Source organism: Legionella brunensis, assembly GCF_001467025.1.
Lineage (GTDB): Bacteria > Pseudomonadota > Gammaproteobacteria > Legionellales > Legionellaceae > Tatlockia > Tatlockia brunensis.
Window position 1 is genome coordinate 100715 of record NZ_LNXV01000011.1, and the last position, 48274, is coordinate 148988.

Below are 48274 nucleotides of genomic sequence, written 5' to 3' on the forward strand. Positions count from 1 at the left end.
TCAATTGTTCTGTTGCTTCTATTTTTTCAGAAAATGCTATTACACACCCTTTTTGAATGTGAGGGCTCGCTGACATCGCTGCAAATTCAAAATCGTGAGGATAATAATTTTGACCGTTAATGATGATAAGGTCTTTTATCCGACCACAAACAAAAAGTTCCCCCTCATGAATAAAACCTAAATCCCCTGTTTTAAGGTAATAGTGTTTATCTTCACTTCCCTTAATTTGGTTTTTAAACGTTTTCTTGGTTTCGGCTTCATTATTGTAATAACCCTGCCCAATTGACTCACCGCGAACCCATATTTCTCCAACTTCATTGTCCTGACACAGCATATGTGTTTCAGGGTGTACTATTTTGACAGTCATTTGTGGTACACCTGAACTAATTAACTGCATACTTGAAGCGACATCGTCTATTAATTCGACTCTATTTTGGCTAAAGCTATCTGGATTAGCGTGAATAACTTTGGCTTCTGATAAAAACAATTTGGAGGATACCATCAACGTTGACTCCGCCAACCCATAACAAGGATGCAGTACACTCTTTCTTAAGCCAGCTGATTTAAATTTATCATAAAAAAGATTCATGGTTTTCATAGAAACAGGTTCTGCTCCATTGACAGCCACGTCAAGACAGCTCAAATCAAGTTCATCGACAATTGAATCCTCTGTCTTGCGAGCACAAAGGTCAAAAGCGAAATTCGGGCCTGCTACTGTAGTACATCTATATTTAGAAATATTAATGACCCATAGAGAGGGATTTCCAATAAAATCAATGGGAGACATGTGGGTAGCCGTAATGTTGGCATAGAGCGGTTCAATGATACAGCCAATCAATCCCATATCATGGTAAGGAGGAAGCCATGAAAAAACATGACTGTCTTCCTTATGATTCACCGCTTTTTTCATGGTTTTTAAATTGTCAAGCAAGTTGCCATGAGTTAATATAACCCCTTTGGGGTTCCCCGTTGAACCTGATGTGTATTGCAGAAAAGCAATATCTTGGGGGGTAATTTGATTAGCCTGTATCAATTGTATAGGGTATTTTTTACGCTGTTCTGTTGAAACAAGAGGAATTTGTGCTTTTCTAAGCATATCAAATAAATTGGCATAGGTTTCATTCAAACCCACCATCTTTTTAAATTTTGCAGGTAGAAATCGATTCGCAATTATTCCTTTCTTTAAAGAGGCTGTCGTACTTTTATCACATAATACCAAGCTCGGCTTTGCATCTTGAATGATATGCAATAAACGAAAAGCCATTTGAGTATTAGCCGGGGGAAAAACAGGAACCGCAATTGCCCCTGCTCGCAAGCAAGCAAAAAATCCGACAATGTATTCCAAACCAGGCTTGGCCGCCAAGATAACCCGGTCTTTTGGTTTAGCATACTCGCCAATGAGATTGGCTAGTTTGTTCACTTCGCAGTAGAGCTCCCTTGAGGTAAGCGTTTCTGCATGAATACCATCCTCTAGAAACCGGTAAGCAACTACATCCGGGAGATTTATATTGCGAAAATCAAGAATTTCACACAAATTTTGATAATCAACGAATGACTTGGCTTCTCTTAGACTCTGATTATTCAAGGTAAACCGCCCTCAACATCAATCAAAAAAATCCAACCTTTTGAAAATTCAACAAATTATGTTGAAAAGGCTCTCCATTCATTGCCTATTACTGAATTAGTATAGTGCATTAATTTCATTTTTCCCGAAGAAACTAGGTCTTGCTCCTTCCCTTGTCATGAATTTTGCATTCATGAGTAATAAGATAAAGGCAACCCTATTTTGATAAGCTATATTTATCATAGAATTAAAACGTGTCTCAGAAAGCGAGTTTATCCACTATGGAGAACCCTAAAATTATGACGAGACCTGAACATAGTTTAATAACACTTAAAAGTTTACTTTTTTGCCTACCTGTAATTTTCTTTGGATTATTAGCAACAGGATTAACCGGCTGTAATCAACAAACGGCAATTACATTTCCTGGGTATGCCGAAGGGCGATACACCTATCTCTCGCCTTTATTTGCAGGAACACTTAAATCACTTAACGTAACACCAGGCATGGAAGTACAGGCAGGGCAAGTATTATTTACTTTGGAATTACAACCAACAAATCAAAATTTAACTATTGCAAAAGCAAAAATTCAAGAAGTAACCAATCAACTGCAAAAAGCAAAAGTCTATTTTGAATTACAAAAAACAAATAATCTCAGAAATACAGCTTTATTAAAAAAAGAGATCATTTCAAAGGAAGAGTTTGAACATGGAAGATCTGCCTATGAACAAGCGCTTGAGGATAAAAAAGCCGCAGAAGCAAGACTGATTTCAGTACAAGCTGATGAAAAAAAGATACTTTGGGAGATAAGCCAAAAAACAGTTGTTTCGCCTGTCAATGCCATTGTTTATAATACTTTCTACACTGAGGGTGAAAATATAGAGGCTGGAGCCCCCGTATTATCGTTACTGGATCCTAAGCAAGTTAAAATCATTTTTTTTGTACCACAAAATTTGTTAGGCCAAGTAAGACTTAACCAACCAATTGAAGTCAGTTATGATGCCAGCAAAACACCTATTAAAGCTAAAATCAGTTATATTGCCGATAGAGTCGAATATACTCCACCTGTCATATACAGTATTGAAGAACGGCAAAAATTGGTCTTTCGTGTGGAAGCAAAACCTGATTTAAACACAGTATTATCCAAAATCCATCCTGGTCAACCCGTTAGCATTACACTTGATAATTAGGAACTTAAGTATGGAAGCAAATTTAGTCATTGATGCTAACAATTTGTGTAAAAGTTTCTCTGGCGTTCCTACGGTTAAAAATGTCACTCTCAAAGTGAGAGAGGGAGAAATTTTTGGATTTCTAGGCCCCAATGGTTCAGGGAAAACTACCGTTTTAAGAATGCTATGCGGTTTGTTGACACCCGATGAAGGCTATGGAACCTGCCTTGGCTACAACATTCGTACAGAAACTGCCAGCATAAAAAAACGTATGGGCTATATCCCCCAATTTTTTAGCCTATATAAGCAATTGACAGTCTATCAAAATATTCGACTTGCAGCGGAGTTATATGGGGTAGCTAATCGTGCTGAGCGTATTGACACGGTGATGCATCAATTAGAACTAGACTCCCACAAAAACAAAATAGCAGGAACACTTTCTGGTGGATGGAAGCAGCGACTCGCCCTTGCTGCAGCCATAATTCATAAGCCTCTTCTATTGCTACTTGACGAGCCCACAGCGAATGTTGATCCTGACTCAAGACAAAAATTTTTGCGCCTGATGCGTCATTTATCCTCTGAAGGAATTACAATATTGCTTAGCTCTCATAATATGGATGAGGTTGAACGTTGCCATCGTATTGCTTACATGTGTGATGGTGAAATGATTATGGATGGTAAAATTAGTGAAATCATAGACAGAGTCAATTTGTCCACTTGGCAAGTTCGTGGAGACAATGTTGTGGTATTAGAAAAACAGCTCGAAAGTATACCAGGTGTCGATCAAGTGATTATACATTTCGATTCATTGCATGTTAGTGGTAAAGATCCTGTTGCTCTTGAACATGCCATTAAATCCTTTAGAAGTAATCCTGATTTTACCTGGAAAAAAATTGAGCCTGTCTTGGATGATGCTTTTATATGGTTGACTAAAAGTCATAGGAAGGTCACAGATTAATTCAATCTGTTATCGATTTTGAACATTTGACTAAGGGATTAAATGTCTAACATAAGCCATGCCACATTGCGACTTTTCGCCATTCAAAAGAAAGAATTCATCGCAATGATGCGCGATGCTAATACCTATTTCTTTTTGATTCTAATTCCTTTGGTTCAGGTCATTTTATTTGGATATATTATAAATACCGACGCTAAGAATCTTCCGACCATTGTTGTCTCAAAAGACTCTTCTCAATTCACCAACAGCATTATTCAGTCATTTAAAAACTCAGGATACTTTGATATTAAAACTATTACTAGCGATGAAAACGAAGCAGAAAAATTAATGGACATTGGCAAAATAAAATTCATCCTATACATCCCTGAAAATTTTTCCAGAGATCTCATCAGTAACAAGAAACCCCATCTTTTGCTAGAAGGTGAGGCCACCGATCCTATGGTAGTAGGGAATGCATTTCACGCAACCCAGAGGATTGTTGATGATGCCCTTCGCCATGATGCGATAGGACCGATTCAATACCTTGCATCAAAAGGTCCTGCTTTTATCATTGATAGGCATGCCAAATACAATCCTGCCGCTAAAGCACAGTATCACACGCTTCCTGGATTACTGGTTTCAGTTATTACTATATCGCTCACTATGCTCACTGCTATTTCCCTTACCACGGAATATGAAACAGGAACCATGGAAATGTTACTAATTACTCCCATCCATCCCCTAGAGGTTATTTTTGGTAAAATCATTCCCAATATTGTCTTAGGATATATTTTATTTTTCTTAATTTTGCTTATTTCGCGATGGCTATTCCACGTGCCTTTTTATGGTAGTTTTTTGCTATTAACGATAGTGGCATTTCCATTCTTTATGGCAAACTTAGGAATTGGAATCTTGACATCAAGTATCTCCAAATCGCAGTTTCAAGCAGCTAATATTGCCAATACTTATGCCCTACCCGCCCTTCTTCTTTCAGGATTTATGTTTCCCTTTGCTGCAATGCCACAATGGGCACAATTAATAGGCCATTTATTCCCTTCTACTTATTTTCTTCGCATAACTAGCGACATCATGTTAAAAGATGCAAATATAGTCACTATATGGCCTAATTTATGGCCTTTATTGCTTTTTACTTTTGTAGTTATTATGGTAAGCCATCATTTTTACCGCCAGACCTTGGATTAATATTTCAAGGATGGAAGAGTTGAGTGAATATGCTATAGTCATCATTCGCGTTTGATAGGGAAGGTTGAAGAGATTTAGCCTATTGAACTAAATCTATGACAAGACACTTCATCCATATTGTTAGTTTCATAAGACGGACATTCTATTGAGCAAATTATCCAAATTAGTAATAAAGAATATTTTATTTATAATATTTTTTATTTTCGTTAGGGGAAGTTGGTCTGCTGATTTAATGGAAGTATTCCAACAAGCACTTGTTAACGAACCCATTTATCAAAATGAAGTATTAAAGACGTTAGTATCTAAAGCAAATATCGGTATTGATCAATCTCTTTTATTACCTCATGTTGGATTTACATCACAAGTCCTAGGAGATAGCCAGTCCAGTTCGGGAGCCATCGTCTCAACTGGCCTTCTTCCTAGGAATAACGTAATACAAACCTATGATAATCGCCTATCGCTCACTCAACCCATTTTTAATTGGGCAAACTTCAAGCGCTTATCTGCTTCAAAGTTATCTTATCAAATCGCCGGCGCCAATTTAAATGCAAAATTTCAAGAACTTATAGTACGAGTGGCAGAAGCCTATTTTGATACGTTGTATTATGAAAATAATCTTAATTATTATAAATCCAATAAAATGACTATGGCGAAGCAACTCTCACAAGTAAAAGAGAAATATCGCCTTGGTAAAGCAAATCGGAATGACGTGGATATAGCAATCTCTGCCTCTAGCCTTGCTGAGTCAAACTATATTACTGCGCAAGCAGAACTAGCAGAGAAAAAATTGCATTTAGCAGAGATGAGTGCCACTGAATATACTAAGTTAGCTCGTTTAAAAGTTAATTTTCCCAGAAATAGTCCCAAACCCTCCAGTTTACAGAATTGGGTCGATGCAGCCATCCAACAAAATTGGAGTATTAAAACTAATCAATTGCGCGTTAAAGCCGCAAGGGAACAAGTCAAGCAGGCCTTTGCAGGACATCTTCCCAATGCAAATGTAGAACTTTACTATGATGTTCTCCCATTCCATGTTAAAAACGGTGGTTTGCTTGTCGCAGCAGGCTCAAGCAGACAAAATAATCTGGCCGCTGCAGTGAATATTAATGTCCCCATTTACTCTGGGGGGTTGGTATCTGCAAATACCAGAAAAGCACAGTATCTTTTCCGTATTGCACAACAGCAACTGGATGCCTCCTGCCGAAAAACAACTTATTCCGTCAAACAAGGTTACCTAAGAATTTTAACGAATATCCACAAAATAAAGAGTGATCAACAAGCTGTTACATCAAACCAAAAATCGCTGATCAGACTGAAAGAACGCTATGCATTAGGGGCTGTGGGTTTAATGGACGTCATTAATCAGCAAGATAAGTTAATTTACTCCCAGATTGAACTCAATAAAGATAAATTTAATTACATTATAGAAACATTAAAATTTAAAAAAAATCTAGGAACCTTATCTATAGATGACATCAAAATGGTTAATAGTTGGCTAGAAAAATAAGCGATTTCTTCAATCCTCATTATTCTTTTTAAGGCCTATCATGTAAAGTGATTCGAAAGCTGACAATGTTCTTTGGATATTATGTTTTTTAGCCATTTCATGCCCTTCCCAACCCATTTTTAATCGTTCAGACTCGGATAACTCCATTATTTTATTTATTTTTTCTGCAAGCTCGTTGTTATTTCCTGGCTGGAAAAGATAGCCATTTTTTCCTTCTTCAACTAAGTGGGGTAAAGCCAACGCATTGGCCAAAATCACCGGTAATGACGCGGACATAGCTTCAAGTGAGGCCAATGATTGTAACTCAGCTGTTCCTGGCATACAAAACATTGTCGCTTTAAGATAAGTCCTTCTTAACTCCTCGTCGGAAATTGCTCCCAAAAAATGGATACGTTCAGAAATATTTAAAGAAGTAACCAAATCTTTCAAATTCTCAAGAATTTCACCTTCACCGACTATTTCCGCGTGTACATTCAAGCTAGGTTTAGTCTTAGCGACAGCCTTAATCAGTTCATCAATATGTTTCTCTTCAGCTAATCTCCCAACAAAAAGGACTATTGGATATGTTGGCTTGTCAATTTTTTCATTAATTTTTAGTTCATAAGTGCTTGGATCAATCCCATTTGAAATCGTGATTATTCCTGGCAATTTTAGCTTTTTACTTAAACTTTCAGTCGCTAAATCCGTGGGAGTAGTAATAATCGCCACTTTCTTAAGTACTTTGTATGCGTCGTACCATAAATACTTAACGAGTAATTTAAGAAATATCTTAGGCAAAGGCACATAAGGAGTGACATTATCTGGCATTACATGGTTAGTGGCCACAGTAAGTATTTGCCGACGGATAGCCTCATCAATTGCATATCTACCAATCATAAAATGACATTGTGTATGAACTACATCAGGTTGCACTTTATCGAAAATTTCTTGGATTTCTTTTTTGATTTGCCAAGGAAAACACATTCGAAATGAAAGATGGGTTGGTATTGCATGGGATCTTAAACGATGCTCTATTATCCCATTTTCGTTGGAGGTAAAGCTTTTTCCTGGATTACTACAAGGTGCAATGACATGAACTCTATGACCTAATTGCAATAAGCCCGCAGCTAAGCGCCCTCCAAACCGTGCAGCTCCATTGATATCAGGAGGATAGGTGTCTGCAGAGATAAGGATGGTTAGTTTTTTTTTCATCTAGATCATTTTTTTGTCATTTTTTGCTCTGTTGAGTATAGCCTATAATAATTACTGATGTTGCACGTTCGTTTTATTCTTGGAAATTAAAATCACTGATGATTTAAAAGGTATCTTACTACCCTAACCAAAAGAGTAATTTTCGAGCAACGTTCTAAACAGGTATTCAGTGCGGAGGTTTGAAAATGATACTACCTATAATCCTAGCAGGTGGTTGTGGTAGCCGTTTATGGCCGTTATCTCGTAAATTATACCCTAAACAATTCCTAAAACTTCACGGCTCTCAAACCATGTTACAAGCAACCATAACTCGCTTAAATGGTTTAAATCATCAGCTGCCGATGGTGCTTTGTAACGAAGAGCACCGTTTTCTTGCCGCAGAGCAGTTAAGAGAAATAAATCTCTCTGATAGTACCATCATTCTTGAACCAGAGGGACGAGGTACAGCACCGTCAATTGCATTAGCCGCACTACTAGCTTTGCAAGCAAATGATAACCCCATACTCCTTGTACTTCCCGCTGATCATATCATTATGGACATCAATCAGTTTCAACAAGCCCTGAAGAAAGGTTTACCTTATGCCGAAAAAGGTAAATTAGTAACTTTTGGCATTCCCCCTGATAAGCCTGAAACTGGCTATGGATATATCAACGCACCTCAAGGAAAAAATAATAAGGAGGTCATAGAGGTAGCAGGCTTTACTGAGAAACCTGATTTGGAAACCGCTCGGGAATTTTTAGAAATTGGAGATTATTATTGGAATAGTGGAATTTTTATGTTTACTGCTCGTGATTATCTTCATGAATTAGAACAACATCGAGAAGATATTTATACGAGTTGTGTCAGTGCCATTAATGGCTCGATAAAAAACCGCGACTTCCTCTACATTGATAAGAAAAGTTTTTTAAATTGCCCTTCTGAATCACTCGATTATGCCGTAATGGAAAAAACAACGAATGCTGTTGTCGTTCCTATGGAAGTTGATTGGAGTGACATCGGTTGTTGGTCTTCTCTCTGGTCTATTTCAGAAAAAGATCTGCAAGGAAACGTGCACGTGGGTGAGGTTGTCAATGTTGATACCACTAATACTTATGTTCACACAGAAGATAAATTGGTAGTAGCTGTGGGGTTAAAAGATGTGGTTGTAGTCAATACCAAAGACGCTCTATTAATTGCAGATAAAATTTCTGCCTATAAAGTGAAACAAATTGTTGAAAAGTTAACCGAGGATGAACGCAGCGAAGCAATTGTTCATCGAGAGGTATACCGACCTTGGGGTAAATTTGACTCTCTTGAACGCGGTAAACGCTATCAAGTCAAACATATCACTATCAAACCCGGAGAAAAAATTTCAACCCAACTCCACCATCATAGGGCAGAGCATTGGGTTTTAATTTCTGGCTCAGCGAAGGTTACCCGAGGTGATGAAACATTCTTATTAACTGAAAACGAATCAACTTATATTCCAGTGGGTACAATCCATTCCCTTGAAAATCCAGGAATTTTACCTTTGGAGTTGATCGAAATTCAATCTGGCTCGTATTTAGGTGAGGATGACATTGTTCGGATCGATGATCTCTATGGACGCTGTAGTTCTCAAAAAAAAACATCGGGCGCTGAGTAGCTTGACGAAATATAACCCCGCAGCAAAGACCGGGGTCATATCATTAAAAGGCTGATTCTGGCTCAATATTTTTATTAAAAACCTGCTTAACGAGTGCCGCCTATAGTTAGGGCGTCAATTTTTAAAGTGGGTTGACCAACACCAACGGGTACAGATTGTCCATCTTTTCCACACACACCTATGCCGCTATCTAAGGACAAGTCATTACCTATCATGCTTACTTTCTTCATGACCTCTGGTCCATTGCCAATTAGTGTGGCCCCTTTAACAGGCTTAGTCACTTTTCCATCTTCAATAAGATAGGCTTCGCTAGCTGAAAAGACGAATTGCCCGGAAGTAATATCAACCTGACCACCGCCAAAATTCACAGCATACAATCCTTTCTTAACTGAGCGAATAATTTCATCTGGGTGATATTTACCTGCCAACATATAAGTGTTTGTCATTCTTGGCATTGGTAAATGAGCATAAGATTCTCGACGACAATTACCAGTAGGCTTCATTCCCATTAATTTCGCATTCAGTTTGTCCTGCATATAATTGACCAAAACACCATCGTCAATCAATGTAGTACATTGCGCCGGAGTTCCTTCATCATCAATTGTCAATGAGCCGCGTCTATCCTTTAGGGTGCCATCATCAACTACAGTCACCCCCTTCGCGGCCACTTGCTGCCCTAACCGACCAGAGAAAGCGGAAAGTCCTTTGCGATTAAAATCCCCTTCCAAACCATGTCCTACCGCCTCATGCAGCAAAACACCAGGCCACCCAGGTCCTAGAACTACAGGCATTGTTCCTGCAGGTGCCTCTTCTGCGTCAAGATTGATCAAAGCTTCACGCACAGCTTCTCGCGCGTATCCTAAGGCTCTTTCTTCCTCAAGAAAATAAGAATAGGCAACACGACCGCCGCCACCAGAACGAGCAGACTCCCTACGTCCATTTTTATCTTCAACGATGACACTAACATTAATGCTCACCAAAGGCCTTATATCTGCAATCATTTGGCCATGCATGCCAGCAACCATCACGACCTCATAACAACCGCTTAAAGAGGCATTAACTTGAATGACACGAGGATCAATTCGCCTAGCCTCTTTGTCAATCGCCTCCAGGAGCGCTATTTTCTCTAGTTTGCTCATACCCTCAATAGGATTTAGTGGTGCATAACGAGTTATTGGTGCGCTGGGTATCTGTATCGACTGTGTCTGTTTAACACCGGTGAATGCAATCGAGCGTGCAGCATCAGCAGCTCGTTGCATAGCTGGCAGTAAGATATCGTCGCAATAAGCATATCCGGTTTTATCACCGCTAACTGCTCGAATCCCCACACCACGATCAATAGAATAACTACCACTTTTTACTTCAGAGTCTTCTAAATACCAAGATTCATAACTGCTACTTTGAAAATAAAGATCAGCATCATCAACATGATGGCTCAGCATTGAGCGAATTAACTTCTCTAAAGCACCCTCATCCAATGATGCTGGCTTTAATAATAAATCTTTGGCAAGTGCTAATGCCTGGGTCATAATTTTACCTTATCTAAACTCGTCAAATTAATAAGAAAGAACATGGTGATCATTACTTGGAAATTGCCTACGCAACTGCTGTAGCCGTTGTAAATAGACCTCTGCGGCGATCATTCCAATATTAGCCTCTTGTCGTTCAACCACTTTCCCCCAAGGTTCAACTATCATGCTATGACCATATGTGTGTCGTCCATTTTCATGCATCCCGCCCTGATTAGGAGCGATGACATAACATAAGTTCTCAATGGCGCGCGCTCTTAATAATACTTCCCAATGAGCCGCCCCGGTCACTGCAGTAAATGCCGATGGTATACTAAATAGCTCTGCCCCTCTTAATACTAATTGTCGATACAATTCAGGAAAACGCAAATCGTAGCATACCGATAAACCTACACGACCAACAGGGGTATCCACAACAACAATCTCATCCCCTCTTTCAATTGTAGATGATTCTTGATGAGCTTCCTGCTCAGAGACACGAACATCAAACAGATGAATTTTATCATAACGTGCGGCACATAATCCTTTATCATCAAACACCAAACAACTTGATCTGGCACGCTCTTGAAGCCCCCTTAAAGGTAAGGTACCAGCAATAACCCATAAACCATACTCTTTAGCCCAACGACTGACATGATCCTGAATTTCCCCTACACCGTATTTCTCGGCTTTACGCAACTTATCGGCTTCCTGCTTACCCATAAAAGCAAAATTTTCAGGTAGTACCAATAGTTCAACCTGCTCTTCTTTGGCTTTCATAAAAAAATGCTGAACTTGGTTCAAATTATCCGCAATGGAAGCCGATGAAATCATTTGTACAGCGGCAACTTTTGGCATGTTTAATCCAAAATTAAGAAAGTTGGTCAATTATCAGCGATTAATTTGCAAGGTTTCAATGCTTAAGACTCTATAAAACTAAAAATAGCGTAAAAACTCAATGAAACCTCAAGGAATCTTGCCAGTTATTTTACATAATTATAGACTTGAAAAGGAAGCAACTAACCTATATATATGCTAAACTAGCAGTATAAATAATCTGGAGCTATGCATGAACAGAAATGACGTTACCTTGTTAAGTCAACGTAGTGAAACGGTACTTGCAACTAATAAAGTTTTACGCAATACCTATCTTTTACTCGGCATGACCTTTTTATTCAGCGCCCTGACTGCCTATGCATCATTTGCATGGAATGCCAAACCAATGAATCCATTATTAATGATTGTTGGAGTCTATGGCTTAATGTTTCTGACTCACGCATTAAGAAATAGTGCTTTGGGATTAATCAGTGTTTTTGCCTTTACAGGTTTCCTAGGCTATACCTTAGGGCCAGTTTTAAACCTCTATGTTGCCAACTTTTCAAATGGTCATCAGCTCATTGGAACTGCACTTGGCGGCACAGGTATGATCTTCTTTGCTCTATCAGGATACGCCCTGACTACCCGTAAAGATTTTAGCTATTTAGGCGGCTTCCTTTTTGTAGGAGTCATGGTTGCTCTTCTAGCAATGATTGCCGGAATCTTCTTCCAAATCCCGGCATTACAATTAGTGATATCAGCTGCGTTTGTACTAATTTCTTCTGGCTTAATCTTATTCCAAACCAGTGAAATTATTCATGGTGGAGAAACCAACTATATTTCAGCGACGGTTTCTTTATTCGTATCTATTTATAATTTGTTCGTTAGCCTACTCAACTTATTAGGTGCTTTTTCAGGCCGCGACTAAAATCATCTCCTCAACTTGAATCCCGGTGAGTTTGCCGGGATTTTTTTACCCCTATTTTTCGGGAGCGGTTAACTTAAGTCTTAAGCTGAAAACAAGAAAGCTCTTCTGTGCAGCTAAGCAGAATCGCCGGCTCTAACTCTGTCTCTTCCTTAACCTTTACTTTTATTGTACCCAATTGAGTTTCATGTTTATTTTTTTCAATTTTAATAAAAAAGACTCCGTCACGATTTACGAAAACAGACTTCTTCGCACCATCAGCAATAACAAGTTGTATATGCAAAGAAGTATTATTTTTTTTGACATAATTAGATAATGATTTTTGAACACTGTCGTAACAAATCTCAATGCCGACTCTGAGACCAAAATAATCCTTAACTAGACTATCGTTATCCCCTGTTTTAAAAGACATGCGACGCAGATCCATTAAATTTAAAAATCCTTCATCAACGTAATCAAAATCATAGTTCGTATGAGGATATCTTTTCTTATATTTTTGTATATCGCCATGATAAAAAAAGTAAGCCGTATTTCGATAATAGGTACTTTGATCAAGCTTGGCATTCTTATGCCAACAAATTGTTCCTGGAACAATTAGCATGTCCGTATCCCTGGAAAGTTCTGCCAGGAGACTTTTAAAAGCATTTTTTTGAGCCTGTGTATAATATCGTTCATAGCTGAGCTTGGAAAAATCTTTAAATAAATATTCCGGGGCAACAAATATTGCCGATGGAGGTGCTGGTTGTTGTTCGGGGGAATTCTCAGTATCAAACTTTCTTTTACTCGTACCAAGTTTATTTTTAATCCAGAACAAGGAAGACTTTATAGCCACATTAGAGCCAAGATGGTTATCTTCTTTAATTTCAAGCAACGATTTTTTAGCAAAAATAATTTGCTCTTCCAGCAGTTTTAACCGTTTATCAAAAGGAGACATATAAAAATTTTCATCGGGTTGAAAAATAAAAACCCTCATACCAGATGGCACAGCCGGATTGTATTTTTTACCCTGGTTTGTATCAGAATCCAAGATAATTTTTCGGGAAGAGAGCATAGAAAATTAATTATAAAGATTCATAATAATGAACTTGATTAAACAATTACAATAATGGATGAAATAATAAGCATCATGAAGATGCCTAGACCAAAACCCAATTTGTATCATATTTCTACAAAATAGGCAATAAAAAACCTAAAATCTAGCTGCATTACCCTCGTAAACGACCAAATATCAACCAACCTGATAATTTATGTTCTATACTCACAAGATTACATTATTTTCACACTTTAGCATGGCTGGTTTATCATGAGCGAACCTCAATTGCATCTCTATAGAGACCTAACTGCACCTGAAAAATTGTACAGCATCGCTATTGTCTGGATTCCATTAATAGCAACTTTATATGCTATTTTCTCTGGGATGCTTTTTTCGATAAATCTAGCCACATTACTATTATTAATAGGATGCTATAGTTGTACAGTTTTAGGGATTACTGTGGGTTTTCATCGTTTATTGACTCATCATTCTTTCAAAACAAAACGATGGGTTAAAATAGTTTTAACTTGTTTAGGTTGCATGGCCTATGAAGGACCTCCCTATTTCTGGATAGCCGCCCATCGAAGACACCATAAATTCACAGAAACAGCCTCAGACCCACACTCACCTGTTGCAATGAATAAAATATCCCTGCGAAGTTTTTATCATGCACACATGGGATGGATGAGTAAACACACTATCGAGGACTGGCACTATTACATCGCCGATTTGCTCGCCGATCGAGATTTAAAAATTATCAATAAATACTATATACCAATAGCCTTAAGTGGATTAATTATTCCTGGAATTATTAATGGATTGATGTTTATGAGTTGGTATCACTTCATAGAAGGAATTATCGTTTGCGGTCTGGTAAGGGTTTGCATTCAACAACACGTTACATGGTCAATCAATTCTATCTGCCACATATGGGGTAAGAAAAATTTTATAACGCAAGATCATAGCCGGAATAATTGGCTTTTTGCAATTTTAGCTTATGGAGAAGGTTGGCATAATGGCCATCACGCTTTTCCAGCATCTGCTAAACATGGGTTGAAAAAATGGCAACTCGATATTTCTTATGGCTTTATTTTTTTGTTATCACTTATTGGACTAGTTACAGAGATTAAGTTGCCTACTCAAGAACAATTGCATAAAAAATCTATCAAAAAATAGTAGAGCTTTAAGCAATCTAAAGCCTAGTCTAAAAATCAGATGCAAAAAGTAGAAAATGCAAAAATTCCTCAATAATAAATGACATTAGCCTAATAAAACCACCTCATTTATACACGTTACCAGCGATTCGGGCAAAAAAACAAGAATACTCAATATGTACTATATTTAATCAATATTAAGTAATTTTTTTCTTGGATTTCCTGGCAATGAAGCATAAAGACTTACTTAAGATAGCAGAACATATTCGGGCAGAGGTTTCTCTTTTTTTACCCTATAGTTCAAATAATATTTCTTTAACTGATCAACCCTTTCATAGAGTATTTTGGATAACTGCTATGCGTGCTCGTTCAGATGAAGAGGGGATTCGTGAAAGAATTCGTCAGTGGAAAATGAACTTAAAGGCTGACAACGTTGATACGCAATTTAAATCATTAAAAGTAACAGCAAAAATACCTAACAATCCATCTGAAACCCCTACTCTTGAAGAGTGGCACAAATATATCAGCACACTACCTAAACGTGCCCTCAAAATCCAACATAAAGACGGTACGCCAATAGAGCCTAATCATCGTACTGAAGCAAGGGCTAAAAATGCCATTAAATTTGGAATTGGTAATTGTGGTGAAAAAGCGGCTGTTGCCTTTTCCCTGCTTCTTGAATATCCCAAAGAAGGCTTAAAAAAACTGATGCCTCTCTCCCGCTCTATTCCTATGGAAATCGTTTCTCTAAGTGGTAGTGATCATACATTTCTTGTGTTGGACAGAGATCCAAAAAGTGATTTACAAGATATGTCTACCTGGGGACCAAACGCAATTATTTTAGATCCATGGATGGATAGTGTTGTTTCTGTCACAGAAGAACTTCAGAAATCAGAGAATAAACGCTCAGGCTGTTTTAAGTATATCTCTAAATACCAAGGAGAGCTGGTACTTGAGAACAAGGGGAACATAGGACAAGGTCATACACAACGCTGGGATGAACACCGTAAGAAAAAAAATGAACCTACTTTGCTAAGAGAATGGTCTTTTTTTTATAAACCAAAGAGCAAAGAGAAAGAAAATGTCCCTTGGGTCACTCCACCTAAGAGCATGAAATAATTAACGGAATTTTTCCTCATTTACAGTAATCATTTATTGGCTTTTGCCTTCCTGCTGCCAGCAAGCTTTAGCACGGAACAAGGTTGCTAAATCCGTACTTGATTTTTTAAGCGGCTTATTTAAAGTGAAGATTTCACGCTCTTTTTGATAATACACCCCTAAAGGAACTGGGAATTCTGGGAAAGTTAAACGTGCTAACCGCATAGCAGCAATAAAACTACTGGAGTCATGGCGATAAGCCGCTTCACCATGTGCCTTACGTTGTAGTACCTCGTCCTCTAAGTCTAGAGCCCATTGTTGTTCGGCTCCAAACGCTAAAGGTTGACCCTCTGTCAAAACAATAGTTTGCTCAGCGCGATTGTTTTTTACAGCAAACGCATCAAAAGCACCATTATTAAAAATATTGCAATCCTGGTAAATTTCAACAAATGAACAACCTCGATGTTCATAGGCTTGCTTAATTACTGAAGCCAGGTGATTAGGATCTTTATCCACAGCTCGGGCAACAAAGCTTGCCCCTGATGCCAATGCAATCGTCAGTGGATTAACAGGCTCATTATTAACGCCCTGTGGAGATGTTTTTGTAACTTGCCCTTTTTGTGAAGTTGGCGAAAATTGTCCCTTCGTTAATCCATAAACCTGATTATTAAATAGCAAAATATTAACGTTAACATTTCGTCTTAAACAATGAATTAAATGGTTACCACCAATGCTTAACGCATCTCCATCACCTGTTATAACCCAGACAGTTAAATCATCACGCATAGCTTTAAGGCCGGTAGCCACAGCAGTAGCTCTTCCATGAATTGTGTGGAAACCATAGGTATTCATGTAATAAGGTAATCTTCCTGCGCAACCAATTCCTGAAACAAATACATGCTTCTCAGGAGGTAAGCCTAACTCTGGAAGCACGCGTTGCAAAGCAGCCAAGATCGCATAATCGCCACATCCTGGACACCATCGTACTTCGGTGGAATTAGTAAAATCCTCGCGTTTATACGTATTGTTCATGATCAATTTCCAATTTAATGGCTTTAACCAAATGACTTACTGTAAAGGGTTGACCGTTGCATTGATTAATTGATCTAGCATCCACTAGATAATTCGCTCGCAACATTTGACATAACTGACCTGAATTTAACTCAGCCACCAAAATTTTATCATATTTGCTAAGTAACTTGCCTAAATTTTCCGGTAATGGATTTAGATGCCGTAAATGAAGAAATGCCACAGCCAATCCTTCCGCTCGACACTGATTAACAGCAGACTTTAAACTGCCGTAAGTACTACCCCAACCAATCAATAAAGTCGTGGCATTATCATTACCTTCAATAGCTAAAGCGGGATATTCACGCGCTATACCAGCAATCTTATCAGCTCGAAGCTTTATCATTTTTTGGTGATTCTCAGCATCATAGCTGACCCTTCCCTCTTCTCCCTGCTTCTCCAAGCCACCTAATTGGTGAATAAATCCAGGGGTACCAGGCACATTCCAACTACGCGAAAGAATTTCGTCACGTTGATAAGGTTTGGGAAAACGATTGAAATTCATGACAGGGATTTCCAAAGACTCAACATCAGGGATTTTCCATGGTTCTGCTGCATTAGCCAGATATGCGTCTAGTAAAACAATCACAGGTGTCATGTACTTAATAGCCAAAGCAAATGCTTCCATGATGGTATTAAAACAATCAGAAGGCGATTTAGCCGCAAGAACTGGCAATGGTGCCTCCCCATGGCGACCATAAAGGGCTTGTCGTAAATCACTTTGACCAGTTTTAGTCGGCAATCCAGTTGAGGCACCAGCACGTTGCACATCCACCAAAACCAAAGGCAACTCTGCCATTACTGCAAGTCCTAAACTTTCACTTTTTAAATCAAAACCGGGACCAGAGGTACAAGTCAGAGCTAAACATCCTCCATAAGCAGCACCAATGCAAGCACAAATTGCTGCAATTTCATCTTCTGCTTGCAGCAGTTGTACACCGTAATCCCCCAGCCTTGCGCATTCATGCAAAATAGCTGACGCAGGAGTAATTGGATAACCAGACACCAACAATGGAGTTTCTGTTCCTGTGGCAAGCGTTGCAATGGCTAATGCAACAGCCTCAACACCCGTGATTTGTCTATATTCCCCATTCTCCCGACTGACTTGTCCTAACATAAACTGTCGTCGAGACAACTCTAACGTCATGGCATAATTAAAGCCTGCAAGCAAAGTTAATTCATTGGCCTTGGCAATTTGAGGATTGGTTTTAAATTTCTTCTTAATAAACTCCACACAACTCTCTGTGGGTAAATCAAATAACCAAAGTACTAAGCCCAGAACATAAAAATTTTTAGCTTTCTTTGCTTGCGCATGACTTATCTCTAAGGAGACCACTGCTTGCAATGTTTGAGTTATCAATGGCAGAGAGACTAACTGATAATGCTCAGCAGCATTATCCAGAAAGTCTTTGGTCATCCCGGCCTTTTGCCAGTCTTTCTCTTGAAAACTATCTTCGTTGATAATTAATAAACCACCAGCACTTAAGTATTGCAGTGAATTTTTTAAAGCTGCAGGGTTTAACGCTACTAATACATCAAGCGACTCACCTGCAGTAAAAATAGCTTGTTCTGACATCGCTAATTGAAAACCAGAGACACCGGCAACCGTTCCCGCAGGAGCTCTAATTTCTGCAGGGAAATCCGGAAGAGTTCTTACATCCCTGCCTGTTAGAGCAGCAGTAATTGTTAGCTGCTCGCCAACAAGCTGCACCCCATCACCAGAATCACCTGTTAATCGTATAACGATAGCGTCAGTATTTGACATGGCTTCTTGCTTCCAACATGAGTTGACGCATGTGTTTTACCGCCTCTTTCAAACCACAAAATAAAGCACGGGCGATAATCGCATGACCAATGTTTAATTCGTGTAATTCTTTAATAGCCGCAATAGGTTTGACATTATGGTAATTTAAACCATGGCCTGCATTAACAATCAAGTTAAGGCTGGCGGCATATTTTGCCGCTTCAGTGATGCGCTGCAACTCATAGGCTAGCTCTTTTGGATTCGTTGCATCTGCATAGCAACCTGTATGAATTTCAATTACCGGAGCACCAACAGCAGCTGCTGCTTCAATTTGCTTCATATCAGGATCAATAAATAAAGAAACTTCACTGCCTATCACCTGCAAACGTTTTACTGCATCAGCAACATTTTGATAGTGCCCAACAACATCTAAACCACCTTCTGTAGTTAATTCCTCTCGCTTTTCTGGAACCAGACAAGCATGTTCAGGTTTAATTTCTTCGGCGAAATCAAGCATGGCATTGGTAACTGCCAGCTCTAAATTCATGCGTGTTTGCAAAACCGCTTTGATAAGTCTTACATCTCTTGCTTGAATATGGCGCAAATCTTCACGCATGTGTAAAGTGATTCCATCAGCACCTGCTTCCTCAGCCTCCATCGCAGCTTGCACTGGATCAGGATAAAGAGTACCACGTGCTTGACGCACAGTTGCAATATGATCAATGTTAACACCTAGCAAAATTTCATTCGTCATAGCTTCACCATCTAAACCAAAGTAAGTGTCGAATTATCACCCGAAACCTAGTTTGTATCTATACCTAAGATACATTTTGGAACTTCTTGATATAGTTGAATTAGCAATAATCATTTTTACTTGGAGTTGAAGCGGATTAATTAACAACAAGCGATTTGCATGCCAATTTTCACTTCATAAAAGTAATTACACTCTAGGGTCTGCTTACAATTCGCTAGCTTTTCGGCCAAGATAGTAGAATTGTAAGCAGACCCTAGTAAATTTAAAGATTTTCCTGAAAAATATTGCCTAATCTATTTAAAAAACCAGTCTTATGCCCTTTTCTTTGCAAAAATATTTCACTATTCGCAATTGTCTGTTTATCTTCCTTACGCTGCTTATTCTATTTGGCAATAATTTTTCAAATATCAAAGACTTAGCCCATGGTCGCTATTATGTATACGAACAGGATGCTTATATGCACCTCGTAATTGCCTCTGATCTGCTAAACAATAAAGATTGGTATTACCATTTTAACTCCCGGCTTAATGCACCATGGGGAGCAAAGACGCATAGTTGGACAAATTTGGTTACAGCTTTGCTAGCTGGAGGAGCTTTATTACTCAGTTACTTCATGTCACTCTCAACAGCACTTTATCACTGGGGTTTTTGGTTACCTATAATTTTTAATACGATTGCAGCATGGGCAATGTTGTGGGCAATCAAACCATTAAAGCCCACCGTTTATCAACAACTCTTTGTATTATCTGCTTTTTTACTTAACCCTTTCCTAAACACTTTCTTTATTCCTTTGAGGGTTGATTATGATTTTTTATTAATTACTTTAAGTATTGTTTATTGGGGATTTTTATTAAGATTAATTAGGAGTGATAAAACGGCCATTGCTGTTGCTACAGCACTGGTTGCCAGCTTAGGAGCATGGACTAGTATTAGCTTCATTGTGCTATTACTAATCGGTTTAAGCTTTCTTTTTTGGCTAGCATTAATAAAGCAAACCATGCGCTGGCAGATTGTCAGTCTATTTTTAATCAATTTATGTCTCGGTTTTGCTATTATAATTTACCTTGAACATCGCCACTTTTTTACCGTAGCTCATGACATAATCTCTATAACTCATCTAACGTTTCTTCTACTATTAACCCTAAGTTTCACAATTTATAGCAAATTTTTGCAATTAAAAAGCAATCTAATCAAACTTGCTTATAGCTTCGTTGCGATAGTAATTATTTTTTTAATCATGAACTGGTTATTCCCCGGCTTTTATCGGGGACCTTATAATCAGGCCGAGCCTTACTTGCTTCGGCATTTCTTTCCTACCCTTTCAGAATTCTATTCACCATTCAATATTGATAGTTCTCTTGGTTTAGCAATAATTTGTTATTTTATAATTGGTGCTGGTTATTGTTACTACCTTTATTTATCTAATAGCCTTTGCATTAGTAAATTACTCTTCCTATGGGCAGCAATTATTACGACTTTGCTGACAGCTTATATGTATCGTTGGGTCGAATTCGCCACACCCCTTAATATCCTATTGATGTCTTTTTTCATCCGTGAAATTGAAAATACACGCCAGCTTTTTAGATTGCCATTTCTGATACTAATGGTGTGCCTACCTTTTTTAATTTTAATGCTGGCCAAAGATTATTTCGTGGATTCCCAGCAATTATGTCAACAGCAATTGTATTTAATATTACGCGATGATTTTTTAAATCAACCACAATTTAATCAAGATAAAATTATTTTTGCACACAGTAATTATGGACCCTTGCTGCTTTATTCTACCCGCTATGCAATTGTAGCTACGAATGATCACCACAATCCCGAAGGATTAAAGGATAGTATTCTTTTTTTTAAAAGCACAGAATCAATTGTCGAACAAATGATACTGAGAAGGAAGGTAGATTTAGTGCTTCTGTGCCCTCTTGAACATCACACAGAATTTAATCCTCAAACAAGTCCTTGGTTGCTTGCAGTGCCACTTCCTAAAGAATATTCACAATGGCAGCTTTATCGCGTGAAACCAACCCCATAAAAGTATGGGTGATCTATGACTTTTTTTGTGCGTATAATGCACGCGATTTTAAGGTTTTTCCTCCCAAAAGATGATCAATGGCTTGACGCATAATCAACTTAGCAGTTTTAAGCACATTTATGTCATCTAAATGCCCCTGCGAAAGCGCCAAAATGTCTTTACCTGCCAATCCAGCCTTGGCGGGTAAAAACCCTTCATTAACAATGAACCGATAAGATTTATCACCATCAATTAAATTCGCTGAATGAGCTTCTTCAGTCAATGAGATACCTTGACCGCAAGCTAGTAATAAAGCCCATTCAAAGCGTCTCAATAAGACCTCTATAGCTAAATTATCCGTTACAATGATTAATCCTTGAAGAGTCTGAACATACACCTCATAGAGATCAGGATGAGCATCGTGGGGACTTAGAGTGTAATATAGCAGTTCATTAAGATATAGGCCGGCAAAAAGAGCATTGCCTTTTATGTCGAGTGCAGCAGAAGTATTCTCAAACTGACGCACATAGTACCATTCTTTTCGTGCCTCTACTGAAAGCCATAAAGGAGTAAACGCTTGCAAAATCGCTTGCTTTTTAGGAGTCCTTCCTCCTTTGCACAGACAATTAACTATTCCTTTTTCTCGAGTAAAGAAAGTTGCCCGCACACTGGTATCGCCTGACGGGCGTTTATGTAAAACCCAAGCCTCAAGGGTTTCAGCTGTCATAACCTAGTTGCTTTAACATTCGTTCATCATCCGCCCAACCAGTTTTTACTTTACACCAACATTGTAGAAAAACTTTTTTACCTAATAAATTTTCCATATCTATACGTGCACTGGTTGCCATCTCTTTTAACTTTTGACCTTTATCACCGATAATAATCCGTTTATGGTTGTCTTTCTCAACCAAGATTAGTGCATGAATACGTACCAAATTACCTTCATCTCTAAACGATTCAATTTCTACCGTTGTTGCATAAGGCAACTCTTGCCCACATAAGCGGAAAATTTTTTCACGTAGCAATTCTGCACAAAGAAAACGGATGGGGCGATCGGTAAATTGATCTTCAGCAAACAAATGGGGTCCCTCTGGCAAGTAAGCTTTCAACTCTTGTTCAAACTGCTCTACCTGAGTACCTGTTTTGGCTGAAAGAGGAATAATTTTAGCAAAATCATGAAGTTGAGTTAAGTTGTCTATAAATGGTAGCAATTGAGCTTTATCAACAATTTTATCCACTTTATTGATGAGTAGAATACAAGGTACATTAGCCTGCTTAATTAGATGAAGAACATACTCATCCTCATCTGTCCAGTGCGTGCCCTCAACGATAAAAGCAATCACATCAACATCGCGTAATACAGTTTTAGCCGTTTTATTCATCATACGGTTCATTACTTTTTTTGAGCCTTGATGGATACCAGGAGTATCTACGTAGACATATTGATACTCATCAATCGTTTGTATCCCTAAAATACTATGTCTTGTCGTTTGAGGTTTACGTGACGTAATACTTAACTTTTGATGTAAAATACGATTTAGTAACGTTGATTTACCGACATTGGGTCTGCCTACCAAAGCAATATAGCCGCAGTAACTTGTCATTAATTATTAGTCCTGTTTATTTTTGAATCATTTTACCAGTCCATCTACTGGATTGCCAGTAAGGAATTGGTTTCTTCATCAATCACTAGATTCCAAATTTTAATTTAAAATCTGCATTTTAAGAATTCTGTCATCTAAACTTTGCTGATATCCACTTGCAATAATCCTATAAAACCTTGTAGTGTTGTTGAAAGAGTGGGCAATTATAGTTTAAACCATGGTCGAAAAAAAAATAAGCGGTGAGCGACAGCAAATCCCTATTCCCTTACAGGTTAAACCCACCCACGAAGCCATACCCACCATTACAGGCTCTGCAATCAGTAGTCAAGCAGGCACAGTATTGTATGGCTACTACAACATGGACTATAGGCTTCCAGGAAACGATTATCTGCGTATTTTTGCAAACCATAACAAGAAAACTGTCCAAATATTATTACTTACCCATGATCCCCAAAAATTACAATCTCTGCCCGGTGCTCGCCCTTCTTCTTTAGTAGCAAATACCATAGCTCAAATCAATCGTTACTGTATTCGTTCCAATCATTATCAACAACCACGCACACAAGTCCAAGAAGCTAAATATCAACTTGCTTTAGACTGCATTAAGAAATTAAGTCAACTACTCCCCTCAGAACGAGACTTGGCAAGCGATAATTGGGCAGGTCAGGAAGCATTACGTACCAAAGTAATTGCGACTCTTGAAGAATGTCGCGGTAATAATTTACTGATTGCTACAAATCCCATTGTTTCTGAAGGAGTTTTAGATGGCCTACTTTACGAGGCACGACAGACAGCCCAGCATTATCAATTTAATCGTGTTCATCCAGTATGCAGGCTTGATCAACTTGATTTTAATCACATGAGAGAGGGAAACACGTTTGTATGGGATAGTGAATTACACATAGGTCAAGATGAAGAGGCGCTAAATGACACTATCCGCGTCATTTGCCGACAATATAACCTGGTTCCCCCCGCTTCATTAAGCAACATCCCGGCAAATCGCTTTAAGCGTTTGGAGTTATTTTTACAAAAACTCTGGCTTGATGGGCGTGATTGGATAAATCACTTGGCAACCCCTAAAAAAGCCACTCAGGATACTGAAACGGATACACGAGCAGATGGTTTATCGATTACTAGGATTAAACCCTACTACCAACTACACGGTCTTACTCAAGTTGGATATTCAACCTTAGAACAATTAATGGCAGGTATCAGCAAACACAAAACTCCTACACATATTAAAGCCAATTCAGTTGAGGAAGCTAAGAACTGGTTAACAACTCGTCCAAATGGAGACTGGGTTGAATTGCCTTCCCGACAAGTAATAATACGATTAGACGATGACCTGGCTACGATTAATTACTTTGAGGAAAAGGGCCTATTTTACCCTTTGCCTCAAGGCGAAGATCTATATATCCTAAGCCAGCTGGGGAAACATCATCTTTATTTGCCCGAACGAGCCAGCTTACAACTCAAAGCTTTTTTTTCACGCTTACCTATTTTTTTTAGTCATCTATTTCAGCGCATCAATCAATTTACTCAGGATTTATACAAAGAATTCTTTAAGCATATTCATACACAACACGAAGAACTGAAGCCTCTTGAAGAAGAATCCTCTAAAGAAAGAACTACTCATCGCCGTTCAAGTTATCTGCAAGACGCCTTATATGCTCATGGTTTATTAACAGATGGATTGACGTTGGAAGATTTTGTAAAAATTCAACTCAAAGAAAATAGTTACACCATCGTACGGGAAATGCATCCTCCAAGTCCTCCGCCATATGAAAACCCCTTGCATCGATTTTTGGGGGTTTTACGACATATTGGTGGTTTTTTTGTAGATACCAGCGAAAAAAATCCAATTCTTGGTAGTTTAGCAATGGCGGCTTATGCTTATGGTGCCGGAGCTGTAATTGCACCAGAAACTCTCACCTCTATCCTGATGAAGTTGCATCTTAATGGTCTAACCTATGGGATAAAACCAACCCAAGCATTGGCTAAATGGATGAGCCATGGCACTACTTCTGAAGCAGTTTCAGCAGCAATGACTTACTGGCAAGGTGTCGTCGTTGGTGGTGATCTCGATCAATTTTTTATTAAAGCAATCAGCTTGCTAAAAGAAGAGCCTGCAGAAGTAGCAATCGTTGTCGCGTTAGCAATAAGTTTGGGCTACGGATTGTGTAAAACCATCCCCACCCTTGAAGAAGAAATGGGATATTTTCCCTATATAAATTATGCGGCATTAGGAGCAAAAGGAGGTGCGGCTATCTATGATACGGTTATGCACCCTGGTGATGATTGGCTTCTCGGCTCAATTAAATGGCTACTTCGCGGGGCATTAAACATCGCCAAACTGATTGGCGGTCCCTTCGTTGAAGCTTATTATTATGGTTATCATAAGGGATTTATCTCTGGTTTAAAAAAAAGCCGAACTTTATTTATTAACACAAGCAAGCAACTGACTGCAGCACTCTGTGATTTCTTTCTGGCAATAACTACTATTCCATTACTTGAGCTTAGTTCTTTATTTATTCATGTTCCTTTTAGAGGAATAACAAAATTTATGAGTAAAACGTTGGCCATTCTTGGAAATTGGCAAATATTAGGAAACATTTTAATTGAATTCGCCACTCGTCCTAATAGTTGGGGTTATTTGCCAGGCTTTCGTTTATCGCCACTCTATGGCTTTAGCAGCCCAATTCAGCATTACGCACAAAATCAATGGCTCAATATTTCAGTCAATATTGCAATGCTTCTTATCTGGCCGCCCTTTTTACTTCTTAAAAATCTGATTATATTACCAACGATTGATGTTTTATTTTTTCTGATTCGTTTTACTTTAACCCTTCTGGATCCTATAAGCCGCATATTTGCCTTAGGCGTTGGCTACTCGTTAACAGTAGCTGGGATAATTTGGGACAACTCTTTAGGGCGTTTACTCCAACTCACAGCTTACGCGATTACTTTAGGCAGTAATAAACTTGATAATTTTGCAGGAAATATTAAGCAGCAACTCGTTGCCGAGATACAAATTTGGCGCCGCACCCTTTATCATTGGGCATTTAGCGAAGAAGAAAAGAGTTTACATAAAACAAATACAGACGTGGAGTATTGTCTTCTGGATCCGATGAGAATAGAACGGTTACCGCATTCTTCAACAGGATGTGTACTTAAAAAGCTTCTTAGTAATACTTTGCCCAATCTGGAATCGTCTGAAAATAATCCACAGCATACGACTTTATTTCATCCAAGATCCGACGATCACTCGCCAATAACAGCACTACAGGAAACCCCAACCATTCATGCGTAGAACAACATAATCGACTAGGGTCTGTATACAATTCGCTAGCTTGAGTTGAAAAGTCTTGAGTTTCTGTGCTTCGTTGCTCACACATGTATACTGCACTACGATACTCAAAATCAAGGCTTTTCGGCGAAGAGAGTAATATGGTATACAAGACCCTAAACTAAAAGACTAAACATCATGCTAAGTAAAGGATTTTCACTGATTGAACTAATGACTGTAATTATTATCATGGGAATCTTAATCTGCTTTGCCTACCCGAGTTATCGTCATTATATCCTTCACACAAGAAGATATGATGGGCAATTAGCATTACTTGATTTAGCAAATCGTTTGGAACACTTCTATGCTGAGCAACATACTTACGAAACAGCTACGCTTGGTTTTGAAAAAACTACAGACATAAAAGATAATAATTTATCGCAGGAGAAATGGTATCTTTTAAAAATAGCATCACAGACCGTGGATACTTATAGTCTGCAAGCAATCCCCAGAAACTCTCAAGTGAATGACCTGGAATGTCAAACCTTAACGCTTGATCATTTAGGGGTTAAAAGCATCTCACCAGGCCCCAAGGGCACTCCGATAGCACAAGCTGAAGAGTGTTGGTAAAAAAGTTGCGTCATTAATGCACATTTTAGCTCTTTTTAAAACCATTTTGACTATTGTCTAGCCATATGAATAGTGTATACTTATAGCCAAGGTACTTCAAAATGCTAAGTTTTAGCCGCTTTGATCTTTTTACCTAAGAAGTTTCTACAAAACCTCTTGGATAGAAAAGGCTCCAGTTAAAAATGGCATTTTGAAGTTTCTTGAGTATACAATATATTGATTTTATCTGAGGGTTTGCCATGGCTAACACAACCAAAATCACTGAAGCATTACGTGTGCAAAGCACCCTTGAGGGGAGCCCCAAAAAGTCTATGGAAAACGCACTCGAGATGAGCCCCAAAAAGTCCATGGGGCAAAAACAAATTTCTCCCTCTCCTTCCAAAGAAGATGAATCAATCCAACTGAGATCCAAAGCAGGGAACTCTGTCAGTTTAACTGCATCGCAATTGGAGAAATGGTTTGCAACTCTGGAGGCAAGAGAGTTAAAACAGGATAGAAAAGAAAAACATATCTATCACCCTAATGATCCCGAAGTAAACCCTTCTTACCTGGCGACAATATACCTTAGCCGTTATGGTTTGAAGACAGCAAAAGATGTCATCACTTTCCTAAAGTCACCGGCTGGACGTGATGTTCAGGCCATGATTGGCGAGCGATTGGCCGAAATTGCCTCTATCGAAAATGAAATTCATCAACAACAATTAGATGCAGAAACCAGAAGACAACGAGCACTAGCGGCTCTCCTCTTAGGTTTACTTTATGAAAAAGAAGCCGAAGCCAAAATAAAGAACGCTGAAATACAAAAAGACATTGATAAAAAATTGCATCATACAACTGAGACTACAAGCGGGTCTACCTCAAAAAGCGAAGCCTATGCAGCTGTAGCTGCCTATTCGGAATCTATTGCTGCTCTGGAGAAAATTTTAAAAGACAAAGTCAAAGAATCAGAGGAGCTCGAAGAGGAATTCGATAAGCTTGATGAACTGGCACTAGAGATTGCAAGTCGCTACCATCATCTGGATCAACATATTACGACACTTGATCATTTTGGGCTGCTAGTAAATTCGTTTTATATGAGCCATGAAGAGCGGATCAAAGCAATAGAAGCTCTCGAAGCTAAAATTAATCAGCTTAAAGGTCAAACTACTTCAAGCGCTGAAGCTGAACAAACAAGCCCTCATGAGCAAATCAGCACGATGTTGATTACCCTCTCCCTTATGCAAGCACAACTAAAATCACCAACTTCTACAATAGAGCTCATGGAAGCAAGGGCTAAGGATCTCGAAAAAACCCTGAAAAAACAAGCTAACAGTATTGGCGATTTACTTGCAGGTAATAGCGACAATAGCGAAAATGTTGAAAGTAGCGAAAGTAGGGAGCAACGAGCTAAACAGTTGCTTCATGAACACAATGGCCTACATGTTCAATTTGCAGGCCTCAATGATATGATTGGTGTGATGAAAGGAGAGAAAAAACTCTGGGACAAGCAGGGCCAACCAGTCACTTCCATTGATAAAGCTGCTTTTGTAATCTCTTCCAAAAAATCCCTTGTGTTTCATCAAGGTGAGTATTATTTACTGAATGGCGAAGCCCCTGAAAACTTTGACGAGCTACCTCAAAAAGTCAAAGACGAAGCTAAAAGAAACTTCGATCAAGCTCGTCCAGAAATTACCAGTTTAAAAAGGCTCGTTCACCATAATAAACAATTAGAAGAACACGATTTCAGCCAAAGAAAAGAAGACCTTACTCAACGTAGCGAAATCATGCAAAAAGAAATGTTACTTCTTACCAATCAACTTACAAAACTTCAGTCTTCCAAGGCCAATATGGAAATCTTAATACAACAATTAGACAAACAAACGTCAAATGTTGATACAAATACCACACCTTCTGTATCCATCCCAACACTTAAACCAACTTTGAGTAAGGGGTCAAAAACGACAACAAATAATAATACTGCGGCTTATGTGCAGGGTTATAAACATACATTGTTATTGATGAGAAATAACCCTACCCCTGACTCAGTGCAGCGGCTAAGAAATTTTTTCATGGGGCCTGATGGTAAAACACCAGTTCCATCCACCATAGAAACTATTCTTTCTAGTATTAAGTACGGTAGGCCTATACCGTTGCAAACCATGCAAAATTTGTTGCAAAACATGAATCGCTTAGGATTAGCAATGGCCGGACCAAACAGGAGAGCGCTCCAAACTCCTGAGTTGATCGAAGAAGTAAATACTGCTCCATCCCCTTTTAAAAGAAATCTCACGCCAAAACCTTACTAATACTTGCTTCGTAGCCGCAACTCTTCTAACATGGACAGAATGTTGCGGCTCTAGCGAAAAAACCATGATGACTGATAAATTGTTTGATAATCAATCAATTATTGTAACTTTAGATGTTGATGCTTTTTTATTTGACAGACTTAAGCAAATAGCTAGTGTTGGCTTTGCAGTTGTTGAAATTAACAGTAGTGAGCAAGAAATTTTAAAAACAGTTTTGCAAGATTTTCCTTCTTTGCGTATTGGAGCAGGCAATATTACGAATACTCAACAACTGGAGGATAGTTATCAAGCGGGGGTTCATTTCGCCTCTAGCCCAGGCTTTTTACCAGCAATTGCACAAACAGCAGCAATTTATTCGATGAATTATCTGCCAGGTATAGCTACCATTTCAGAAGCTATGCAAGTTATGGCTTTAGGTTATCATCAAGCAAGACCCTATCCTGCAAATCTTACCTTTTGCGCATCATTGAATAAATGTTTGCCTATGCTACGATTATTTCCAGCAGAAATTGAGTGGGATGAAGCTGAGCACTATCTGAGTCTGCCGGCTGTTGCGGCAGTTAGCATTATAAATCCCGAGAGCAAGCAGTTACATGCTCTATCGACTGGGGTTTTTGCATAAATCAATAAGTAAGAAAAAAGCCCCGATACAAATGGCACTATCAGCCAGATTGAAGACGGGCCAATGATGATTCTTATAATAGACATCAATAAAATCAATTACATGCCCCAAAGCTGCTCTGTCATATAAATTTCCTACAGCTCCGCCAAGTATAAGACTCACGGCAAGTGATTGAAGTTTAGCTTTAGGGGGTAAGCGAATTAACCAGATTATTAAGAAAATACTCATTAAGATACTAAAGCTGGCAAAAAACCAGCGATGCCACCCCCCTGTGCCACTAAGAAAGCTAAATGCTGCTCCCGTGTTATAAGCCAAGGTGAAATTAACCATAGGCAGTAATGCTTCGGGCTGATAAGGCACAAAAGTTGTAGCAGCCCAATATTTAGACCATTGATCAACCAAAATAACTGCAATGCTTAACAAAAACCAAGGCCATTTTTTCATGCGAAATGTCTCACTTCATCCCGACCACTAATATTATCGACACAACGTTGGCACAACTCCGGATGATTTGCATCAGCACCTACATCTTCTCGTCTATGCCAGCAACGATCACACTTTTCATAATTGCTTGGATGCACAATGATAGCTACCCCTAACTCATCATTAGCAATGCTTTTATCCGTGCAAGCAGCCATAGGTTGAACCTCAGTAGCAGAAGTAATTAAAACAAATCTTAGTTCATCACCCAATTTATCAAGCAAAGGAAAAGTCTTATCGTCTGCATAAATCGTTACTTGCGCTGCCAAAGCTGAGCCAATTAATCCTTCCTTACGTTGATTCTCCAATGCTTTGTTAACTTCATCACGAATAGCCTGCAATCGCTCCCAATATGCCATATCCACATCGTCTATTGCGGGCCATTGCTCATACCATCGCTCTATAAAAACAGACTCACTGTTCTGCCCTGGAATAACCTGCCAGATTTCTTCTGCAGTAAATGACAAAATTGGAGCTAGCCATCGCGTCAGTGCATGGATGATATGAAACATTGCTGTTTGACAGGAGCGTCTGGCTATACTGTTTTTAGCCGTGGTATATTGACGATCCTTAATGACATCCAGGTAAAAACTACCCATATCCACAGCACAGAAATTATGAATTTTCTGATAAATTACGTGGAAATGATAATTTTTATAAGCCTCTATAATTTCCTCTTGTAATTGCTGTGAACGCTTGATTGCCCAACGATCTAGCTCGACGAGTTGATTCGCAGGAATACAATCTGTTTCAGGTATAAAATCAAACAAATTAGCTAGCAAAAAACGCGATGTGTTGCGAATTCTGCGGTAAGCATCCGCATTACGTTTAATAATTTCTTCTGAGATACTAACCTCATGACGATAATCTGTTGAAGAAACCCATAAACGCAAAATATCCGCTCCATGCTGGTTGATCAACTTATCTAAAGCAACATAATTTCCTTTAGATTTGGACAATTTTCTACCTTCTGCATCCACAGTATAGCCGTGGGTTAAGACACTCTTATAAGGAGCATGTCCATAAATAGCTACCGCCGTGGTTAAGGAAGAGTTGAACCATCCTCGGTGTTGGTCGGAACCCTCAAAATACACGTCTGCAGGCAAACCTAACTCTGCATTTTGCTTTAAGACACAGTAATGGGAGACTCCTGAATCAAACCAAACATCAAGTGTATCGGTTATCTTCTCATAGTTCTTGGCATCTGCTCCTAAAAATTCGTTGATATCAAGATCAAACCAGGCATCAATACCTTGCTTTTCCATTCTAGTCGCTATTTTCTCAATTAATTCAACCGTATTTGGGTGTAGTTCACGACTATTTTTGTGAACAAATAAAGTCATGGGTGTTCCCCAGGCTCGTTGGCGAGAAATACACCAGTCAGGACGAGTCTCTACCATATTTGCAATACGTGCCTTACCCCATTCAGGTATCCAGTTGACCTTATTAATTACCGCAGCTATCGAATGACGTAGGCCATTCTTATCCATAGCAATAAACCATTGTGGGGTAGCAAGAAAAATCATTGGAGTTTTATGACGCCAGCAATGAGGGTAACTGTGGCGAATAGATTCATGATGAAGAAGCACAGTACGCTCATTAAGAGTTTCTATGATTCTATCATTGGCTTTGAGTACAGAAAGACCTGCAAATAAAGGAACTTCCGCATGATAACAGCCATTCGTTAAAACAGGATTAATTAAAGGCAAATTATAGGCTAAGCCAACTTGATAATCTTCTGGACCATGAGCAGGCGCAGTATGTACACAGCCAGTACCCGCATCTGTTGTTACATGTTCGCCTAAAATGATGGGAACTTGTCTATCATTGAACGGATGTTGTAGAGCAATTCTTTCAAACTGTTTACCTTTGGCATTACCGACAGTTTTATAATCTTTATACCCATAACGAGTCATTACTGACTCAACAAGATCAGCAACTACTAAAAAATACTGTTGATTGACTTCTAATAATAAATAGTCAAGCTCAGGGTGTAAGCACACCGCTTCATTGGCTGGTAGGGTCCAAGGCGTTGTTGTCCAGATAGGCACAATCACTGGTTTAACAGGTAGACTCTCTGATATTACCGAGATCAAATCTTTGGGTTGCACTGCAAAAAAAGCAACGTCAATTGAAGGCGATGTTTTATCTTCGTAGTCAACCTCAGCTTCAGCTAAGGCAGAACCGCAATCAACACACCAATGAACCGGCTTAAATCCCTGCTGCAAGTGACCATTCTCAATGACTTTACCAAGAGCACGAATAATATTGGCTTCATAAGAATAATCCATCGTGACATAAGGATGCTCCCAGTCACCAAAAACACCCAAGCGTTTAAATTCCTCGCGTTGGATATCAATCTGACTTGCCGCATATTCCCGACATTTTAAGCGGAATTCACTAGCACTTACTTTCATGCCAGCTTTGCCTATTTTCTTTTCTACATTGAGTTCAATCGGTAAACCGTGGCAATCCCAACCTGGAACAAAAGGAGTATCAAAGCCACTCAGACATTTAGATTTATTAATAATGTCTTTCAAAATCTTGTTAAGAGCATGACCGCAGTGCAAATGTCCGTTTGCATAAGGAGGACCATCGTGAAGAATAAACCGCTCGCAGTTTTGACGGGCTTCCCTAATTTTTTCATAAATACCTTTGGACTCCCAGTCAGCTAACATTTGAGGCTCGCGCTGTGCGAGGTTAGCTTTCATTGGAAACGTTGTATCTGGTAAATTTAAGGTATCTTTATATTCTGCCATTTCATCTACTCTACTAAAAAACGTTAAGTTGCGAAGAAGTATATTTCACTATTTTGGCCAAACCAGCCCCCTAGACTCCTGGTATCGCACAAAAATAAGCTTTAGCCGCATTAACATCATCATGAATTTGCTTTATCAAAGCATCTATTGAAGAAAATTTAATCTCATCTCGCAACTTGTGCAAGAAGAATACTTGCAGCATCTCTCCATATAGATTTTCATCGAAATCAAACAAGTGGATTTCAAGAACATTTTTGGTGCCATCAACAGTAGGTCTACTTCCCAGATTAGCAACTCCTGTAAACCATAGTCCATTTCTTTCTATCTGCACACAGAACACACCTTTTAAGGGTAACGAAAGCCTGTGCATGCTTAAATTAGCCGTGGGTATTCCCCACTGCCTTCCACGCCCATCCCCTCGAATAACCCGACCACAAAGCGTAAAGGTCCTTCCTAACAGTATAGAAGCTCGATTAAGATCTCCCTTCGCTAAAGCTTCTCTAATCTTAGTCGAGCTGATACGTTCACTTTCTAAAGCAACATCAGGAAAAGTCTCAACACAACAGTCTTGCTCTTTCCCCATTTCTCGAATTAAATGAACGTCACCTTTTCGCTGTTGGCCAAAGCGAAAATCCTCTCCGACCAATAGATATTTTATCTGCAATAATGAAAAGAAATAATGCCTTGCAAAATCTTCAGCTGCCATTAAAGCAAGTTCTTTATTAAATTTCAGGCAGCACACATAATCAATATTATAATGTTTGAATACTTCTAATTTTTCACGCAGACTTGATAGTCTAGCTGGAGATTGCTGTTTATGGAAAAACTCACCTGGCTGGGGCTCAAACAATAAAACAACCGAAGGCAATTGCAGACGATTTGCATGCGTCAGCAATTTGGTTAATAAAGCCTGATGCCCACGATGCACGCCATCAAAATTACCAATCGTTGCAACCGTGCCCTGCGAAAAACAGGAGATGTTATCTAATCCACGCAGCAGCTTCATGCTTATAAATAATAAAAAGAAAAAGATTATACCGAGTTTACAAGCAGATTGCGAAATTAATCTAGGTAGAACATTAACAAAATCCAGCAATTTAACGCTTTGCTTTCATTGCAAAGCTGTTTGCTCATCAGCAGCTTAATGAAAACCAAGTAAGAATTTACAGCTGTTAAGTTCCTCTTAGCAAAAACGGCGTATTATTCCCGCCCAACAGGATAAATGATAACCAAAGTGACCAATAAATAGTCATTCGCAATTACCTAGTTAATGCCGTGTAGTTTTTTACCGAAGTGTCGACGCACTACTACAAAAAATACAGGTACAAAAAAAATCGCCAGGATAGTAGCCGTCAGCATTCCGCCTGCTACCCCAGTACCTACCGCATTTTGCGATCCTGAACCAGCGCCTGTGCTAAGCACTAACGGTAAAACACCGAAAATAAAGGCCATAGAAGTCATTAAAATCGGACGCAAACGCATGCGTGCCGCTTCAAGGGTCGCCTCAATCAATCCTTTATTTTCTTTTTCAATCAAGTCCTTGGCGAATTCAACTATCAAGATGGCATTTTTTGCAGATAAGCCAATGGTAGTCAAAAGACCCACTTGGAAATACACATCATTGTTTAGCCCACGTAAGTAAGTAGCTAACAACGCTCCAATGACACCTAATGGTACAACTAGCATCACCGAGAATGGAATTGACCAGCTTTCATATAAGGCCGCCAAACATAAAAAGACAACAATCAAAGAAATGGTATATAACAGAGGTGCTTGTGAGCCCGATAAGCGTTCTTGATAAGACATTGCAGTCCAATCAAAGCCTATTCCCGATGGTAGCTTTGACGCTAATTTTTCCATTAACTGCATAGCCTCTCCCGTACTTTTACCCGGACCCGCTTCTCCTAAAATTTCCATAGAAGGTAAACCATTATAGCGCTCCAAGCGAGGAGAACCATATTCCCAATAAGTTTTGGTAAATGCAGAAAATGGTACCATTTGCCCATCTTTTCCTCTTATATACCAAGTTTTGATATCATCGGGTAACATTCTAAATTTGGCATCGGCTTGCACATAAACTTTTTTGACCCGTCCTCTATCAATAAAGTCATTGACATAAGTGCTTCCCAAGTTAGTGGAGATAGCCTGATTAATATCAGTTATTGCTACTCCCATGGCCTCTGCTTTTACCTGATCAATCTCAAGCCTGAATTCCGGAGTGTCTTCTAAACCGTTAGGGCGAACGCGAACTAAGGCATCTGGATGTTTTCCTATCATCTCCAGAAGTTGATTACGAGCTTTCGTCAATTTTTCATGCCCCAAACCTCCCCTATCAATTAACTCAAAATCAAACCCGGTCGCTGTACCAAGCTCAATGATTGCCGGCAAATTAAAGGGAAACACCAACCCATCTTTGATTTGACCAAAAGCCTTTGTAGCTCTGGAAATAATTGCAGAAACGTTATTTTTTGCACCTTTTCGTTTTTCCCAATCCTTTAATGTCACAAAAGCAATGCCTGCATTTTGCCCTCTCCCGTTAAAACCAAAACCAACAACAGTAAATACTGAAATTACATTATTTTTTTCCTCAGTAAGGTAGTAATCTGTAATTTGGTCAGCCACTTTTTGCGTACGCTGTTGGGTAGCCCCCGCAGGCAATTGCATCATCGTTAACAACATGCCTTGATCCTCATCCGGTAAAAAAGAAGAGGGCAAGCTAAGAAATAAATAACCCACGCCCAAAATAACCAATAAATAAATCAGCAAATAACGCCCCGTTTGGACAAGGATTTTATTAACAGCATCATGATAAAGATGTGTCGCACGTTCAAAATTGCGATTAAACCAGCCAAAAAATCCTTTCCTATGACTGATCTCACTGGCTGTTGTTGTCTTCAAGATTGTTGCACAAAGGGCTGGCGTTAAAACTAATGCTACCAAAACAGAAAGCGCCATAGCTGACACAATAGTCACTGAGAATTGACGATAAATTGCTCCTGTAGAACCATCAAAAAATGCCATAGGAACAAAAACAGCAGACAATACCATGGCAATCCCTACCAAAGCCCCTTGAATTTGTCCCATGGAGCGACGTGTCGCCTCCTTAGGCTCTAAATTTTCTTCCACCATGACCCGCTCGACGTTTTCTATCACGACAATAGCATCATCAACTAGTAAACCTATCGCCAAAACCATACCGAACATAGTTAACGTATTAATGCTAAAACCAAAAACTGACAAGATAGCAAAGGTACCCAGCAGAACAACAGGTACAGCAATAGTGGGAATTAACGTGGCACGAAAATTTTGCAAGAAAAGATACATTACAAGGAAAACAAGAATAATCGCCTCGATGAGGGTTTTAACCACCTCTCGAATAGAAAGCTTCACAAAAGGAGTGGTATCGTAAGGATAAACAACTTTAAAACCGCGTGGAAAAAAGGGTGACATTTCAGCGATTTCATTTTTAATAGCTGCAGCAGTATCAAGCGCATTTGCCCCTACTGCAAGCTTTATCCCTAAACCTGCTGCTGGCGCACCATTATAATGCGAAAGTATATCGTAGTTTTCTCCCCCTAACTCTATGTGAGCTACATCCCGTAAACGAACTATAGAACCGTCCTGGTTTACCTTCAGTGAAATTTTCCCAAATTCTTCCGTTGTTTTTAGGCGAGTTTGCGCAATAATAGAAGCATTAAGCTGCTGTCCTGGAACCGCAGGAGTACCTCCTAGTTGCCCAGCAGCAATTTGATTGTTTTGTGCTCGAATCGCAAGAATTACATCACTCGGTGTTAGCTGGAAATTATTCAATTTATGCGGATCTAACCATATACGCATCGCGTATTGAGAACCGAATAACTCGACATCGCCAACACCATTAAGACGACTAATTGGATCTTGAATATCAGAGGCTACATAGTCAGCGAGATCATATTGATTCATACTGCCATCATCAGAAATTGCCCCTAATACCAGCAGGTAACTACTGCTTGATTTCTTAACATTAATACCTTGTTGCTGTACTTCCAGGGGAAGTCGAGGCATTGCAAGTTGTAATTTATTCTGTACCTGAACCTGGGCAATATCAGGGTCAGCCTCTGCATCAAAAGTAAGTGTAATGGTGACCGTGCCTGAAGAATCGCTCTGAGAGGCCATATACATAAGCCTGTCTATGCCGCTCATATTTTGTTCGATAATTTGCGTTACTGTATTTTCTACGGTTTTTGCATCAGCTCCAGGATAAGTAGCTGAAATTTCAATTGCAGGAGGGGCTACATTGGGATATTGGGCTATTGGTAAATTAAAAATAGCTATAGAACCAGCCAGCATGACAAGAATTGCAAGAACCCAAGCAAAAATAGGCCTGTCTATGAAGAAGTTAGACATTTCTAATTACCTTTTTGTTGTTTATCTGCAGGCATTTTTTCATCGATAGTAATCTTATTTTGCTCAATAGTTACTTCTGTAGACTTTACTTTCATTCCTGATTTGACTTTCATATGCCCAGACACAATTATCTTATCACCAGCATTTAAACCACGAGTAACAAGCCATTTATCACCCACTGCCCTGATCGCTTCTATTTTGCGTAAGACAACAACCCCATTTGCATCCACAATTAATGCTGTTGCCTCTCCACGTGCATTGCGCGTAACTCCTTGTTGAGGAGCTAAAATTGCATGTTCTTTTATTCCCTCTTTTAAACGTGCACGCACAAACATGCCTGGTAAAAGCTCATGGTGAGGATTAGGGAAAATAGCACGTACCGTAATGGAACCGGTGGTTTCATCAACAGTAACATCAGAAAATTCCAAGATCCCAGTTTTACTATAGAGAGAGCCGTCTTCTAATATTAGCTCAACCACAATATTGCTACTGTTCTTCTTCAAAAAACCACTAGCATACTCACGTCTTAAACGTAAAAAATCCTTGCTTGATTGAGTAACATCAACATATATGGGATCAAGCTGATGCACTGAGGTTAAAGCCGTTGTTTGATTTTCGGTAACTAACGCTCCTTCCGTTACACTAGACTTACCGATACGTCCACTAATAGGCGAAATAACCTTTGTATAAATGAGATTAATACGCGCTTTCTCCAAAGCAGCTTCAGCAGCAATCACTGTTGCATCAGCCTGTTTAGCATTGGCAACAGCGGTATCATAATCTTGATGACTTACATAATTGGTACTGAGTAAAGGTTTATAGCGTTTCACTGTTAAGTGATTAATTTCCGCATTGGCTTGTGCTTTAGCAAGGTCCCCCTTGGCACTGTCATAAGCTGCTTGATAGGGTGCGGGGTCAATCTGGTATAAGGACTGTCCTTCTTTAACATCACTACCTTCAACAAATTGGCGCTTTAAAATAATACCACTAACCTGCGGTCTAACCTCCGCTACACGGTAGGGACGTGTTCGCCCAGGTAACTCCACAGTGAAAGTAAAAGGTTCGACTTTTAAAGTAACAACCCCAACCTCAGGCGTTTCTTCAGCAGATTGCTTTTTTTTGTCACTACAACTGAAAAGTAGAGGCAATGTAGCCAATAGCACTAGAACTACATTTGTTACACTACTTTTCTTTTTCATGGCACCTCAAGTTATTCTTAAAAAAGCCCCAAAATTACCTTAAACCAATGCTAATTTGGCAATTAACAATCCATTTTAATAACTATAGCATTAGAAGCTTATGTAAAACGATTTTGGTTAAAAAATGGTTATTCCGCATTTATTAAGGATATTAGAAGCCATAAGCAAGACGTAAACCTACTGAGTAAAGAAAAGGAAAATAAGCATCTGTAGGATTTAACTGAGCTTCCCCATAACCTGCCGTATAACTACCGCCAAGCTCAGCCATGAAATGCTCAGTAACATGATAATTTAGACCAGCCCCAAAAGTCGGGCTTAAGCGCCAATCATTAACAAGCATATCGTTTCGATGTACACCTGCAGCTCCCACACTGGAATAGATTCTAAGCCTTGTATTGGAAATAGGCAGCATAATTTTGCCTTTCAAATCCACCGTTTCTGTCTTTGTTTTAAAGGTTGTCAAATTGTCATTCATGAAGCTAAACAGACTCATCGGATCAAATGATACATTCGCATCGGGATAGCGCATGTAACTTAATTCAAATGCTAACTGTGGAATAAACTCATAGCCAACAAAAACTCCCCATACACCTCCCCCTTCAGTAACTTTAATCGGGGTGGACATACTCAGTGCTGCATTCTGATTTTCCTTCAAAGGCACTAATCCTTCCCAAGTGGTTGAACCGTAACCACCAAATACACCAATATAGGGAGGGTGTGACAATTTCGAGTTCGTTTGCAAAGCCGCCTGACATCTTAGAGAACAAAACGATAACAGCAGTAAAGTGAATAATACAAATTTTTTAATAATCACAATAAAACACTCTTTAATGTCTTGACTATCTGAAGCAGAAAGCCAAGACGTAAATGTCAAAAACCAAATTACTGACATGCTTTCTTATTGGAGCTACAAAGTCTATTACGAGAGTCTACCCCCCCATAAAGATAGCAATTCCAATTATCCATACAGTCTTGAGGGCTGGTATATTGCTGATATTCACATGCCTTTTTTAGCGAACCAAACACGCTTACCATACGTGAATAAAGTGCATTCATATCCTGGCACATACCCGATGGTAATCCTGAGGATGTGCAATAGCAGGTAGCTACTGACTTAAACGAAGCACAGAAGCTGACATCATTGGTTGGCAAGGCATTTGGACATGCAGCAAAAACTGAACAAACAAAACCATAGAAAGAAACAACTGCAAAGATTTTTCTTATCATCCTTGATCCTTATTCAAAAAAATTCTAGATGACTTTATCAGAAACTGAGCTACTGCAAAATATTTAATTCATTGTAATTAATGTTGAGGCAGGTTTACATTAATTAATTTAATCACTTCTTTAGCTATTAACTCTCGAAAAGCCGGTTGTAAATTTGCAGATATAACTAAAAAAGGGGCATCTGAGTCAATCATGCGAAAAAAACAAGCATCAAATAAATTATCTATTTTCAATAAATCATCGTGAGAACTTCTTATATCTTGGGTTTTTAATCCAAAAAAACCAGCTTTTTCTCTTTTTTTAAAATTCGCCAGGAAACTATTCTGCACATTCAGGTTGATAAGAAAATTATTTCCTTTTGCAGAACTTAGCCTCCCACCTAGACTAAAGACTCTACAGTTTAATTTCACAGAACGAAATATCTTGGTGTATAGCCAAACAAAAAACTTAATCAAAAACCCTTTAACTCTACTTTGCATCCGTTGAAATGTACCTATACTTGCAAGTTTTACCAAATTTGGACACCCTTGATAAGGGTTTGTATTAATCACAGACTCATGAACCTCTTGGGCTAATGACGTTAATGTGGAATTTTGTTTCAGTATCAATTTAACAGGCTCAATTCTGAGAAAACACCCCACCACATTGTCATAACATTGACTATTTCGCGTAGATTTTACTCTATTCACACAAATAGAGTGGGAAATTTGTTGAGAATCATGACAACAATTGAGCAAAGCCAACACCATGACGGCACACAAACCATCCAGAATGCTAATATGATTATGCGCACAAAATAGTTGAAAATTACTCAAAGCGTCTTCAGGTATTTGCATATAGGTTGAATAGGTCAGTTGTTGGGCTTGCATATTTTTAATGACTTGTTCTGGAGGAAAAACAAATAAAGAGGTGTCTTTTAAATACTCATCCCAAAACACCATATCGCGATCTAAATGTTTCTGAATATAAGATTGCTCATCAAATAGGTAGGTTCTATAAGCTATATCTCTCTTTGATTTTTTTATTTTTTTGCCAGAAACATAAAATTCAGATAAATCGGATAGCAAGATTTCAGGCGAAACATCATCAAAAATAATGTGGGGGAAACAGATTTGCAATTCAGTGAAATCATCCTTAAGGTGAAACAATCGCAATATTATCTGCGGTGAGCCTTTAGGCCAGGGATAAGAGGTAATTAATTGGTGACTGGACTTTTCTAGCATCAACTCAGATTCTTCTTCAGAAAAAGATTCAAGATTGGTCTCCATCACCTTAAAGGCTAAATTTTTTTGTAACCGTTGCGCAGGATAAAATTTGGATATTTGAAAACATAATATTTCATGCTTGTGGCAAACAGACTCTAATGCCGTGGTTAGACGAGCACCATCAAGGCGTCCTTCGAAGCGTTTTCTTGTAAATATATTTAATTTTTTCGCTTTTGGCTCGAACGTATCTGCCAACCATAAGAGAAGCTGAAAATCACTTAAGGGAAGCAATGCATCCTCTTTTTTGAAAGCCTGGCTTAGTGCACGATGTCGCTTCCTGATCGTTTTGGCCTTTTTTATTAAGGGAGCTAGATTAGTAATGGTCGGAGCATGATAAAAATCATGCAAGGAAATTTCTTTGCCTAGTTGATGGTTTATTTTTGAAACCACTCTCGCTGCCGATAGTGAGTGTCCTCCCAACTCGAAAAAATTATCTTTAAGCCCTATTGGCTTTATCTCCAGTTCCTCAGACCAAATTTCTGCAAGCATTTTTTCTAATGTTGATTTGGGTTCCAGATAATACTGACCTACGGTAAACTGAGGTGCTGGTAATGCAGACCGATCTAACTTCTCATTAGCATTTAAGGGGAAAACATCCATTTTAATAAAAGTGACAGGAATCATATATTCCGGCAAATGACGCTGCAAATATTGACGCAGATCACTGCCATCTACATCGTTGTTTAAATCTTTAAGGACGTAATAGGCTACTAATTTTTTATTCTTTTGGAGTCCTTCAAAAGCTAATACCGCCGCTGCTTTTAAGGCAGAGTGCTTAAGCAAACAACTCTCGACTTCAGCAGGCTCAACTCGAAATCCCCGTATTTTTATTTGATGGTCGATTCTTCCTATACATTCGATTTCTCCTTGAAGTCGACGGCATAGATCACCAGTTTTATATAGCTTCGCAGCAACATCATTGTCGAAGGGATCCTTAATGAAATATTGCTCAGTTAATTTTTCATTATTTAAATACCCCCTTGCCAGGCAACTCCCGCCAAGATACAACTCACCAATATCACCCTCAACAACCGGGCGAAGATGTTTATCAAGGATATAAGACTTCACATGTGGAGCCACTTCCCCAATGGGAACATTCGCCCCCAAATTATAGATGTTTTTTTCATTAATTTTGTAGAGGCAAACCGCCACACTTGTTTCAGTAGGGCCATATTCATTAAATAAAACATGTTGGGGATACAGGGTTAACCAAGACTCACAATCAGCCGTCGACAAAGTTTCTCCAGCCAGCATAATTTTTTCTAAATCAGGCAAGTCGACACGCTTATTTTTTACTTCATATAACAAAACTTTAAAATAGCTAGGCGTTAGTTTAATAAAATTAACTTGATGAGTGACCAAATATTTAAGGTACTGCCGTGGATCTTTTTTATTCTTATCCGTACAAATAACGACGGTTAAACCAAGCATTAAAGGGATAATCGACGTCGTTAACGCAAAATCGAAAGCATGATTAGAAGAAAAATCGATACGCTCCTGCGGTTGGCAATCACAATATTTAGCAAACCAAAGCGAGTAATCCACTACACCTCGATGCTCAACTAATACTCCTTTAGGGGCGCCAGTAGAACCGGAAGTATAAATAACATAAGCCAAGTGACGTGAAGTTACCGCTGAGGCAGGATTATCTGTTTTTTGTTCTTTTATTTTCGCCTCTTTGTTCAGGACTATTTTTCCTTGGTAGCGAATAAATTTCTTCTCCAAAGAATTCGTTGTGATTAAGAATTGAGTAGAACCTTCGTGCAGAATCAGTAGTAATCGCTCTTCTGGATGTGATGAATCTAATGGCACATATGCCCCACCCGCTTTCAAAACACCAAGCATAGCTATCAATAGTTCAATAGAGCGCTCCATACACAAAGCCACTGTTGTATCCGGCTTTATACCTATTTCTTGCAAATAATAAGCGAGTTGATTAGCCTTTTGATTCAATTGCTCATAAGTTATAGCTTGCTCTGCAAAGATGACTGCAATATCCTGAGGTCTCTGCCTGGCCTGCATCTCAAATAACTCATGCAAAGTCTTTGAGTTTTCCATCTCAATTTTTTTATCCCTTTCTATACTTGTTTGATTCATCACAATACAGGCAAAAATCTATCTAACCATTTGGGTAAATACCAGTTCCATGTTTTAAGAAGCGCCATTGTGGAGGGCACTAATAAAGTTCGAATCAAGAAAGCATCCACAAAAATAGCAACTGCTATGCCAAGACCAAATGCCTTCACCATTAAGACATCAGCTACTAAAAAAGAGCCGCAAATAAAGATGACGATGACAGCCGCACTTGTGATAATGCGACTACTTCTTTCAATGCCAAAAACAATACTGTTATTGTTATTACCACTTTCCTCATGTGCTTCCTTTATTCTAGTTAATAAAAATACCTCATAGTCCATAGAAAATCCGAATAAGGCGCAAAAAATGATAACCAGTAAACTAATATCAAGCATTCCTTGTGGTTCAAAATTAAGATATTGCGCCAAATAGCCATCCTGAAAAACTAAAACCAAAGCCCCATAGCAAGCACTAAGGCTTAATAAATTCATTATAATGGCTTTAACCGGCAACAATAATGAACGTAATAAAATTAACAAGATGAGATAGGTAAAAACAATAACCCAAAGAATGGCGAAAGGAAGGATGCGAGAAATACTTTCAAGAACCTCTACATTAATCACGGGAGTTCCAGTTAATTGCATTTTCATCCCAGAGGCCATTTTCGTATCGCGTAGATTTGTAATCAATTCTTTGGTTTGAGGTGAGTTAATATTATATTTACTAACAACGCTCATTACTGTAAATGAGTAGCTAGTCGTAGTCGCCAGTAATTGCTTTAGATTGTTATCCAGTAATTTTCTATGCAAATTATATAAATCATAATACTGTTTTTTAGTTAGCTTGGAATCTGTAGTAACAACACTGTTAATTTGGTCAATGTCGGAATTTGCTTTAAGCTGTTGCGCTAAATTATACATATGGGAAATATTATTCTTTGATAAAATGTAGCTATGGGGTGTTTGAATTAAGACAAGAATAGGGGTTAATGTTTGTACATTAAATTTTTCAGAATAAGTATTAAAAAAATCTCTACTTTCTGAATTTTTAGGGAGAATCTTATAATCGGAAACACCAAACTTTGCCGACAACAGTGGGTAACCAAGCAACAGCAAGAAAATAAGGATTGGAAAGAAGAATACCAGAGGACGTTTGGTCACTTTTTCCGCCAGCCAATGCCAAAATTTAAAGTGCTTGATTTTATTTTTTCTGCCAAATCGCACCGACAATAAGTTTATTCGTGTGTTAAGCACTGCCAAAATCGCAGGTAGTAAAATGATTGCTGTACCGGCTGCTATTCCAACAGCTACAAGGCCACCTACTGCAACGGAAAACAAGATATTAACAGGAAACAAAAATAGGGCACTAAGGCTTACAAAAACAGCTAAGCCACTAAAAAAGATAGCTTTCCCTGCTGTTTCTTCAGTTATTGCTATTGCCTCTCTTATAGTGACCCCATTATGCAACTCCTCACGAAAACGACTTATTACGAACAGGGAATAATCCAAACTAAGACAAAGTCCTAATAGTAAAGCAATATTTAAAGTGAAGATTGAAAGTGTACACACATGTCCTAAAAAATAGAGAATAGTAAGAATTATTAATGCACATCCTCCACCTAAAACAATAGGCAACAATGCTGCAACAAGGGAGCCGAAAATAAAAATTAAAGTGATTATTGCTACAGGGGTTGCAATAAAATCAGCCCGATAAAGATCAGTTTGTGTTTGCTTATTGACATCCTTTACAAAAATAGCTTGGCCTCCTAGCGAAACAGCCATATTAGATGGCTTTTTTATGGCTGCTTCAAACTGTGACAATAGTCGTGCATCAAGAGGTTTGCTACCTTTTACCATTACAACGACATAAGCTGTGTGTTTATCTTTTGAGATTTGCTTTTTATTATTGTTCGGAAAAAATATTTCATGCTTGATTGGAAAATCCTTTAATTCCAGTAATGATTTCTTTATCTTTTTGATAAATAGAGGATTGCTTGCTAGAAGATTAGGGCTTTTATAAATAATTAGAAATTTATTAACGTTGTTATATTCCAGTTTTTTATTCAAATATTCCTCTGCTTTAGCACTTTCAGAGCTTTCGTCAATAAAACCTGTCGTCTTAAATGGACTAATAACATTAGGCAGAAACGGGATACACGCAACAACAAAAAATAACCACCACACAATGAGATACCATCGTAATGGATAAATTATTTTGCCCAATCTGTAAAAAACATGATTTTGCATTCTTGATTATCCCTAACCCCTATTTATAACTTTTCAAAATCAGATTTACATATAAATTTTTATACATTGAATAGATTAGTATTCATCAAATTAAATGTAGGCATAAATATGAGCTTTTGCATCTAATTGGAGATATTTTTGCAGAAAATGTAGCAAGATATTTATAACAAAATTCATTTAAAATAATTCTATTTTTCCTACATATACAGAGTTTTACCTTTTTCCATTTAAGAAAAAAAATAATTGTGAAAATACAAAAAAAGCAGTAATTTGTAGGCGTTTTTAAAATATAGTATTCATCTATTTTCTTAAATTACAGGGACTTATCATGCCTAAACACAAGCTCGTTTTAGGATTTGCACACTGGGGAAGTATTAAAGTGCCTATCTTCAAAATGATAGAAACAGTTAAATTTGCAGTAGAAAATGGTATAGAAGAAATTGACTGTGCCCCCCATTATGGTAATGGTGCGCAAGAAAATGTTTTGGGAGTAGCTTTGTTGTCTTTAGACGACAATGTCCGCACCCGCATCAAGATTTCCACCAAAGCGGGGCGTTTTATTGATCCTAATCAAAAATCGGAAAGCAGCAATGGTTTTACAAATACCAGTGGTTTTACTCAAGTCTTTGATTATAGCAAAACAGGTATCGAAAAATCTTTTAATCAAAGTCAGCTAAGAATGGGGTTACCCAGTGTACATGCTTTGTATTTACACGATATTGATAAAACCACTCATGGAGAAAAGCATACAGCCCATTATGATGCCTTTGTTCAGGATGGCTATCTTGCTTTTGAAAATCTGAAAGAACAACAAAAAATTGAAGTTGCTGGAATAGGCTCAAACGATACTGAAATTTGTATAAAACTGATTGAAGATGGGCGCTTTAAAATTAACCGTATTATGCTGGCGGGCTGCTACAACCTACTCAATTTTTCAGCACTCGACAGACTATTTCCGCTTTGTAAAGAAAAAAATATCCAACTTTATATTGCCGCTCCCTATGGAGGTGGGCTTTTAAGCGGTCAAACAGGAAATAAATTTTTTCGCTATCAAGAAGCAGATCGCGATCTGCTTGATAGGCTAGAAAAGATAGAAGCTATATGCGAAGCACACAATGTACCGCTAGCTCATGCAGCAATGCAATTTGTACACATGCACCCACAAGTTGAAAAAGTCGTTGTTGGCGCAAGAACACCAGAAGAACTTAAGACTTCATTGGACTATGCCAGTACCCCTATTACACCTAAATTTTGGGAGGCTCTAATAAAAAAGGGATTGATTCCTAAAAACACTCCCATCTCACCACTCAAAGTCCCATTAACATCGTCCATATTTGTGAAAGAAAGTGAAGTAATTAGCACTTCACCAACAAATTTAACAGAAAGCGTCCAAATTTAAACATACAGCATATTATCCCGAGCGTTATCTCGGGATAATCAAAATTTATACCCTGCTAACAACATTCATCTAGTTAACTTCTTTCAGGCTTTTTGACAAAATTTCGCATATTTGGATCAGCTAAAATAGGCATATCACCTCACCGTCCAGGGTTTAATTACTGATATTGGTTTGTTGGTTCTTCTAAAGTAAAGACCTGCTCTTCATTTGATATCAAGGTCTTCTCTTTATCTACTGTAAAAAACGCTTGACCAGAGGTTATTGTTTTTACTTTGGAGTTTTTCAACTGTTGCTCTAAGGACTGCAAAAACTCATTCATTAAAATTAATTGATTTTTAAATTCCTCTTCTAATTGAGGAGCATTTAAACGTCTCTTTTCGAATATCTCAATACTAAGCTTCAGAGCATCTACTGGCTCCAGGGCACCATGTTCATCTTGGTAAGCGCTCAGCTCAGATGATATGGTACTCTGCACAGTAATAAAAGGTATATGATTTTGTATTGCACCGAAAAGATATACCGCAAAAAATTGCTCTAATTTATCTTTTAGATCAGGTTTATCAGTCGCAAAATATTTCATGAAAGCATCTTGAAGAGCCATGAAGCCACTAAATATTTGTCCTATTGAATGTTGTTTCGAGATTAATGGCCTATGACCAAATTTTTTTACATTTTCATTTACATAGGAATAATAATCAGAACTTTGACCATTCCGAAATTGCAATATCCCCTCACTGTATACCCACGTAGTGAGTTCATCTTTGGACAAAGGGGTAGACTCAGCAACTTTATTAATAAAAGAACGCATTTCTTTTTCGTAAATGCTAAAAACAGAAAAACTTGGCATGTAATATCCTTATACAAAAATTTTAGAAACTGCCTATTTTACATAAAATTTCTTTAAAATTAATGTTGCGTGCAAGCAAAAAACCAACCAATTCTCAATTCGAGCCTTGTGCCAATCTAAATGTTCGCCTAATATGCGTTTTAACTCGCTGATATACGTCATATTGCTCCTTTTTTGTCGAAGCTGAGCATATAAAGTACATTGTAAATCCTTAATCTTTATTGATTACAATCCCCTTCCCCACAAAAATATAAAGAAAACCTGTAATGGGAAAAATTAGAAGAGCTTTTATCCTTGCTAATGGCACAGTTTCAATCACAAAGAAAAAACCAAATAAAGGCGGATATTTCAGTTTTTTCAGTCTTAACGAAACAGCAAGTTGGTTGATGTTTGATCCGGATAATTTTATTAATCAATTGGCTGAACATTGCCAAGAAGAGCACACACTTGTTCTTGATGGCCCAGGAACAGATCTTACCCAGGATAATGGATCCTTATTAAAATCAATTAGTGCTTTAATAGACGGACACATTGGTGATAATGGCATTAATGCCAATTTTGAAAAAATAAAAAAATTTATAGAGAAACAATCTAAAGAAGCTACACAAGCCGATGAAACATTAATCATCTGTGCAGTAGGTTGGAGTCGCGGCGGG

35 protein-coding genes are annotated in these 48274 nt (G+C 38.5%); 15 read left to right on the forward strand and 20 right to left on the reverse strand.

What is annotated here, in order from left to right; translation table 11 throughout:
• The coding region (locus tag Lbru_RS07315; RefSeq protein WP_193786913.1) for a fatty acyl-AMP ligase at positions 1 to 1585 on the reverse strand (1585 nt) is incomplete at its 3' end.
• A 278-nt stretch (positions 1586 to 1863) separates the two neighbouring features.
• On the opposite strand from Lbru_RS07315, the gene Lbru_RS07320 reads away from it, so the two are divergent.
• The 4 genes from Lbru_RS07320 to Lbru_RS07335 all read left to right on the forward strand — a co-directional run bounded on the left by Lbru_RS07320 (position 1864) and on the right by Lbru_RS07335 (position 6377).
• Positions 1864 to 2751: an HlyD family secretion protein gene (locus tag Lbru_RS07320; protein ID WP_058441535.1), complete on the forward strand. Its 888-nt coding sequence runs from the start codon at positions 1864 to 1866 to the stop codon at positions 2749 to 2751.
• Positions 2752 to 2761: 10 nt separating this feature from the next.
• Positions 2762 to 3688, forward strand: coding sequence for an ABC transporter ATP-binding protein (locus Lbru_RS07325; protein WP_058441536.1), 927 nt, complete (start codon positions 2762 to 2764; stop codon positions 3686 to 3688).
• Positions 3689 to 3730: 42 nt separating this feature from the next.
• Positions 3731 to 4870, forward strand: a complete 1140-nt coding sequence (locus tag Lbru_RS07330; RefSeq protein ID WP_058441537.1) for an ABC transporter permease — start codon at positions 3731 to 3733, stop codon at positions 4868 to 4870.
• A gap of 145 nt (positions 4871 to 5015) precedes the next feature.
• Positions 5016 to 6377, forward strand: coding sequence for a TolC family protein (locus Lbru_RS07335; protein WP_131793453.1), 1362 nt, complete (start codon positions 5016 to 5018; stop codon positions 6375 to 6377).
• Positions 6378 to 6386: 9 nt separating this feature from the next.
• On the opposite strand, the gene Lbru_RS07340 is transcribed toward Lbru_RS07335, so the two are convergent.
• Complete coding sequence (locus Lbru_RS07340; RefSeq protein WP_058441539.1) at positions 6387 to 7568, reverse strand: glycosyltransferase; 1182 nt, start codon at positions 7566 to 7568, stop codon at positions 6387 to 6389.
• A 185-nt stretch (positions 7569 to 7753) separates the two neighbouring features.
• Here Lbru_RS07340 and Lbru_RS07345 point away from each other — a divergent pair, with 185 nt between their 5' ends.
• Positions 7754 to 9193, forward strand: coding sequence for a mannose-1-phosphate guanylyltransferase/mannose-6-phosphate isomerase (locus tag Lbru_RS07345; protein ID WP_058441540.1), 1440 nt, complete (start codon positions 7754 to 7756; stop codon positions 9191 to 9193).
• Positions 9194 to 9279: 86 nt separating this feature from the next.
• Here the strand turns inward: Lbru_RS07345 and tldD are convergent, their stop codons facing one another.
• On the reverse strand, positions 9280 to 10722 hold the full coding sequence (tldD, locus tag Lbru_RS07350; protein WP_058441541.1) for a metalloprotease TldD: 1443 nt from the start codon (positions 10720 to 10722) through the stop codon (positions 9280 to 9282).
• 27 nt (positions 10723 to 10749) lie between these two features.
• The gene (locus tag Lbru_RS07355) at positions 10750 to 11559 is read right to left on the reverse strand and encodes a carbon-nitrogen hydrolase family protein (protein ID WP_058441542.1); all 810 of its coding nucleotides are present in this window, start codon (positions 11557 to 11559) and stop codon (positions 10750 to 10752) included.
• A gap of 211 nt (positions 11560 to 11770) precedes the next feature.
• Between Lbru_RS07355 and Lbru_RS07360 the strand changes: the two genes are divergently transcribed.
• Positions 11771 to 12445 carry a Bax inhibitor-1/YccA family protein gene (locus Lbru_RS07360; protein WP_058441543.1) on the forward strand — a complete coding sequence of 225 codons (675 nt, stop codon included), beginning with the start codon at positions 11771 to 11773 and terminating at the stop codon, positions 12443 to 12445.
• 73 nt (positions 12446 to 12518) lie between these two features.
• Here the strand turns inward: Lbru_RS07360 and Lbru_RS07365 are convergent, their stop codons facing one another.
• Positions 12519 to 13469: a nitrilase-related carbon-nitrogen hydrolase gene (locus tag Lbru_RS07365; RefSeq protein WP_162262396.1), complete on the reverse strand. Its 951-nt coding sequence runs from the start codon at positions 13467 to 13469 to the stop codon at positions 12519 to 12521.
• Positions 13470 to 13745: 276 nt separating this feature from the next.
• On the opposite strand from Lbru_RS07365, the gene Lbru_RS07370 reads away from it, so the two are divergent.
• Both Lbru_RS07370 and Lbru_RS07375 read left to right on the forward strand, forming a co-directional pair.
• Positions 13746 to 14651 (forward strand): acyl-CoA desaturase, encoded by a 906-nt coding sequence (locus Lbru_RS07370; RefSeq protein ID WP_058441545.1) that lies wholly within the window; start codon positions 13746 to 13748, stop codon positions 14649 to 14651.
• Between the two features lie 206 nt (positions 14652 to 14857).
• Positions 14858 to 15748, forward strand: coding sequence for a hypothetical protein (locus tag Lbru_RS07375; protein ID WP_058441546.1), 891 nt, complete (start codon positions 14858 to 14860; stop codon positions 15746 to 15748).
• A gap of 33 nt (positions 15749 to 15781) precedes the next feature.
• On the opposite strand, the gene Lbru_RS07380 is transcribed toward Lbru_RS07375, so the two are convergent.
• The 3 genes from Lbru_RS07380 to pdxJ are packed head-to-tail and all read right to left on the reverse strand — an operon-like array spanning position 15782 to position 19293.
• Positions 15782 to 16759 carry a 2-oxoacid:ferredoxin oxidoreductase subunit beta gene (locus Lbru_RS07380; protein ID WP_058441547.1) on the reverse strand — a complete coding sequence of 326 codons (978 nt, stop codon included), beginning with the start codon at positions 16757 to 16759 and terminating at the stop codon, positions 15782 to 15784.
• Entirely contained in the window at positions 16743 to 18560 is a 1818-nt protein-coding gene (locus Lbru_RS07385) for a 2-oxoacid:acceptor oxidoreductase subunit alpha (protein ID WP_058441548.1), read from the reverse strand. Before Lbru_RS07385 ends, Lbru_RS07380 begins: the two co-directional genes overlap by 17 nt.
• Positions 18547 to 19293, reverse strand: coding sequence for a pyridoxine 5'-phosphate synthase (pdxJ, locus tag Lbru_RS07390; protein WP_058441549.1), 747 nt, complete (start codon positions 19291 to 19293; stop codon positions 18547 to 18549). The genes Lbru_RS07385 and pdxJ overlap by 14 nt, the downstream gene beginning before the upstream one ends.
• A 457-nt stretch (positions 19294 to 19750) precedes the next feature.
• On the opposite strand from pdxJ, the gene Lbru_RS07395 reads away from it, so the two are divergent.
• Entirely contained in the window at positions 19751 to 21328 is a 1578-nt protein-coding gene (locus Lbru_RS07395; protein WP_058441550.1) for a hypothetical protein, read from the forward strand.
• 13 nt (positions 21329 to 21341) lie between these two features.
• On the opposite strand, the gene recO is transcribed toward Lbru_RS07395, so the two are convergent.
• Both recO and era read right to left on the reverse strand, forming a co-directional pair.
• Positions 21342 to 22034 (reverse strand): DNA repair protein RecO, encoded by a 693-nt coding sequence (recO, locus tag Lbru_RS07400; protein WP_058441551.1) that lies wholly within the window; start codon positions 22032 to 22034, stop codon positions 21342 to 21344.
• Entirely contained in the window at positions 22024 to 22911 is an 888-nt protein-coding gene (gene era, locus Lbru_RS07405; protein ID WP_058441552.1) for a GTPase Era, read from the reverse strand. The genes recO and era overlap by 11 nt, the downstream gene beginning before the upstream one ends.
• Positions 22912 to 23128: 217 nt before the next feature.
• Here era and Lbru_RS07410 point away from each other — a divergent pair, with 217 nt between their 5' ends.
• From Lbru_RS07410 to Lbru_RS07425, 4 genes are all read left to right on the forward strand, one after another.
• Entirely contained in the window at positions 23129 to 26221 is a 3093-nt protein-coding gene (locus tag Lbru_RS07410; RefSeq protein WP_058441553.1) for a hypothetical protein, read from the forward strand.
• A gap of 174 nt (positions 26222 to 26395) precedes the next feature.
• Positions 26396 to 26827 (forward strand): type IV pilin protein, encoded by a 432-nt coding sequence (locus tag Lbru_RS07415; protein WP_058441554.1) that lies wholly within the window; start codon positions 26396 to 26398, stop codon positions 26825 to 26827.
• Between the two features lie 239 nt (positions 26828 to 27066).
• Complete coding sequence (locus Lbru_RS07420; RefSeq protein ID WP_058441555.1) at positions 27067 to 29112, forward strand: hypothetical protein; 2046 nt, start codon at positions 27067 to 27069, stop codon at positions 29110 to 29112.
• A gap of 64 nt (positions 29113 to 29176) precedes the next feature.
• Positions 29177 to 29734, forward strand: a complete 558-nt coding sequence (locus Lbru_RS07425) for a bifunctional 4-hydroxy-2-oxoglutarate aldolase/2-dehydro-3-deoxy-phosphogluconate aldolase (protein ID WP_058441556.1) — start codon at positions 29177 to 29179, stop codon at positions 29732 to 29734.
• On the opposite strand, the gene lspA is transcribed toward Lbru_RS07425, so the two are convergent.
• The 9 genes from lspA to Lbru_RS07470 form a co-directional block, all read right to left on the reverse strand.
• Positions 29711 to 30178: a signal peptidase II gene (lspA, locus tag Lbru_RS07430; RefSeq protein ID WP_058441557.1), complete on the reverse strand. Its 468-nt coding sequence runs from the start codon at positions 30176 to 30178 to the stop codon at positions 29711 to 29713. The two genes, Lbru_RS07425 and lspA, sit on opposite strands and share 24 nt — an antisense overlap.
• Positions 30175 to 32973 carry an isoleucine--tRNA ligase gene (gene ileS / locus Lbru_RS07435; RefSeq protein WP_058441558.1) on the reverse strand — a complete coding sequence of 933 codons (2799 nt, stop codon included), beginning with the start codon at positions 32971 to 32973 and terminating at the stop codon, positions 30175 to 30177. Before ileS ends, lspA begins: the two co-directional genes overlap by 4 nt.
• A gap of 70 nt (positions 32974 to 33043) precedes the next feature.
• The gene (ribF, locus tag Lbru_RS07440; protein ID WP_058441559.1) at positions 33044 to 33979 is read right to left on the reverse strand and encodes a bifunctional riboflavin kinase/FAD synthetase; all 936 of its coding nucleotides are present in this window, start codon (positions 33977 to 33979) and stop codon (positions 33044 to 33046) included.
• Positions 33980 to 34236: 257 nt separating this feature from the next.
• The gene (locus tag Lbru_RS07445) at positions 34237 to 37359 is read right to left on the reverse strand and encodes an efflux RND transporter permease subunit (RefSeq protein ID WP_058441560.1); all 3123 of its coding nucleotides are present in this window, start codon (positions 37357 to 37359) and stop codon (positions 34237 to 34239) included.
• Between the two features lie 2 nt (positions 37360 to 37361).
• Positions 37362 to 38558, reverse strand: a complete 1197-nt coding sequence (locus Lbru_RS07450) for an efflux RND transporter periplasmic adaptor subunit (RefSeq protein ID WP_058441561.1) — start codon at positions 38556 to 38558, stop codon at positions 37362 to 37364.
• A gap of 151 nt (positions 38559 to 38709) precedes the next feature.
• A complete protein-coding gene (locus Lbru_RS07455) occupies positions 38710 to 39450 on the reverse strand; it encodes an outer membrane beta-barrel protein (protein ID WP_238583847.1) in 741 nt (246 codons plus the stop codon).
• The gene (locus Lbru_RS07460; protein ID WP_058441562.1) at positions 39441 to 39785 is read right to left on the reverse strand and encodes a hypothetical protein; all 345 of its coding nucleotides are present in this window, start codon (positions 39783 to 39785) and stop codon (positions 39441 to 39443) included. Before Lbru_RS07460 ends, Lbru_RS07455 begins: the two co-directional genes overlap by 10 nt.
• A gap of 77 nt (positions 39786 to 39862) precedes the next feature.
• Positions 39863 to 43108: a non-ribosomal peptide synthetase gene (locus tag Lbru_RS07465; RefSeq protein WP_065235440.1), complete on the reverse strand. Its 3246-nt coding sequence runs from the start codon at positions 43106 to 43108 to the stop codon at positions 39863 to 39865.
• Positions 43109 to 43146: 38 nt separating this feature from the next.
• Positions 43147 to 45372, reverse strand: a complete 2226-nt coding sequence (locus tag Lbru_RS07470; protein ID WP_058441563.1) for an MMPL family transporter — start codon at positions 45370 to 45372, stop codon at positions 43147 to 43149.
• 328 nt (positions 45373 to 45700) lie between these two features.
• Between Lbru_RS07470 and Lbru_RS07475 the strand changes: the two genes are divergently transcribed.
• Complete coding sequence (locus Lbru_RS07475) at positions 45701 to 46771, forward strand: aldo/keto reductase (protein ID WP_058441564.1); 1071 nt, start codon at positions 45701 to 45703, stop codon at positions 46769 to 46771.
• A gap of 157 nt (positions 46772 to 46928) precedes the next feature.
• Here Lbru_RS07475 and Lbru_RS07480 read toward each other — a convergent pair whose 3' ends face one another.
• Entirely contained in the window at positions 46929 to 47618 is a 690-nt protein-coding gene (locus tag Lbru_RS07480) for a hypothetical protein (RefSeq protein ID WP_065235439.1), read from the reverse strand.
• 266 nt (positions 47619 to 47884) lie between these two features.
• Here Lbru_RS07480 and Lbru_RS17335 point away from each other — a divergent pair.
• On the forward strand, positions 47885 to 48274 hold a 390-nt coding region (locus Lbru_RS17335), incomplete at its 3' end, for a hypothetical protein (RefSeq protein ID WP_058441565.1).

Bases quoted from the DNA above. Each gene is read 5' to 3' on its own strand.
- Lbru_RS07320 (WP_058441535.1), top strand. From the start codon at position 1,864: ATGACGAGACCTGAACATAGTTTAATAACACTTAAAAGTTTACTTTTT.
- Lbru_RS07325 (WP_058441536.1), top strand. From the start codon at position 2,762: ATGGAAGCAAATTTAGTCATTGATGCTAACAATTTGTGTAAAAGTTTC.
- Lbru_RS07330 (WP_058441537.1), top strand. From the start codon at position 3,731: ATGTCTAACATAAGCCATGCCACATTGCGACTTTTCGCCATTCAAAAG.
- Lbru_RS07340 (WP_058441539.1), bottom strand. From the start codon at position 7,568: ATGAAAAAAAAACTAACCATCCTTATCTCTGCAGACACCTATCCTCCT.
- Lbru_RS07345 (WP_058441540.1), top strand. From the start codon at position 7,754: ATGATACTACCTATAATCCTAGCAGGTGGTTGTGGTAGCCGTTTATGG.
- tldD (WP_058441541.1), bottom strand. From the start codon at position 10,722: ATGACCCAGGCATTAGCACTTGCCAAAGATTTATTATTAAAGCCAGCA.
- Lbru_RS07355 (WP_058441542.1), bottom strand. From the start codon at position 11,559: ATGCCAAAAGTTGCCGCTGTACAAATGATTTCATCGGCTTCCATTGCG.
- Lbru_RS07360 (WP_058441543.1), top strand. From the start codon at position 11,771: ATGAACAGAAATGACGTTACCTTGTTAAGTCAACGTAGTGAAACGGTA.
- Lbru_RS07370 (WP_058441545.1), top strand. From the start codon at position 13,746: ATGAGCGAACCTCAATTGCATCTCTATAGAGACCTAACTGCACCTGAA.
- Lbru_RS07375 (WP_058441546.1), top strand. From the start codon at position 14,858: ATGAAGCATAAAGACTTACTTAAGATAGCAGAACATATTCGGGCAGAG.
- Lbru_RS07380 (WP_058441547.1), bottom strand. From the start codon at position 16,759: ATGAACAATACGTATAAACGCGAGGATTTTACTAATTCCACCGAAGTA.
- Lbru_RS07385 (WP_058441548.1), bottom strand. From the start codon at position 18,560: ATGTCAAATACTGACGCTATCGTTATACGATTAACAGGTGATTCTGGT.
- pdxJ (WP_058441549.1), bottom strand. From the start codon at position 19,293: ATGACGAATGAAATTTTGCTAGGTGTTAACATTGATCATATTGCAACT.
- Lbru_RS07395 (WP_058441550.1), top strand. From the start codon at position 19,751: ATGCACCTCGTAATTGCCTCTGATCTGCTAAACAATAAAGATTGGTAT.
- recO (WP_058441551.1), bottom strand. From the start codon at position 22,034: ATGACAGCTGAAACCCTTGAGGCTTGGGTTTTACATAAACGCCCGTCA.
- era (WP_058441552.1), bottom strand. From the start codon at position 22,911: ATGACAAGTTACTGCGGCTATATTGCTTTGGTAGGCAGACCCAATGTC.
- Lbru_RS07410 (WP_058441553.1), top strand. From the start codon at position 23,129: ATGGTCGAAAAAAAAATAAGCGGTGAGCGACAGCAAATCCCTATTCCC.
- Lbru_RS07415 (WP_058441554.1), top strand. From the start codon at position 26,396: ATGCTAAGTAAAGGATTTTCACTGATTGAACTAATGACTGTAATTATT.
- Lbru_RS07420 (WP_058441555.1), top strand. From the start codon at position 27,067: ATGGCTAACACAACCAAAATCACTGAAGCATTACGTGTGCAAAGCACC.
- Lbru_RS07425 (WP_058441556.1), top strand. From the start codon at position 29,177: ATGATGACTGATAAATTGTTTGATAATCAATCAATTATTGTAACTTTA.
- lspA (WP_058441557.1), bottom strand. From the start codon at position 30,178: ATGAAAAAATGGCCTTGGTTTTTGTTAAGCATTGCAGTTATTTTGGTT.
- ileS (WP_058441558.1), bottom strand. From the start codon at position 32,973: ATGGCAGAATATAAAGATACCTTAAATTTACCAGATACAACGTTTCCA.
- ribF (WP_058441559.1), bottom strand. From the start codon at position 33,979: ATGAAGCTGCTGCGTGGATTAGATAACATCTCCTGTTTTTCGCAGGGC.
- Lbru_RS07445 (WP_058441560.1), bottom strand. From the start codon at position 37,359: ATGTCTAACTTCTTCATAGACAGGCCTATTTTTGCTTGGGTTCTTGCA.
- Lbru_RS07450 (WP_058441561.1), bottom strand. From the start codon at position 38,558: ATGAAAAAGAAAAGTAGTGTAACAAATGTAGTTCTAGTGCTATTGGCT.
- Lbru_RS07455 (WP_238583847.1), bottom strand. From the start codon at position 39,450: ATGTCAGTAATTTGGTTTTTGACATTTACGTCTTGGCTTTCTGCTTCA.
- Lbru_RS07460 (WP_058441562.1), bottom strand. From the start codon at position 39,785: ATGATAAGAAAAATCTTTGCAGTTGTTTCTTTCTATGGTTTTGTTTGT.
- Lbru_RS07465 (WP_065235440.1), bottom strand. From the start codon at position 43,108: ATGGAAAACTCAAAGACTTTGCATGAGTTATTTGAGATGCAGGCCAGG.
- Lbru_RS07470 (WP_058441563.1), bottom strand. From the start codon at position 45,372: ATGCAAAATCATGTTTTTTACAGATTGGGCAAAATAATTTATCCATTA.
- Lbru_RS07475 (WP_058441564.1), top strand. From the start codon at position 45,701: ATGCCTAAACACAAGCTCGTTTTAGGATTTGCACACTGGGGAAGTATT.
- Lbru_RS07480 (WP_065235439.1), bottom strand. From the start codon at position 47,618: ATGCCAAGTTTTTCTGTTTTTAGCATTTACGAAAAAGAAATGCGTTCT.